The organism is Ruegeria sp. SCP11, from assembly GCF_040329455.1.
GTDB lineage: Bacteria > Pseudomonadota > Alphaproteobacteria > Rhodobacterales > Rhodobacteraceae > Ruegeria > Ruegeria atlantica_E.
This window is the reverse complement of the sequence record NZ_JBDZYG010000007.1, coordinates 112809-167682: the sequence shown is the minus strand read 5'-3', so window position 1 is coordinate 167682 and position 54874 is coordinate 112809. Positions and strand designations below refer to the sequence as shown.

Annotated in this window: 60 protein-coding genes (1 of these 60 running past the window's edge); 28 read left to right on the top strand and 32 right to left on the bottom strand. The window is 57.7% G+C overall.

Going from position 1 to position 54874, the window contains the following annotated elements:
* Positions 1–66 precede the first annotated feature (66 nt).
* Both ccrA and ABLN94_RS12820 read right to left on the bottom strand, forming a co-directional pair.
* A complete protein-coding gene (gene ccrA / locus ABLN94_RS12825; protein WP_170488741.1) occupies positions 67–1353 on the bottom strand; it encodes a crotonyl-CoA carboxylase/reductase in 1287 nt (428 codons plus the stop codon).
* 111 nt (positions 1354–1464) lie between these two features.
* Complete coding sequence (locus tag ABLN94_RS12820; RefSeq protein WP_352992886.1) at positions 1465–2853, bottom strand: 1-acyl-sn-glycerol-3-phosphate acyltransferase; 1389 nt, start codon at positions 2851–2853, stop codon at positions 1465–1467.
* A 144-nt stretch (positions 2854–2997) separates the two neighbouring features.
* Between ABLN94_RS12820 and ABLN94_RS12815 the strand changes: the two genes are divergently transcribed.
* The 3 genes from ABLN94_RS12815 (at position 2998) to deoD (ending at position 6140) form a co-directional block, all read left to right on the top strand.
* Positions 2998–4965 carry a protein meaA gene (locus tag ABLN94_RS12815; protein ID WP_417750521.1) on the top strand — a complete coding sequence of 656 codons (1968 nt, stop codon included), beginning with the start codon at positions 2998–3000 and terminating at the stop codon, positions 4963–4965.
* Between the two features lie 126 nt (positions 4966–5091).
* The gene (locus tag ABLN94_RS12810; RefSeq protein ID WP_352992884.1) at positions 5092–5409 is read left to right on the top strand and encodes an H-NS histone family protein; all 318 of its coding nucleotides are present in this window, start codon (positions 5092–5094) and stop codon (positions 5407–5409) included.
* Positions 5410–5426: 17 nt separating this feature from the next.
* A complete protein-coding gene (gene deoD, locus ABLN94_RS12805) occupies positions 5427–6140 on the top strand; it encodes a purine-nucleoside phosphorylase (protein ID WP_352992882.1) in 714 nt (237 codons plus the stop codon).
* Between the two features lie 260 nt (positions 6141–6400).
* Here the strand turns inward: deoD and ABLN94_RS12800 are convergent, their stop codons facing one another.
* From ABLN94_RS12800 to ABLN94_RS12740, 13 genes are all read right to left on the bottom strand, one after another.
* On the bottom strand, positions 6401–6541 hold the full coding sequence (locus tag ABLN94_RS12800; RefSeq protein ID WP_352992880.1) for a hypothetical protein: 141 nt from the start codon (positions 6539–6541) through the stop codon (positions 6401–6403).
* 138 nt (positions 6542–6679) lie between these two features.
* Positions 6680–7459 carry a succinate dehydrogenase iron-sulfur subunit gene (locus tag ABLN94_RS12795; protein WP_352992878.1) on the bottom strand — a complete coding sequence of 260 codons (780 nt, stop codon included), beginning with the start codon at positions 7457–7459 and terminating at the stop codon, positions 6680–6682.
* A gap of 87 nt (positions 7460–7546) precedes the next feature.
* Positions 7547–8341 (bottom strand): hypothetical protein, encoded by a 795-nt coding sequence (locus tag ABLN94_RS12790; RefSeq protein WP_352992876.1) that lies wholly within the window; start codon positions 8339–8341, stop codon positions 7547–7549.
* Positions 8338–9141, bottom strand: a complete 804-nt coding sequence (locus ABLN94_RS12785) for a hypothetical protein (RefSeq protein ID WP_352992875.1) — start codon at positions 9139–9141, stop codon at positions 8338–8340. Before ABLN94_RS12785 ends, ABLN94_RS12790 begins: the two co-directional genes overlap by 4 nt.
* Before the next feature lie 10 nt (positions 9142–9151).
* On the bottom strand, positions 9152–9994 hold the full coding sequence (locus tag ABLN94_RS12780) for a polysaccharide pyruvyl transferase family protein (RefSeq protein WP_352992873.1): 843 nt from the start codon (positions 9992–9994) through the stop codon (positions 9152–9154).
* A 72-nt stretch (positions 9995–10066) separates the two neighbouring features.
* Positions 10067–11875, bottom strand: coding sequence for a succinate dehydrogenase flavoprotein subunit (gene sdhA, locus ABLN94_RS12775; RefSeq protein ID WP_352992871.1), 1809 nt, complete (start codon positions 11873–11875; stop codon positions 10067–10069).
* Positions 11876–11897: 22 nt separating this feature from the next.
* Positions 11898–12269, bottom strand: coding sequence for a succinate dehydrogenase, hydrophobic membrane anchor protein (locus ABLN94_RS12770; RefSeq protein WP_170488724.1), 372 nt, complete (start codon positions 12267–12269; stop codon positions 11898–11900).
* Positions 12270–12280: 11 nt separating this feature from the next.
* On the bottom strand, positions 12281–12664 hold the full coding sequence (gene sdhC, locus ABLN94_RS12765) for a succinate dehydrogenase, cytochrome b556 subunit (protein WP_352992869.1): 384 nt from the start codon (positions 12662–12664) through the stop codon (positions 12281–12283).
* Positions 12665–12874: 210 nt separating this feature from the next.
* Positions 12875–13540 (bottom strand): DUF1194 domain-containing protein, encoded by a 666-nt coding sequence (locus tag ABLN94_RS12760; RefSeq protein WP_352992867.1) that lies wholly within the window; start codon positions 13538–13540, stop codon positions 12875–12877.
* A 52-nt stretch (positions 13541–13592) separates the two neighbouring features.
* The gene (locus ABLN94_RS12755) at positions 13593–14621 is read right to left on the bottom strand and encodes a MaoC family dehydratase (protein WP_352992865.1); all 1029 of its coding nucleotides are present in this window, start codon (positions 14619–14621) and stop codon (positions 13593–13595) included.
* On the bottom strand, positions 14621–14827 hold the full coding sequence (locus ABLN94_RS12750) for a DUF1737 domain-containing protein (RefSeq protein WP_058281913.1): 207 nt from the start codon (positions 14825–14827) through the stop codon (positions 14621–14623). The genes ABLN94_RS12755 and ABLN94_RS12750 overlap by 1 nt, the downstream gene beginning before the upstream one ends.
* 10 nt (positions 14828–14837) lie before the next feature.
* Positions 14838–15392, bottom strand: coding sequence for an NnrU family protein (locus ABLN94_RS12745; RefSeq protein ID WP_352992862.1), 555 nt, complete (start codon positions 15390–15392; stop codon positions 14838–14840).
* Positions 15393–15399: 7 nt separating this feature from the next.
* Positions 15400–16257 (bottom strand): HpcH/HpaI aldolase/citrate lyase family protein, encoded by an 858-nt coding sequence (locus ABLN94_RS12740; RefSeq protein WP_352992860.1) that lies wholly within the window; start codon positions 16255–16257, stop codon positions 15400–15402.
* Between the two features lie 169 nt (positions 16258–16426).
* Here ABLN94_RS12740 and ABLN94_RS12735 point away from each other — a divergent pair, with 169 nt between their 5' ends.
* On the top strand, positions 16427–16726 hold the full coding sequence (locus ABLN94_RS12735) for a hypothetical protein (RefSeq protein WP_352992858.1): 300 nt from the start codon (positions 16427–16429) through the stop codon (positions 16724–16726).
* Here ABLN94_RS12735 and ABLN94_RS12730 read toward each other — a convergent pair.
* Positions 16723–17478 (bottom strand): sulfite exporter TauE/SafE family protein, encoded by a 756-nt coding sequence (locus tag ABLN94_RS12730; RefSeq protein ID WP_352992856.1) that lies wholly within the window; start codon positions 17476–17478, stop codon positions 16723–16725. The two genes, ABLN94_RS12735 and ABLN94_RS12730, sit on opposite strands and share 4 nt — an antisense overlap.
* 161 nt (positions 17479–17639) lie before the next feature.
* Between ABLN94_RS12730 and mdh the strand changes: the two genes are divergently transcribed.
* From mdh to ABLN94_RS12680, 10 genes are all read left to right on the top strand, one after another.
* Positions 17640–18602, top strand: a complete 963-nt coding sequence (gene mdh / locus ABLN94_RS12725; RefSeq protein ID WP_352992855.1) for a malate dehydrogenase — start codon at positions 17640–17642, stop codon at positions 18600–18602.
* A 321-nt stretch (positions 18603–18923) separates the two neighbouring features.
* Complete coding sequence (gene sucC, locus ABLN94_RS12720) at positions 18924–20117, top strand: ADP-forming succinate--CoA ligase subunit beta (protein ID WP_352992854.1); 1194 nt, start codon at positions 18924–18926, stop codon at positions 20115–20117.
* A gap of 84 nt (positions 20118–20201) precedes the next feature.
* Complete coding sequence (gene sucD, locus ABLN94_RS12715) at positions 20202–21083, top strand: succinate--CoA ligase subunit alpha (RefSeq protein WP_152456828.1); 882 nt, start codon at positions 20202–20204, stop codon at positions 21081–21083.
* Positions 21084–21086: 3 nt separating this feature from the next.
* On the top strand, positions 21087–21773 hold the full coding sequence (locus ABLN94_RS12710; RefSeq protein ID WP_352992852.1) for a hypothetical protein: 687 nt from the start codon (positions 21087–21089) through the stop codon (positions 21771–21773).
* Positions 21770–22312 carry a DUF805 domain-containing protein gene (locus ABLN94_RS12705; RefSeq protein WP_352992851.1) on the top strand — a complete coding sequence of 181 codons (543 nt, stop codon included), beginning with the start codon at positions 21770–21772 and terminating at the stop codon, positions 22310–22312. Before ABLN94_RS12710 ends, ABLN94_RS12705 begins: the two co-directional genes overlap by 4 nt.
* Positions 22309–25266, top strand: a complete 2958-nt coding sequence (locus tag ABLN94_RS12700; protein WP_352992849.1) for a 2-oxoglutarate dehydrogenase E1 component — start codon at positions 22309–22311, stop codon at positions 25264–25266. Before ABLN94_RS12705 ends, ABLN94_RS12700 begins: the two co-directional genes overlap by 4 nt.
* A gap of 3 nt (positions 25267–25269) precedes the next feature.
* Positions 25270–26796, top strand: coding sequence for a 2-oxoglutarate dehydrogenase complex dihydrolipoyllysine-residue succinyltransferase (gene odhB, locus ABLN94_RS12695; RefSeq protein WP_352992847.1), 1527 nt, complete (start codon positions 25270–25272; stop codon positions 26794–26796).
* Positions 26797–26798: 2 nt separating this feature from the next.
* Positions 26799–27068, top strand: a complete 270-nt coding sequence (locus ABLN94_RS12690) for a hypothetical protein (RefSeq protein WP_170488688.1) — start codon at positions 26799–26801, stop codon at positions 27066–27068.
* A 73-nt stretch (positions 27069–27141) separates the two neighbouring features.
* Positions 27142–28530, top strand: coding sequence for a dihydrolipoyl dehydrogenase (gene lpdA / locus ABLN94_RS12685; protein ID WP_352992845.1), 1389 nt, complete (start codon positions 27142–27144; stop codon positions 28528–28530).
* A gap of 114 nt (positions 28531–28644) precedes the next feature.
* Positions 28645–28953, top strand: coding sequence for an EthD family reductase (locus ABLN94_RS12680; RefSeq protein ID WP_352992843.1), 309 nt, complete (start codon positions 28645–28647; stop codon positions 28951–28953).
* Positions 28954–28970: 17 nt separating this feature from the next.
* Here ABLN94_RS12680 and ABLN94_RS12675 read toward each other — a convergent pair whose 3' ends face one another.
* Genes ABLN94_RS12675 through ABLN94_RS12660 form a run of 4 tightly spaced genes read right to left on the bottom strand, consistent with a single transcriptional unit; the run spans position 28971 to position 31876 of the window.
* The gene (locus ABLN94_RS12675) at positions 28971–29576 is read right to left on the bottom strand and encodes a pyridoxamine 5'-phosphate oxidase family protein (protein ID WP_352992841.1); all 606 of its coding nucleotides are present in this window, start codon (positions 29574–29576) and stop codon (positions 28971–28973) included.
* A complete protein-coding gene (locus ABLN94_RS12670) occupies positions 29563–30303 on the bottom strand; it encodes a lysophospholipid acyltransferase family protein (RefSeq protein ID WP_352992839.1) in 741 nt (246 codons plus the stop codon). The genes ABLN94_RS12675 and ABLN94_RS12670 overlap by 14 nt, the downstream gene beginning before the upstream one ends.
* The gene (locus tag ABLN94_RS12665) at positions 30303–31202 is read right to left on the bottom strand and encodes a cell division protein FtsX (RefSeq protein ID WP_352992838.1); all 900 of its coding nucleotides are present in this window, start codon (positions 31200–31202) and stop codon (positions 30303–30305) included. Before ABLN94_RS12665 ends, ABLN94_RS12670 begins: the two co-directional genes overlap by 1 nt.
* A complete protein-coding gene (locus tag ABLN94_RS12660) occupies positions 31199–31876 on the bottom strand; it encodes a cell division ATP-binding protein FtsE (RefSeq protein WP_352992837.1) in 678 nt (225 codons plus the stop codon). The genes ABLN94_RS12665 and ABLN94_RS12660 overlap by 4 nt, the downstream gene beginning before the upstream one ends.
* Before the next feature lie 183 nt (positions 31877–32059).
* On the opposite strand from ABLN94_RS12660, the gene ABLN94_RS12655 reads away from it, so the two are divergent.
* Positions 32060–32818 (top strand): zinc-ribbon domain-containing protein, encoded by a 759-nt coding sequence (locus ABLN94_RS12655; protein WP_352992835.1) that lies wholly within the window; start codon positions 32060–32062, stop codon positions 32816–32818.
* 5 nt (positions 32819–32823) lie between these two features.
* Here ABLN94_RS12655 and ABLN94_RS12650 read toward each other — a convergent pair whose 3' ends face one another.
* The 5 genes from ABLN94_RS12650 to argH form a co-directional block, all read right to left on the bottom strand.
* Entirely contained in the window at positions 32824–35370 is a 2547-nt protein-coding gene (locus ABLN94_RS12650; RefSeq protein ID WP_352992834.1) for a TIGR02302 family protein, read from the bottom strand.
* Between the two features lie 36 nt (positions 35371–35406).
* Positions 35407–36672, bottom strand: coding sequence for a diaminopimelate decarboxylase (lysA, locus tag ABLN94_RS12645; protein ID WP_352992832.1), 1266 nt, complete (start codon positions 36670–36672; stop codon positions 35407–35409).
* Between the two features lie 479 nt (positions 36673–37151).
* Positions 37152–37301, bottom strand: coding sequence for a hypothetical protein (locus ABLN94_RS12640; protein ID WP_352992830.1), 150 nt, complete (start codon positions 37299–37301; stop codon positions 37152–37154).
* Between the two features lie 85 nt (positions 37302–37386).
* Positions 37387–37569 carry an argininosuccinate lyase gene (locus ABLN94_RS12635; RefSeq protein WP_352992828.1) on the bottom strand — a complete coding sequence of 61 codons (183 nt, stop codon included), beginning with the start codon at positions 37567–37569 and terminating at the stop codon, positions 37387–37389.
* Entirely contained in the window at positions 37569–38957 is a 1389-nt protein-coding gene (gene argH, locus ABLN94_RS12630) for an argininosuccinate lyase (protein WP_352992827.1), read from the bottom strand. The genes ABLN94_RS12635 and argH overlap by 1 nt, the downstream gene beginning before the upstream one ends.
* Positions 38958–38978: 21 nt before the next feature.
* On the opposite strand from argH, the gene ABLN94_RS12625 reads away from it, so the two are divergent.
* The 11 genes from ABLN94_RS12625 (at position 38979) to ABLN94_RS12575 (ending at position 47393) form a co-directional block, all read left to right on the top strand.
* Positions 38979–39545 carry a TlpA disulfide reductase family protein gene (locus ABLN94_RS12625; RefSeq protein ID WP_352992826.1) on the top strand — a complete coding sequence of 189 codons (567 nt, stop codon included), beginning with the start codon at positions 38979–38981 and terminating at the stop codon, positions 39543–39545.
* A gap of 65 nt (positions 39546–39610) precedes the next feature.
* Positions 39611–39973 (top strand): hypothetical protein, encoded by a 363-nt coding sequence (locus tag ABLN94_RS12620; RefSeq protein WP_352992825.1) that lies wholly within the window; start codon positions 39611–39613, stop codon positions 39971–39973.
* A gap of 88 nt (positions 39974–40061) precedes the next feature.
* On the top strand, positions 40062–40391 hold the full coding sequence (locus tag ABLN94_RS12615; RefSeq protein ID WP_170488663.1) for a hypothetical protein: 330 nt from the start codon (positions 40062–40064) through the stop codon (positions 40389–40391).
* A 60-nt stretch (positions 40392–40451) separates the two neighbouring features.
* A complete protein-coding gene (locus tag ABLN94_RS12610) occupies positions 40452–40838 on the top strand; it encodes a hypothetical protein (protein ID WP_352992823.1) in 387 nt (128 codons plus the stop codon).
* On the top strand, positions 40835–41806 hold the full coding sequence (locus ABLN94_RS12605) for a sterol desaturase family protein (RefSeq protein ID WP_352992822.1): 972 nt from the start codon (positions 40835–40837) through the stop codon (positions 41804–41806). Before ABLN94_RS12610 ends, ABLN94_RS12605 begins: the two co-directional genes overlap by 4 nt.
* A gap of 92 nt (positions 41807–41898) precedes the next feature.
* On the top strand, positions 41899–42087 hold the full coding sequence (locus tag ABLN94_RS12600) for a hypothetical protein (protein ID WP_170488657.1): 189 nt from the start codon (positions 41899–41901) through the stop codon (positions 42085–42087).
* Between the two features lie 92 nt (positions 42088–42179).
* A complete protein-coding gene (locus ABLN94_RS12595) occupies positions 42180–43013 on the top strand; it encodes an EAL domain-containing protein (protein ID WP_170488655.1) in 834 nt (277 codons plus the stop codon).
* 184 nt (positions 43014–43197) lie between these two features.
* On the top strand, positions 43198–44373 hold the full coding sequence (locus tag ABLN94_RS12590) for an acetyl-CoA C-acetyltransferase (protein WP_170488653.1): 1176 nt from the start codon (positions 43198–43200) through the stop codon (positions 44371–44373).
* Positions 44374–44560: 187 nt separating this feature from the next.
* Positions 44561–45283, top strand: coding sequence for an acetoacetyl-CoA reductase (gene phbB / locus ABLN94_RS12585; RefSeq protein WP_352992819.1), 723 nt, complete (start codon positions 44561–44563; stop codon positions 45281–45283).
* A gap of 299 nt (positions 45284–45582) precedes the next feature.
* On the top strand, positions 45583–46530 hold the full coding sequence (locus ABLN94_RS12580; RefSeq protein WP_170488650.1) for a transcriptional regulator GcvA: 948 nt from the start codon (positions 45583–45585) through the stop codon (positions 46528–46530).
* Entirely contained in the window at positions 46527–47393 is an 867-nt protein-coding gene (locus ABLN94_RS12575) for a DMT family transporter (RefSeq protein ID WP_352992817.1), read from the top strand. Before ABLN94_RS12580 ends, ABLN94_RS12575 begins: the two co-directional genes overlap by 4 nt.
* Here the strand turns inward: ABLN94_RS12575 and ABLN94_RS12570 are convergent.
* From ABLN94_RS12570 to ABLN94_RS12560, 3 genes are all read right to left on the bottom strand, one after another.
* Positions 47390–47554, bottom strand: coding sequence for a YdcH family protein (locus tag ABLN94_RS12570; protein WP_170327212.1), 165 nt, complete (start codon positions 47552–47554; stop codon positions 47390–47392). The two genes, ABLN94_RS12575 and ABLN94_RS12570, sit on opposite strands and share 4 nt — an antisense overlap.
* A gap of 121 nt (positions 47555–47675) precedes the next feature.
* Positions 47676–48449, bottom strand: coding sequence for a tRNA1(Val) (adenine(37)-N6)-methyltransferase (locus ABLN94_RS12565; RefSeq protein WP_352992815.1), 774 nt, complete (start codon positions 48447–48449; stop codon positions 47676–47678).
* Complete coding sequence (locus ABLN94_RS12560; RefSeq protein ID WP_170488644.1) at positions 48446–48661, bottom strand: DUF2007 domain-containing protein; 216 nt, start codon at positions 48659–48661, stop codon at positions 48446–48448. Before ABLN94_RS12560 ends, ABLN94_RS12565 begins: the two co-directional genes overlap by 4 nt.
* Before the next feature lie 55 nt (positions 48662–48716).
* On the opposite strand from ABLN94_RS12560, the gene ABLN94_RS12555 reads away from it, so the two are divergent.
* The gene (locus tag ABLN94_RS12555) at positions 48717–49715 is read left to right on the top strand and encodes a polyprenyl synthetase family protein (RefSeq protein WP_352992813.1); all 999 of its coding nucleotides are present in this window, start codon (positions 48717–48719) and stop codon (positions 49713–49715) included.
* Here the strand turns inward: ABLN94_RS12555 and ABLN94_RS12550 are convergent.
* The 4 genes from ABLN94_RS12550 to soxR all read right to left on the bottom strand — a co-directional run bounded on the left by ABLN94_RS12550 (position 49708) and on the right by soxR (position 54574).
* Entirely contained in the window at positions 49708–50529 is an 822-nt protein-coding gene (locus ABLN94_RS12550) for a 4-(cytidine 5'-diphospho)-2-C-methyl-D-erythritol kinase (protein ID WP_352992811.1), read from the bottom strand. The genes ABLN94_RS12555 and ABLN94_RS12550 overlap by 8 nt on opposite strands.
* A complete protein-coding gene (locus tag ABLN94_RS12545) occupies positions 50519–52234 on the bottom strand; it encodes a tetratricopeptide repeat protein (protein WP_417750520.1) in 1716 nt (571 codons plus the stop codon). The genes ABLN94_RS12550 and ABLN94_RS12545 overlap by 11 nt, the downstream gene beginning before the upstream one ends.
* A gap of 101 nt (positions 52235–52335) precedes the next feature.
* Positions 52336–53982, bottom strand: a complete 1647-nt coding sequence (locus tag ABLN94_RS12540; RefSeq protein ID WP_352992809.1) for an electron transfer flavoprotein-ubiquinone oxidoreductase — start codon at positions 53980–53982, stop codon at positions 52336–52338.
* A gap of 136 nt (positions 53983–54118) precedes the next feature.
* Entirely contained in the window at positions 54119–54574 is a 456-nt protein-coding gene (gene soxR / locus ABLN94_RS12535; RefSeq protein ID WP_170488634.1) for a redox-sensitive transcriptional activator SoxR, read from the bottom strand.
* A gap of 85 nt (positions 54575–54659) precedes the next feature.
* On the opposite strand from soxR, the gene ABLN94_RS12530 reads away from it, so the two are divergent.
* Positions 54660–54874 carry the 5' portion of a VOC family protein gene (locus ABLN94_RS12530; protein ID WP_352992807.1) on the top strand. Its footprint extends 166 nt past the window's final position, so only the first 215 of its 381 coding nucleotides appear in the window; it begins with the start codon at positions 54660–54662; the stop codon falls past the right edge of the window.

The following is a 54874-nucleotide window of genomic DNA, read 5'->3' as shown; positions in this document are numbered from 1 at the left end:
CCTAAAAGCAACACCCGCGAACCGTCGCAGGGATTCGCGGGTGCTAGTACTAAGTTTTCATGCGGCTCAACCGCGAGCGTCTAAAACCTCTTCCAAGGTACGCATTCCGGTGCGCGGAGCCTGAACCAGAACCGACATGTTGCCCGGCTTGTGTTCGTTGCGCATCATCTTCATATGCGCCTCAGGAAGGTCGTTCCACGTGAACACTTCGGACATGCAGGGGTCCAGACGGCGCTCGACCATCAGTTGGTTTGCAGCCGCAGCTTGTTTCAGATGAGCAAAGTGCGAACCCTGCAGGCGCTTTTGGTGCATCCACATATAGCGCACGTCGAAAGTCAGGTTATAGCCGGTGGTGCCGGCGCAGATTACAACCATACCGCCCTTTTTCACCACGAAGGTCGACACCGGGAAGGTGCTTTCGCCCGGATGTTCGAACACCATGTCGACGTTCACACCTTTGCCGGTGATGTCCCATATGGCTTTGCCGAACTTGCGGGCCTCTTTAAACCACTCGGCATATTCCGGAGTGTTCACGGTAGGCAGCTGACCCCAGCAGTTAAAGTCCTTACGGTTCAGAACGCCCTTGGCACCGAGGCTCATGACAAAGTCACGCTTGCTTTCGTCCGAGATCACACCGATCGCATTTGCACCCGCGGTGTTGATCAGCTGGATTGCATAAGAGCCCAGTCCGCCCGACGCGCCCCAGACCAGAACGTTCTGGCCGGGCTTCAGATCGTGCGGCTCGTGGCCGAACAGCATGCGGTAGGCGGTGGCCAGCGTCAGCGTGTAGCAGGCGCTTTCTTCCCAAGTCAGGTGCTTGGGACGCGGCATCAGCTGCTGAGCCTGAACATTGGTGAACTGCGCAAATGACCCATCAGGTGTTTCATAGCCCCAGATGCGCTGGCTGGGCGAGTACATCGGATCGCCGCCGTTGCAGTGCTCGTCGTCACCGTCATCCTGGTTGCAGTGGATCACGACTTCGTCGCCCACTTTCCAACGCTTCACCTTATCGCCAACGGCCCAGACGATGCCCGACGCATCGGACCCGGCGATGTGGAATGGCTGACCGTGGCCGTCAAACGGGCTGATCGGTTTGCCCAGCGAAGCCCAGACGCCGTTGTAGTTCACACCGGCCGCCATCACCAGAACCAGAACTTCGTGGCTGTCCAGCTTGGGCACGTCGACCACTTCCAGCTGCATGGCCGTGTCCGGCTCGCCATGGCGCTCCTTCCGGATTGCCCACGCATACATCTGTTTTGGGACATATCCCATCGGAGGGATTTCACCCATCTCATACAGGTCTTTTTCCGGTGCCTCGTACGACGCGATGCCGCTGTCGGTGTCCAGAGCCATGATAGCCTCCTTTGTTCAAAACTCTCGCCGCGATGCAGAATCGCCGGCTTTATCCGATGAGTATTGACCGCTGAGCAACATTGCAACCCATTTTGGGCTAAATTTGTAATTTTATGACCCAGCGGATGCAGAAATCTCTTTCGCAGACGCAGCAAGAACCTGTTCTTCGTCCAATGGTGCCGAAGCCGCGTAGTATTCCAGAAGATCAACCCTTTGACCGGAAGACGATATTTTTCCTCTGTTCCGAACGAGAATGCGCCGATCGACTAATTGTTGAATTCCGGCTTCGATGGCGGTGCGGTCCATTGGCTCGGGGTTTCCGTTGCGTCGCAATAGCCGCTCAATCAGCATTACTGCTTCGGCTTCGGGAATTTCTCCCATTTCGCGCACCAGCCAGCAGGTCGCTGGTACCGGAACGAGCGGGATTGCCGCCCCAATACCTCCTATCAGAGCGCGCGCTAGGTCAGTCATCAAGTTGTCCTCATGCTCCGCGCGAAACGCCTGTAACGAGATCGGCTTGCCATATCGCACCGATGCCACGCCGAATCGCTGGTACCGCCCCGTGAGCCGCCGACCGACTTGCTTAAGGATCCACCAGGTGATCACACCGATCCTGGCACGAAACCGGCGTTCATTGCCTAGCGCGGCTTTTGTCAGAATCGTATCTTCAAGTACCCTGTCGTAATTCAAGGCAACCGGAACGAATACCACGTCCCGCCCCTTTGGGCCGGTGGCGTCTATGATGTATTTGATCAGACCCAGCTTGGGGCGCCCCAACGCTCCGGTCAGGCTGAGGCCGCCTTCAGGGAACATTGCCTGCGTCACACCAGCCTCGGTTGCATGGCGCACATAGCAAGCAAGCACCTGACGATAGAGGTCACTGCCCGATTTCCGGCGAATAAAGTAAGCACCCATCGCACGGATCAGGCGGCTGAGAGGCCAGACGCGCGCCCATTCCCCTACCGCGTAGGACAGAGCAGACTGCTGCGCCGCCAGATAAGTAACGAGCACGTAGTCCATATTGCTACGGTGATTCATGACGAAAACAACCGTCGAATCCGGATCGATGTCCTTTAAGGACGATTCGTCCATGTAGCTTAGGCGCACATTGTAGAACGCATTGCTCAGTACCCGGGCCAATCGGATAGCGAAGCTGAAATAAGCTACTGCAGAAAACGACGGAACAATCTCACGTGCATACCGACGCGCAGTTTCAAAAGCCACGGCTTCTGGAACTCGTTCCTCTCGTGCAAAGTCGCGCACCGCTTGTCCAACCTGCGGATCATAGATCAGTCGCTGGATCATGTCGTGCCGCCGCGCCAGTTTGAACGGTTGAATCGGACGTTGCAGGCGCTCGTTCAGGCGCTTGACGGCACGTTCCAATCGGCGACGAAAAAACCAACGCACCGACGGGAACAGAAAATGTGAGGCAAAGGTGACCGCGGCAAATACCACGATCAGCAAAAACAGCCAAAGCGGAAGTTCCACGGTCTGAGTCATGGGCGCACACTGCCACCAAACGTTACGTCCTACAATCTGAAGAGATTGATATGCCGCAACGCAGCGAATTGACATATCCCAAAAATTGCGCTTTGTAGCCGTTGAGCGTAATTTTCTTACCTACCCGATATAAGAGGCCCCACAATGACGCAGACGCAGAAAGATCGCCCCTGGCTCATCCGAACCTATGCCGGTCATTCCACCGCCAAGGCGTCGAACGCCCTCTATCGCGGCAACTTGGCCAAGGGGCAGACAGGTCTGTCCGTGGCCTTCGATCTGCCGACTCAGACCGGGTACGATAGCGATCACACGCTGGCTCGGGGCGAAGTGGGCAAGGTGGGCGTGCCGATTAGCCATCTGGGCGACATGCGGGTTCTGTTCGACCAGATTCCGTTAGAGCAGATGAATACATCGATGACGATCAATGCGACGGCTCCTTGGCTGTTGGCGCTTTATATCGCCGTGGCCGAGGAACAGGGTGCAGATGTGTCCATGCTGCAGGGCACGGTTCAGAACGACCTGATCAAGGAATATCTAAGCCGCGGCACCTATGTCTGCCCGCCGAAACCGTCGCTAAAGATGATCGCGGACGTGGCCGAGTATTGCTATACCAACGTGCCGAAATGGAACCCGATGAACGTGTGTTCCTATCACCTACAAGAGGCCGGCGCGACTCCGGAGCAGGAGTTGGCCTATGCGCTGGCTACTGCCATCGCAGTACTGGATGAGTTGCGCCCCCGCGTTCCAGCCGAAGATTTTCCGGCGCTGTGTGGCCGGATTTCATTCTTTGTGAACGCGGGTATTCGCTTTGTCACTGAAATGTGCAAGATGCGGGCCTTCGTCGACCTTTGGGATGAAATCCTGCAGCAACGTTATGGGGTCGAAAATCCGAAGTTCCGCCGATTCCGCTATGGCGTTCAGGTGAACTCGCTGGGCCTGACCGAGCAGCAGCCAGAAAATAACGTCTACCGCATCCTGATCGAGATGCTGGCCGTGACCCTGTCCAAAAAGGCACGCGCTCGCGCGGTACAACTACCTGCGTGGAACGAAGCGCTCGGCCTGCCCCGCCCCTGGGACCAGCAATGGTCGATGCGGATGCAGCAAATTCTGGCCTATGAGACTGATCTGCTGGAATTTGGCGACCTGTTTGACGGCAACCCCGCCGTGGACGCCAAGGTTGAAGAACTGAAGAAAGGCGCCCGCGCCGAGTTGGCCAACTTGGATTCGATGGGGGGTGCGGTCGCTTCGATCGAATACATGAAGTCACGCTTGGTAGACTCCAATGCCGAACGCCTGAACCGGATCGAACGAAATGAGACCGTCGTAGTTGGCGTGAATAAATGGACCGAGGGCGAGGCGTCACCTCTACAAACCGAGGATGGTGGCATCATGGTCGTCGATCCAGCGGTGGAACAGGAACAGATCGCCCGGTTGAACGAATGGCGGTCCGAACGTGATGACGTGGCCGTTACGGCCGCTCTGGCCGCGCTGCGCGAGGCAGCGCAAACCGGGGCCAACGTCATGGAGCCCTCGATTGCAGCCGCCAAAGCAGGTGTTACGACCGGCGAATGGGCGGAAGAGATGCGCAAGGTCTACGGAACCTATCGCGGTCCGACCGGCGTGTCCGGTTCAGTTTCGAACAAGACCGAAGGTCTGGACGACCTGCGCGCAGCCGTTGATGCCGTTAGTGACAAGCTGGGGCGGCGTCTGAAATTCCTGGTCGGCAAACCGGGGCTGGACGGCCATTCCAATGGCGCCGAACAGATTGCTTTCCGCGCACGCGATTGCGGCATGGATATCAGCTATGAAGGTATCCGCCTGACCCCCGAAGAGATTGTCAGCGCAGCCATCGAAGACGAAGCCCATGTCATCGGGCTTTCGATTCTGTCTGGCAGTCACATCCCGCTGGTTGAGGATGTAATGGCCCGCCTGCGTGAAGCTGGGTTGAACAATGTCCCCGTAATAGTCGGCGGGATTATTCCTGATGAAGACGCGGCAAAACTCAGAGCAATGGGTGTTTCGAAAATCTATACGCCCAAGAATTTTGAGCTGAATGCGATAATGGGAGATATTGTCACGCTGGTCGATCCGCAGAATTTGGCAGCCGAATAGCGCCATTTGCATTTCATTTCTCGCTCTGTCTCTTGCTTTATGCAAAGAGTCAGATAAATACCGAAGTCTGAAATAACGGTGGGTTGTTGCGCCTACCCATAACGGCTTTCGTATTGGAGAAGAGAAATGGCGATCAACCTTGAAAAAATGTCACGCAAAGAACTGCTTGAATTGCGTGACAAGGTGGAAGTCGCGCTAAAAAGCGCGGAAAAACGCGAACGCAAAGAGGCCCTTAAAGCTGCCGAAAAAGCTGCTGCTGAATTTGGATTTTCTCTTTCTGAATTGTCCGGTGGTGCATCAAAACCCGCAAAGGGTCCGAAAAACACCGCAAAATACAAGAATCCGGCTAACCCTGATCAAACCTGGTCGGGACGCGGACGCAAGCCACAATGGGTTCATGACGCTTTGAAGGCCGGTGCAGATATTTCGGATTTGGAAATCTGATAGGAATTGGTTGCAAAATGACAATTCATATCGGCGCCGAAAATGGCGAAATTGCAGAAACTGTTCTAATGCCCGGCGATCCGTATCGGGCGAAATGGGCGGCGGAAGCTTTTTTGCAAGATGCCAAGCTGGTCAATAATGTGCGCGGAATGCTTGGCTACACCGGCACATGGAAGGGAAACCCGGTCACGATTCAAGGCAGCGGAATGGGTATGCCTTCCTTGTCTATTTATGCCAACGAGTTGATCCGTGATTACGGTGCCAAAACCCTGATCCGCATTGGCTCGTGCGGTGGGATGCAAGAGAATGTCAATATCCGCGACGTGATCCTTGCTATGACCTCGACCACTCTCAGCACGCCGTCGCGCGGCATTCTGAAAGAGCTGAACTTTGCGCCATGCGCCGACTGGGGCCTGCTGCAAGCTGCGGCCCAGGCTGCCGCTGCCAAAGGTACCCCTACCCATATCGGCGGGATCTATTCATCTGACGTGTTCTATGACGAACGCCCCGATCTGAACGAACAGATGGTGCGTCACGGTATTCTTGGGGTCGAGATGGAAGCGGCCGAGCTGTACATCCTAGCCGCGCGCCACAACTGCCGAGCGCTGGCTGTTCTGACTGTGTCGGATCATCTGCTGACTGGTGAGGCCTTGCCCTCGTCTGAGCGTGAAAGCAGCTTTGGCGATATGGTCGAGATCGCGCTGCAAGCGGCTTTTCCAGGCTCCGCCTGAACAATAGCAGGGCGTGAGATGCGCCCTGCTTCTCCTATCTCCCCTTCATGCAACTGGTCGGGCAAGCCGTGCCCTCTTGCTGCGCCCCGCAATAGGCGCAGGTCCAAACACCTTCCTTGCGGTGTTGTCGCCAGCGGCAATCGCGCGTCAAAGAAGACGTCCGCGACCGCCAAAAGAAATAGGCGAACACTCCGGCGGCCAGCAGTAACAACAGAATGGGCATGCCCATGCATTGCCCAATCGACGGGACTTTTCAAGCGTCAGGCAGCGTTTGCGTATTCAAATAGTTCGGGTTCATGCGTTTCAGACGCCAGCGCAGGTTCCGGCGTGTAATAGGCCCAAGCCTGTTCCAGCAGTTCCAGCGCCTCGGCCGCTTTTGTTTTGGAATTTTGTTCTTGCATCGGAGCGATCCCATTTCGGTTCTATCACTCCTCCCTACATGCCACGATAATGCGGAACAGGGCGGGCTGCATTGCATAGTTTTGCAATTTCGCCATGCACTTGCCGCAAGGCGGCAAGTACAGTTTTCTAAGGATCGTTCAGACCGAGCGGTCGACCATCATCTTCTTGATTTCGGCAATCGCCTTGGCCGGGTTAAGACCTTTGGGGCAGGTCTTAGCGCAGTTCATGATTGTGTGGCAGCGATACAGCTTGAACGGATCTTCCAGTTCGTCCAGACGCTCACCAGTGGCCTCGTCACGGCTGTCGATGATCCAGCGATAGGCGTGCAGCAGCGCGGCAGGTCCAAGATAGCGGTCGCCGTTCCACCAGTAGCTCGGGCACGAGGTCGAGCAACTGGCGCACATCACACATTCATACAGGCCATCCAGCTTCTTGCGGTCTTCGATCGACTGCTTCCACTCTTTCGCCGGGCGGTTGGTTTTGGTTTCCAGCCACGGCATGATCGAGGCATGCTGGGCGTAGAAATGCGTCAGGTCCGGGATAAGGTCCTTGACCACCGGCATGTGCGGCAGTGGGTAGATTTTCACGTCCCCCTTGATCTCATCCGTGCCGTAGATACAGGCCAGCGTGTTGATCCCGTCGATATTCATCGCACAGGAGCCGCAGATACCTTCGCGGCACGAACGGCGGAAGGTCAGCGTCGGGTCAATCTCGTTCTTGATCTTGATCAGCGCATCCAGAACCATCGGACCGCAGCTATCCATGTCGACGAAATAGGTATCGAGCTGCGGGTTTTTGTCGTCTTCTGGGTTCCAGCGATAAATCTGGAACTTTCGCACATTGGTGGCACCTTCCGGCTTGGGCCAGGTTTTGCCCGTCGTAATGCGCGAATTCTTGGGTAGGGTCAGTTGAACCATTTCAGGCCTCCTTATCTTGCCTGCGCGAGGACAGCCGAATACCGCAGCTAATCCGAAGACAGTTAGTACAATCCGAGCATGTCTTTTTCATTTCAAAACCTGCCCAGCATTGGGCACACGCCCTGCGAATATCTCTATTTCTGCATTCACATGTGCGAGGTTCTTTTCGGTGAAACCTCGGAAAATCGTTTCTTCGTATCGCAGCGGACGTAGCCAGTTCTCTTCCCTTGGCAACGTAACGGCTGTAATGCCACGTTCAAATGCCCATCGGGCCAATCTGACATCAACGAATTTTTGGCTGTCCGCCATATATTCATAGGGCGGAACATCCTTGGCATTCAGTATAGCTGCGTTCGTAGCAATTTGATCGACAACGATAGAGTTTGCCTGTGCTTCATAAAACACGGAAACATCCCGAAAATCAGCACGTCGGGACTTATATGCGCGTATTTCTGCAAAGTATTCGATCAGACTTGTTAAGATACCAAGGCGCTTTCGTTTAAATTTGCGACGATCCGAGCGCTTGCCAAAAACAGGTCGTGTATATGTTGAACCATGATATCCGGCTATAACCCGGCGCTCACCGAACGACTCAAAACACGCAACTGTCCGCGCGACATAGTCAGGTGGGAAATCTATATCATCATCCAACAAAAGGACGTATTTTGCATCCGAGGTATCCGGGTAAAACTTGCCAACATCCTTAGTGTCTTCCACAGGTATGATCTGGTTTACATTTTCATGTTCAGCCAACTCGGGCAAAGTACTTTCATATTCATTCAGAACCACATTTAGCCGGTCGACTTGCGCTGCAATGCTCCGAACAGCTTTTATCAAACCGTCTCGCCTTGGAGGATAGGTGGCCAAATTTCCAACAATCATTTTTCCTGCTCCTGAATAAACTGTTCGACTTCACCACGCGTTCCGTGTTGAAAATAGAAAAACTCCTCATTGAACGGAATCGGTCGAGTTCGTCCGACGCCAATAGGAAGAAAGTCAAACCAGCGGCCTTTTGAGAACTTCACACATTTTTTTCTGAAGTACCGCCACCGGAACAATCCAAGATTCGCAGCTACAACAAACGGCCACCAAACTGCACACAGGAACTTCCATTCCGGAGAAAGGTCACAATCTCGTTCACGAATTGCGCACAGATTGCTTAGGAAGCCTGGCAACAAATCCGAGCGAATTATGAAAAAAGACTGCTGCAGAGGTTGCGGTGTGCCTTCTCCAGATCCGAATGCAATCCCTGCTCTCATATTCTCAATACAATGTTCGATCACGTCAGTGCCGTTGATCAAACAGTCTTGCTCAACATAGACGAAATAGTCGCAATCCGAGGCCATTGCATAAGACGCCGATACAATGACCGATCTTGTCCAACCACTCCACCGTCCGATGTGATCGGTAGCGTGTTTAGCATTAAACGGAAGCGATACCCACTGAACCTGAGATCTTTTGTCTGGTGCAGGTTTGTTTGGAGCATTCGAGTCAACAACGATGACCTCTTGCGGAGAGGTAAAACGCTGTATGGCAGACAGCCAGTGGTTAAAAAATTCCACCGAGCGGATAACGGGGTCACCCAAATTTTTGCGCTTTGGGTTTACGTTTGTGTCAGATGACCACCAACCGCTCCCGATTACGTACCGAATGTTGCCTGCCGCATGAGATATATTCTTCATTCCGGTCATCCTAAGCTGATCGCAATTCAGCTTTCAAAAACTCGGATGTGCCGGGCGGCTCATCGTGAAAATGAACGTTTTTATAAAATGGCTTTAGTGAGCACTCGTAAATTGAGTGGATTTTTTGGTTTCTGTTCGGAAATATGTGTACTTCTCGGCCCAACAAAGCGCCAGCAATGCCTACATGCAAACGGTTGGTATAGATTATTTCATACTCGCCGACACGGTTCAAAAACTCCTCTGGATCGGAATTGTGTGTTCCCTCCTGGCTCAAATCTAAATTCCCCGGCGGAACGGAAGATCCATCTGTTTCGACGTCAGTCCTGAACAAAACACCCATTTTCTTAGAAGATGCCCTCGGACGTGGATCGAGGTAGAATGCCAGGTCATGACAAAATTTAGCGTTTGGAGCGCCTGTCATGCTTTCCAATTTGTCCCTCCGCCAAACAACAGTCCGCGTTGGGTCCAAACTAAGAGAGAATGGCACTGACGACGGCATGATGAGGACTTTTGAGAACTTTTTCGCTGCTATAGCGAGTTCATTTGACCGATTAAAATACTCCCGAAACGCGCCGGAACCCGTAAAAATCGCAACATCGTTAGAAAAGAAAGCACGGAGTTGAGAGCGAAGCGCCTTAAGAGCAGGTTTTTTGGTTTCCGGCTTTCGAAGCTTAAAAATGGAGATCTGGTCTACTTCAATACCATTGTCAGCAAGAAACTCTGCCTGCCCCGCACGAATCAGCGTGTCACCCCAGTTGCCCGAATTCACGATCTCAACAATCTTCCGACCGCCACTGAATTCTTTCAGATCGCGGGCTAGCTCAGAATAGCACTTTTCGTTGCGCAACGTCATGGTATTTGCCTTTTATTCGTAGCTTAGAAGCAGCCGACAGACTATTTGCCTGTCGGCACAAAGTTGGCAAACTTAGAACGTTCGCGCCTTGGGCGCAATCCGCTTCAGGTTGATTCCACCTTCGGCTTCGGTGGTCAGCGGGTCGACGATAACCGGACGATAGCTGAGGTCTACCTTGTTGCCTTCAACCCGAGACACGGTGTGCACGCGCCAGTTCTCATCGTCGCGTTCCGAGAAATCCTCGTGCGCATGAGCGCCGCGGGATTCCTTACGCGCTTCGGCACCAACGATGGTGGCCAGCGCGCTTGGCATCAGGTTGGTCAGCTCCAGCGTCTCCATCAGGTCACTGTTCCAAACCAGCGAACGGTCGCTGACTTTCAGGTCGTCCATCTTGGCGGCGATCGCCGTCATTTTCTCGACGCCTTCGGCCATGGTTTTGGCGGTCCGGAACACGGCCGCGTCTTCCTGCATGGTCCGCTGCATCTCAAGCCGCAGGTCTGCGGTTGGGATGGCTCCGCTGGCGTTGCGTACCGCATCAAACCGGTCAAAGGCCTTGTCGACCGACGCTTGGTTCAATTCAGGGTTCGGTGATTTGGCATCGACAACCTCACCGGCCCGGATCGCCGCCGCGCGACCAAACACCACGAGGTCGATCAGCGAGTTCGAACCCAGACGGTTCGCACCGTGGACCGAGGCACACCCGGCCTCACCCACGGCCATCAGGCCCGGCACGACACCGGTCGGGTTGTCCGCGGTGGGGTTCAGAACCTCACCCCAATAGTTCGTCGGAATACCACCCATATTGTAATGCACAGTTGGCAATACCGGGATCGGTTCCTTAGTGACGTCCACACCGGCAAACACGCGCGCAGATTCCGAAATCCCCGGCAGACGCTCGGCCAGCGCTTCGGCTGGCAGGTGGCTGAGGTTCAGGTGAATGTGGTCGCCATTGTCACCATGACCGCGACCTTCACGGATCTCCATGGTCATCGAGCGCGAGACATAGTCACGTGGCGCAAGGTCTTTGTACTGGGGCGCATACCGCTCCATGAACCGTTCGCCTTCCGAGTTAGTCAGGTAACCACCTTCACCGCGGGCACCCTCGGTGATCAGACAGCCCGAACCGTAAATGCCGGTTGGGTGGAACTGCACAAACTCCATATCCTGCAAAGCCAGACCCGCACGGGCCACCATACCGCCACCGTCGCCGGTGCAGGTGTGGGCCGAAGTCGCGCTGAAATAGGCGCGGCCATAACCGCCGGTCGCCAGCACCACCATCTTGGCGTTGAAGACATGCATCGTGCCGTCGTCCAGCTTCCAGCAGACGACACCCTGACACTGCCCGTCCTCGGACATAATCAGGTCGATGGCGAAATATTCGATGTAGAACTCGGCGTTGTTCTTCAGCGACTGACCATACAGCGTGTGCAGGATCGCGTGGCCGGTCCGGTCGGCGGCGGCACAGGTCCGCTGCACCGCGGGGCCTTCGCCGAATTCGGTGGTGTGGCCGCCGAAGGGACGCTGATAGATCTTGCCTTCTTCGGTCCGGCTGAAAGGCACACCGTAGTGCTCCAGCTCATACACCGCCTTGGGGGCTTCGCGGGCCAAGTATTCCATCGCGTCGGTGTCGCCCAGCCAGTCCGAGCCCTTGACGGTGTCATACATGTGCCACTGCCAGTGGTCAGGGCCCATGTTGGAAAGAGATGCGGCGATGCCACCCTGCGCCGCAACCGTGTGTGAGCGGGTCGGGAAAACCTTGGTGACACAGGCCGTGCGCAGACCTTGCTCTGCCATACCCAGCGTCGCCCGCAGACCTGCACCACCTGCGCCTACGACAACGACGTCGTATTCGTGGGTTTCATATTCATATGCTGCTGTCATTGTTCTTGTTCCTTACCGCGCATCACAGGGCGAGTTTGACCAGAGCGAACAATCCTGCCGCCATTAACGTGTAGCCCAGGGCCCACATCGCGACGAGCGAGATTTTTTCCATCACTCCATGCACATAATCTTCGATCGCCTCTTGTGCCTCATACATCAATTGCAGCAGCCCCACGATCAGAGCCAGAGCAGTCACAATCGCCGGGAATGGGCGGCTGAAATAGGCGACGACCTCTTCGTATGTGCCTCCAATTCCAGCACCAAATGTGAAGATGAATATCGGGACCAACACGGTCAGGATCATGGCCCGAACCATGGCTTGCCAATGGGTTTGTGTGCCGGATTTTCCTGCGCCCAGCCCTTGGGCGCGCTTACGGTCTGTCAGGTATCGCATGTGCCGTCTCCTTAAACCGCAAGCACGGTGATAAGGGTCAGGACGGTCGCACCAACGAACATGCCCAGCCCCAGTTTCTCGGCCACGTTAACCTCAAGGCAGTAACCGAAGTCCCACAAGACGTGCCGCAAACGGCCCAGCGTGTGATACCACAGCCCCCAAGTCGCTGCGGTCAGGACGATATCGCCGAACCAGCTGCGCAAGAATGCGTCGATCCCCGCAAATGCGCTTTCCGAAGTCGAAGCGGCCAGCAGCCACCAGACAACCAGGATGGATACAGCGAAAACACCCAGCGCAGATATGCGAACCATGATCGAAGACACGGACGTCATCTGGGGGCGGTATATCATAATATGTGGCGAGAGCGGGCGGTTGCCCCGATTGACATCGGCCATGTCGGCTCCTCTTTCGTTGGCTACCCGTCGTTTTACCCTTTTTTGCCTTTCTGTCACGTGCTGCATACGCAATATTGGCTAATTTGGGTGCAAATTCGCAGATTAGTTTCATATGTGATCACACTAAATATTAGCGTGATCACAAAATTGCTTCCACTGTTTGAATGTTAGCGTTTTCAGGGTGAAAGCATTGTGATCACGAATCTGCGCCTACTGCTTCAAAGCAGCAGATTGCTGCGTAACTTCGCGCAACAGCTTCTTCCGGATCCGTTCAGGATAATCGGCGAACCCCGCCGCCGAAACCACAAAGGCCCCCTCACCGACAATGACGTTTTCAAAGAAATAGGCGGTCAGATCGGGTTCACTTTCTTCGATGGCAATGGCGTTAACCGTCACGCCGCGCGTACGCAAAGCTTTGCGCAACGCGGATGGCTCAACCCCTTCGTTCGAAACCCCGTCACCAGAAATATCGATCAGATGACGCTTACAATTCGACACTGTATCGAAACTGGACATGGTCATCTCAAGCGCTTCGCCGATTGCTGTCGAAAAATTGCGCCAGACCCTTGGATCACTCGCAACCTTGTCTGCAAATTCGTCCAGGGTTTCAAAGCTAGAGATCTGGGTCCAGGGGATCGTAACTTTCTGCCGCGAGGCCCCGGTCCATTGCACCAACATCAACTGCGCCTGACTTCGCACGAGTGCTTCGGACACCAGAGGGTCGCGCAGCCCGGCGGCCAACCCATCCATCTGAATCCGATATTCCGTTGAATCTACCGAGCCGGACACGTCCACCGCCAAGGCCAGCGCAAGGTCGCAGGCCATTGCGGGCGGTGTCAGAAACAAGCAGGCAGCGAATGTGCGAAGCAAGACCATCCTCGCAGCCTAGCATGAATAGAACAGGCTGTGATCAAATCAATGTGCACCGTCAGATCGGCATCAGCGCCCAATAGTCCAGGTCCAGCAGAACGTCCGGCTTGTATCGGCCATCTTCACCTTTCAACTCAAACGGTTCTCCGCCTTTGGTTGCCACAAGGCGCAGGCGTATGGCACCGACCCCCGGCACCCTGGTTTCCGCTTTGTCCAGAACCTCGGACCAGGCCTTGATCGTGGTGCCCGCGAAACAAGGGTTGGCATGAGCGCCGCCATTCAGGCCCACGATCATCTGCGCGTTAGCCAGCCCGTTGAAGGACAAAGCCCGCGCCATTGAAATGACATGGCCGCCATAGATCAACCGGCCATCAGGACGGAAGGTCAGGTCAAAGTGGACCTTGGCGGTGTTCTGCCACAAGCGGGTGGCCAGCATATGCTCTGCCTCTTCCACCGTCACGCCGTCCACGTGATCAATGGTTTCGCCAATCTCGTAGTCACCCCAACGATGTGGCTCGCCCGCTAGCGCGAAATCGTAGTTAGAAAAATCCAGCCCCTCCGGGATCACCAAATCACTGGGCTCCAGGACTTTTTTAAGTTCAGGCACCACCGCCTCAGGTGCAGGCGTATCCGGGTCCGCTTTGCGGACCATAACCCAGCGGACATACTCGATGACCACTTCGTCCAGTTGGTTCAGACCGCGCGTCCGCACCCAAACCACACCGGTTTTGCCGTTCGAGTTCTGCTTAACCCCAATCACCTCAGAGACCGAGCGCAGCGTGTCGCCCGCATGGACCGGCAGCAACCAGCGCCCTTCGGCATAGCCCAGATTGGCAACCGCATTCAGCGAAACATCTGGGACAGTCTTACCGAAAACCACGTGAAAGGTCGCCAGATCGTCAATGGGGCTTTCCTGCAATCCACAGGCCCGCGCGAACTCGTCCGAGGAATAGAGCGCATGGCGCGCGGGATAGAGCGCATGATAGAGGCCCCGCTCGCCTTCAGTCACGGTGCGCGGCACGGCGTGGTGCAGGACCTGCCCGACGGCATAGTCCTCGAAAAAGCGGCCCGGATTGGTTTTTGCCATTATTGCTGTCCCAGTTTCATGTCGGGTGAATAGTCGGCCTCGACCTCTTTGGTCACGGCCTGTGCACAACGCATCATGCGGCTGTTTTCGTCATAGGCATAAGACGGGTCGCCATACAGCTCCCACCCTTTGGCCAGCGCGTCTGACACTTTGTGGCAGAAGGCGGCGGTGTCTTCCTCGGTCAGCAGACGATAGAGTTTTGCCATGATGGTTTCCTTATGATCCGAACGGAGACGGCCCAACTAGCCCGTGAATGTAGCCAATCACCCCAAGCAACACGATCGAGGCGACAAAAAACATCGCATCCTTGCCATAGGTTCCGGGTTCACCCGGGGTCCAGTCAGGTTCGGACTTGTTAATCACGATGACTTCGACAACTGCCCAAGCCAGCAGACCGCCAAACAGAATGATCGAGGCCAGATCGCCGTTCACCAGCAAATGCGCAAAGGCCCACAGCTTGAACCCGCCCAACATTGGGTGACGGAGCTTGTTCAACAGGCGACCCTTGGTGCCCGCCGGGCTCATCAGATAGATCGCGATCAGCACCAACAGGTTGTTGACGTGGATCAGGAAGGTCGGCGGCGCCCAGACGAACACGGTGTCGGTCATGCGATAGCCGAAAATCATTAGTAGGACCGCTGCGACCAGCGCCAGCGCGACCGCACCTTTGCCGCCATTGCCCATGGCCGCGCGTCGTGCAGGCATTACACGCTTGAACAGATGTGCGACCCACCAAAGCGCCACACCAAGGATCAGAAGAACAAAGCCCATTGCTGGCTTACCCCGCTTGCAAAGCTGAAATCGCCTCTGCTTTTGCCAGAATTTCGCGGGCCGTTACAACATGCAGGTTTTCAACAATCTTCCCATCCACGACAGCAACGCCTTGCCCCTGCGCCTCGGTCTCTTCAAATGCCGCAATCTGGCGACGAGCAAGGTCGATTTCGGCCTCTGACGGCGCAAAGGCCGCGTTGGTGATTTCCACCTGAGCCGGATGGATCAACGTCTTGCCATCGAAACCCATGTCCCGACCTTGTTCACACTCAGCGGCAAGACCGTCGGTGTCCTTGAAGGCGTTATAAACTCCGTCGACAATGACCAGCCCTTCGGCCTTGGCGGCCAAAAGGCACAAACCCAGCGAGGACATCAACGGCAGGCGATCCGGGCGGAACCGGGTTTGCAGGTCTTTGGCCAGATCGTTGGTCCCCATGACAAAGCCGGTCATCTGCGGATGGGCCGCGATTTCAGCAGCGTTCAACATCCCGCGTGGGGTTTCCATCATCGCCCAAATCGGCATGTCACCCGTGATCGCCGCAAGTGCGTCTACGTCCGCAGACGAGTTCACCTTGGGCAGCAGAACCACGTCCGCATCCATCTCGCGCACGGCTTCGGCATCGGCATGGCCCCATTCAGTATCCAGCCCGTTGATGCGGACGATCTTGACCCGGTCGCCGTAACCGCCGGCCGCCAGTGCAGCCTTGAGCGTCTCACGCGCATTTGCCTTTTCATCAGCGGCAACAGCATCCTCAAGGTCAAAGATGATCGCATCCACCGGCAACGTCCGGGCCTTGTCCAGCGCTCGATCACGGGAACCGGGGATATAGAGAACTGAGCGATAGGGGCGCTGGCGAGGGTCCATTGGATTCTCTCTTTGTAATATTGTTGCGTGGAATGGGGCATTTTTTGCCGGAAAGTTCAAGGAGAAAATTGCCGCAATGCAGCATCAGCGGCGCAACGTGCGCTGGCTTAACCGAATTTCGATCTGCGAAGCCCACCCTTGAGCCAGACGGAATCGGAAAGGTTCGCAGATGAAAAAGACGCTGTTCAAGATGACGATGGGCCTGGGGATCATGGTTCTGGCCGCACAACAGGTACAGGCCCGCACCTGCAGCCCACGTGAGGACATTTTAAAGCGACTGGTCGAAACCTATGGCGAAACACGCCGCGGCATCGGTATCGCGCGACAGGGTGCGGTGATGGAGATCTATGCATCGGACCAGACGGGCAGTTGGACGATCACGGTGACGCTGCCAGACGGGATTACCTGCCTCGTCGCCTCGGGTCAGGCCTATGAAGTGATGGCCGAAGCACTGCCGCCCAACGTTTAAGTTAGCGCGTCCCAGATCAGTTTGCTGCCCGTCAAGGTCAGCAGCACGTATGCGATGCCAAAGAAAAGGCGCTCGGAAAGCATGAAATGTGCTCGGACGCCCAGCCACGCACCGAGGATCGCGAAGGGTGCCAACAACAGATCTGCCCATGCGGTGTGCCACGTAAACAGACCCAAATAGGCATAGGGCACAAATTTCGAGATATTGATAACCCAAAAGACCAACACGGTAGAGGCCTGAAACTCGGTCTTTGTCAGGCGTTGCGACAGCAGGTAGACGGCGGCGGGGGGACCTCCTGCGTGGCTGACAAAGCTGGTGAATCCGGCGATCAGACCCGCAAACAGCCCGGCAGGCGGTGGCAGGCGAGTGGCGAAGCCGCGGATCAGACCCTTGCTCTGCGCGATATGCCAGATCACGAAGCCCACCGAGATGCCTCCGATCAACAAACGCAAGACATCATCATCGGTGGCGCGATACAGCAAGGCCCCCAGCGCGACGCCTGGCACCGCCCCCAGCATCAACAGACGCGCGTCCGGCCAGCTCCACCTTTTCCAGTAGGGGCCAAGCGTAGCCACATCGATCACCATCAAGATCGGCAACATGAGCGCAAGCGCCTGCCCGGGCTCGAGTATTATGGCCAGAATCGACGAGGACGCGAAGGCCACGCCCGAGCCGAACCCACCCTTCGAGATACCGGCAAAGATCACCGCAGGGATTGCCACAGCAAAAAACATCAGGTTCAGTTCGAACATGTAGCATCCCGAAAATAGGCCTATCTAAAAGGCCGTTTAGCGCAATCACAGACACTTTCGCAAACAGTATGCGGTTGCATGCCGCGCCGCATGACCCTTGCGCGAAAGCCATTTACCGACTAGCACAACCGCGATTTCAAAACCGACCGGAGATAATCCAAATGGCCAGACCCAAGATCGCGCTGATCGGCGCGGGGAACATCGGCGGCACGCTTGCCCATCTCGCAGCTGTTAAAGAACTGGGCGACGTTGTCCTGTTCGACATCGCCGACGGACTGCCGCAAGGCAAGGCACTCGACATTGCAGAATCCGGACCATCCGAAGGTTTCGACGCCGCCATGTCAGGCACCAGCGACTACGCCGATATCGCAGGCGCAGACGTGTGCATCGTCACCGCCGGTGTTGCGCGCAAGCCGGGCATGAGCCGTGATGACCTGTTGGGCATCAACCTGAAAGTCATGAAATCTGTCGGTGAAGGCATCGCCGCCCACGCACCCAACGCCTTTGTGATCTGCATCACCAACCCGCTCGACGCAATGGTCTGGGCTCTGCGCGAATTCTCGGGCCTGCCGCACAACAAAGTCTGCGGCATGGCAGGCGTACTGGACTCGGCCCGCTTTGCGCACTTCCTGTCGGAAGAGTTCAACGTTTCGATGCGTGACGTCACCGCTTTCGTTCTGGGTGGTCACGGCGACACTATGGTGCCGTCCGTGCGCTATTCGACCGTTGCCGGTATCCCGCTGCCCGACCTCGTCGAGATGGGCTGGACCACGCAGGACAAGCTGGACGCCATCGTGCAGCGCACCCGTGACGGCGGCGCTGAGATCGTTGGCCTGCTGAAAACCGGCTCAGCCTACTACGCGCCTGCAACCTCGGCGATCGAAATGGCCGAGGCCTACCTGAAAGACCAAAAACGCGTTCTGCCCTGCGCAGCCTATTGCAACGGTGAGTTCGGCGTGGACGGCATGTATGTCGGTGTGCCCACCGTGATCGGCGCTGGCGGTATCGAGCGTATCGTCGACATCAAACTGAACGAAGATGAACAAGCGGGCTTCGACAACTCGGTAAACGCCGTAAAAGGCCTGATCGAAGCGTGCAAAGGTATCGACGGCTCGTTGGCCTGAACCTTTCAATGAAATCTCTTAAAACCGGCCCCGAGTTGGGCCGGTTTTTCTTTTGCCCACCTGTGACCGATCTGAATTGCACAACCGAAGATGTTGGCGCAAACGCTTCACATCTTGTTTTTGAATGTGTTTTTCGCTGTTTCGATCCATAAATCGAATCAAAAAAGATCTCGGCTTTAAAATGTGATCACACCCCAAAAACCTGTGATCACAAAAGGTAAAAATCTTCAGTAAAAAGCACTGTGTCGTCAAAAAAGCCTTTAAACTTGCCCCGTAGACACCCCTATAACGGTTTAATCGTAGTCAGACGGGACAGTTTCGATGAACATTCACGAATATCAGGCCAAAGCTCTTCTTCGCAGCTATGGCGCTCCGGTCTCCGAAGGTCGCGCGGTTCTGCGCGCCGAGGAAGCCAAAACCGCAGCCGGTGAACTGGATGGCCCACTTTGGGTTGTTAAGGCACAAATCCACGCAGGGGGCCGCGGCAAAGGTTCTTTCAAAGAAGCCGATGCCGGTGAAAAAGGCGGCGTCCGTCTGACCAAGTCGGTTGAAGAAGCCGCCGAGGAAGCCAAAAAGATGCTGGGCCGCACACTGGTCACGCATCAGACCGGCCCGGCGGGCAAGCAGGTCAACCGTATCTATATCGAGGCCGGATCCGGTATCGAACGCGAACTGTACCTGGCCCTTCTGGTGGATCGCCAGACCAGCCGCATCTCGTTTGTTTGCTCGACCGAGGGCGGCATGGATATCGAGGAAGTGGCCGAAGCCACTCCGGAAAAAATCCTGTCCTTCTCGGTTGACCCCGCCACGGGTTATCAGCCCTATCACGGCCGCCGCATCGCGTTCTCGCTGGGGCTGGAAGGCGCGCAGGTCAAGCAATGCGTCAAGCTAATGGGTCAGCTTTACCAAGCCTTCGTCGAGAAGGACATGGAGATGCTGGAGATCAACCCGCTGATCGTCGCCGAAGGCGGCGACCTCAAGGTGCTGGACGCCAAGCTGGGCTTTGACGGCAACGCGGTCTATCGCCACCCGGATATCGCCGAGCTGCGCGACACGACCGAGGAAGATCCAAAGGAACTGGAAGCCTCCAAGTACGACCTGAACTACATCGCGCTGGATGGTGAGATCGGGTGCATGGTGAACGGCGCCGGACTGGCGATGGCAACCATGGACATCATCAAGCTCTACGGTGCCGAGCCTGCCAACTTCCTCGACGTGGGCGGCGGTGCCACCAAAGAGAAAGTGACCGAAGCTTTCAAGATCATCACCTCGGACCCGCAGGTCAAAGGCATTCTGGTCAACATCTTCGGCGGCATCATGCGCTGTGACGTCATCGCCGAGGGCGTGGTCGCCGCGGTGAAAGAGGTCGGCCTGCAGGTTCCGCTGGTCGTGCGTCTGGAAGGCACGAACGTTGAGAAAGGCAAAGAGATCATCAACACCTCTGGCCTAGACGTGATCGCGGCGGACAACCTGAAAGACGGTGCCGAGAAGATCGTGAAGGCCGTCAAAGGCTAATCCCAATTCCGTGGGGTGGGCCTTGGCCCGCCTTTCCGAAGAATTCAGGCAGGCTGCGGCCCGCCTAAAATAGGAGAACGCCAAATGGCAGTCCTCATCGACGAAAATACCAAAGTGATCTGTCAGGGCTTTACCGGCTCGCAGGGCACATTCCACTCTGAACAGGCGATCGCCTATGGCACCAAGATGGTCGGCGGTGTGACCCCCGGTAAAGGCGGGATGGAGCATCTGGGCCTGCCCGTGTTCAACTCGGTCCACGAGGCCAAGCATGTGACCGAAGCCAACGCCTCGGTGATCTATGTTCCGCCGCCCTTCGCGGCTGACTCGATCCTCGAAGCGATTGATGCCGAGATGGAGGTGATCGTCTGCATCACCGAAGGCATCCCGGTTCTGGACATGATGAAAGTGAAGCGCGCGCTGGAAGGCAGCAAATCGCGCCTGATCGGCCCGAACTGCCCCGGTGTTATCACACCCGACGCCTGCAAAATCGGCATCATGCCCGGCCACATCCACAAGCGCGGTTCGGTCGGCGTTGTGTCGCGTTCGGGCACCCTGACCTATGAGGCCGTCAAGCAGACCACCGATGTGGGTCTGGGCCAATCCACCTGCGTGGGTATCGGCGGCGACCCGATCAAAGGGACCGAGCATATCGACGTGCTGGAGTGGTTCCTGGCCGATGACGAAACCGAGTCGATCATCATGATCGGTGAGATCGGTGGCTCGGCCGAAGAAGAAGCCGCGCAGTTCCTGGCGGACGAAGCCAAGAAGGGCCGCAAAAAGCCGACCGCCGGTTTCATCGCTGGCCGCACGGCTCCTCCGGGCCGCCGCATGGGCCACGCGGGCGCGATTGTCGCCGGCGGCAAGGGCGGTGCTGAAGACAAGATCGAAGCCATGCGCTCGGCCGGTATCGTCGTGGCCGAAAGCCCGGCGCAGCTGGGCGAGGCCGTGCTGGAAGCGATTGGGTAAACTGTGAACAGTAGCCGGAAATTCCTGTTTGGCATGGTGGCTGCCTTTACGGCAGCCACAACCGTCCCGGCTATTGCCGAAAACTCGCAACTGGTGTCGAAGACCGTGGCCGCTTGCCAAGCCACTACCGATCTGGCGACGGTGACCGACTCTCTCATCCAGATTGGCTGGACACCCAGTGTACCTGCGAGCCTTGATGACCGTGAGATACAATCATATGCCGCCACATATCTTGTTAATCACCTTGGTTATGGCGACTACTCGAACAAACGTATCGCAAGTACGTGGAAACTAGCTCTCAAAAATGCAGCGGGAATTCGAAATCTGCAGATTATTGATGGCTCACAAAAGAAAGACCGCTGGTTTGTTCTTGAGCAATCGGGAAGCGTTTTACGAATTGATAGTTTTGCGCACGAGACCTATGGGCATATTCACTGTGTGCTTGCACTGAAAGAGGAAGACTCTCCAGTTACTTTTAATCGATTGCTTGGTGATTCTGGGAAAGACCCCAATACATTGCCGCCCATCTATCGTCTACGACCCAAGTCTTTCGAAAGTAACGGATTCGAACGGAACCTGAACGCTGCTGTCCTAAATTCGGAGCGTATTTCGGTTGCATCGGACTATGAGGTTAACGTTTCATCCGTTTACTCGACTTTTACTGCAAAAAAACCGGAGAGATCGAAATGACCTTCTCCGACGCCATCCGCACCTGTTTCTCCAAGTTCTTCACTTTCTCGGGTCGTGCCTCGCGGCCCGAATACTGGTTCTTTTTCCTGTTCATCGTGATCTGGAGCTTTATCGCCAGCATCATCGACTGGCAGTTCTTCACGCAGGTCTCGGTCAGTGAAAGCGACGAGATAAAATCCGTCACCGCAACGTCCTCTCAGCCGGTGCAAAGCATCGTCAGCCTGATCGTGTTCTTCCCGCATCTGGCTGTCGCGTGGCGGCGGATGCATGATACCGGGCGCAGCGGGTTATATGCTTTGTTGCCGATCCTGCTTATCCTCGGCGCCGGTGCAGTGCTTTTCTTTGGCATCGGCCTTGCCTCCAGCTTCCAGCACGGTGGCAATCTGGACATTCTGTTCACCCGCGCCACTTTGCTGATCGTCATTCCGACACTGCTGATCCTGTTTGTGTCGCCCCTCCTGGTCCTGTGGTGGCTGACCCGCCCCAGCCAACCAGGCACCAATCAATACGGTCCCAACCCACATGAGGTAGCCCAATGACCGAACATACGCCCAATTCCGCGTTTCACGCCTCAAGCTTTATGCAGGGGCACAATGCCGAGTATCTGGAGCAGCTTTATGCCCAGTACACCAAGGACCCCGGCGCGGTGGATGCCGCCTGGGCCGAGTTCTTTAAGGCTATGGGTGACGCCACGCCGGACGTTCAGAAAGAGGCTGAGGGACCGTCTTGGGCACGCACCGACTGGCCTCCGATGCCGGCGGATGATCTGACAGGTGCGCTGACCGGCGAATGGGCTGAGATCGACGCCAAGGCCGCTGGCAAGAAGATCAAGGAAAAAGCGGCGGACAAAGGTGTTCAGGTCAGCGAAGACCAAATTAAACGCGCGGTATTGGACAGCCTGCGGGCGCTGATGCTGATCCGGGCCTATCGGATCCGGGGCCATCTGGCCGCCAATCTGGACCCGCTGGGCATGCGTGCGGCCAGCACCCATCCCGAGCTTGATCCCAAGACCTATGGCTTTACCGAAGCCGACATGGACCGACCGATTTTTATCGACAATGTCCTTGGTCTGCAGATGGCCTCAATGCGCCAGATCGTCGACATTGTGAAGCGAACCTACTGCGGCACCTTCGCGCTGCAATACATGCATATTTCGGACCCGGAACAGGCCGCTTGGCTGAAGGAACGGATTGAAGGCTATGGCAAGGAAATCGCCTTCACCAAGGAAGGCCGAAAGGCGATTCTGAACAAGATGGTCGAAGCCGAAGGTTTTGAGAAGTTCCTGCACGTCAAATACATGGGCACCAAGCGCTTTGGTCTGGACGGCGGCGAAGCACTGATCCCTGCGATGGAGCAGATCATCAAGCGCGGCGGTGCGCTGGGACTGAGTGACATTGTCATAGGTATGCCGCACCGGGGCCGCCTGAACATCCTGGCCAACGTGATGAGCAAGCCCTATCGCGCCATCTTCAACGAATTCCAGGGCGGCAGCTTCAAACCCGAAGACGTGGATGGCTCAGGCGACGTGAAATACCACCTCGGCGCCTCCAGCGACCGTGAGTTCGACGGTAACTCGGTTCACCTGTCATTGACGGCCAACCCCTCGCACCTCGAAGCTGTGAACCCGGTGGTTCTGGGCAAGGTCCGCGCCAAGCAGGATCAGTTGAACGATACGGACCGTACCAAGGTGATGGGCATCCTGCTGCACGGGGATGCGGCCTTTGCCGGTCAAGGCGTTGTGGCCGAAGGCTTTGGCCTGTCGGGCCTGCGTGGGCACAAGACCGGCGGCACCATGCATATCGTGGTGAACAACCAGATCGGCTTCACCACCGCGCCACACTTCTCGCGGTCCAGCCCGTACCCGACGGATATCGCACTTATGGTTGAGGCTCCGATCTTCCACGTGAACGGCGACGACCCCGAGGCCGTGACGCACGCCGCCAAGGTGGCAACCGAGTTCCGCCAGAAGTTCCACAAGGATGTGGTCATCGATATCTTCTGCTATCGCCGGTTTGGTCACAACGAGGGCGACGAGCCCATGTTCACCAACCCGATCATGTACAAGAAGATCAAAACCCATAAGACCACGCTTAGCCTGTATACTGAGCGTTTGGTCAAAGACGGCCTGATCCCCGAGGGTGAAATCGAGGATATGAAAGCCGCCTTCCAGGCCCACCTGAACGATGAGTTCGAGGCCGGCAAAGACTATAAACCCAACAAGGCCGACTGGCTGGACGGGCGCTGGTCACATCTGGACAAGAACAAAGAAGAATACGTCCGCGGCGAAACCGCCATTACGCCGGACACTCTGGCCGAAGTCGGCGAAGCACTGACACATGCCCCGGCGGATATTGCGGTTCACAAGACCGTTGCCCGTCTGCTGGATCACAAGAAACAAATGTTCGACAGCGGCAAGGGCTTTGACTGGGCCACCGGTGAAGCGCTGGCATTCGGCTCCTTGCTGACCGAGGGGTATCCTGTGCGCCTGTCCGGTCAGGACGCCACGCGCGGTACTTTCAGCCAGCGTCATTCCGGCTTTGTTCATCAGGAAACCGAAGAGCGCTATTACCCGCTGAACAACATCCGCGAGGGTCAGTCGAAATACGAAGTGATCGACTCGATGCTGAGCGAATACGCGGTGCTGGGCTTTGAATACGGCTACTCGCTGGCGGAACCGAATGCGCTGACTCTGTGGGAGGCTCAGTTCGGCGACTTCGCCAACGGTGCGCAGATCATGTTCGACCAGTTCATCAGTTCGGGCGAAAGCAAATGGCTGCGGATGTCCGGTTTGGTGACGCTGTTGCCGCACGGGTTCGAAGGACAAGGCCCGGAACACTCGTCCGCACGTCTTGAACGGTTCCTGCAAATGTGCGGACAGGACAATTGGATCGTGGCGAACTGTACGACACCCGCGAACTATTTCCACATTCTGCGCCGACAGTTGCACCGCACCTTCCGCAAGCCGCTGATCCTGGTGACACCTAAATCGCTGTTGCGCCACAAGCTGGCAGTCAGCACGGCCGAGGACTTTACCACCGGCTCCAGCTTCCACCGGGTGCTGTGGGATGACGCGCAGAAAGGAAACTCGGAAACCAAGCTGGTCAAAGACGACAAGATCAAGCGCGTGGTGATGTGTTCGGGCAAGGTCTATTTCGACCTTCTGGAAGAACGCGACGCACGTGGCCTCGACGACGTCTATCTGATGCGGATTGAGCAGTTTTACCCCTTCCCCGCGCACTCGCTGATCAACGAGCTAGAGCGTTTCAAAGGGGCCGAGATGATCTGGTGCCAAGAGGAACCCAAGAATCAGGGTGCCTGGACCTTTATCGAACCCAATATCGAATGGGTGCTGACCCGTATCGGCGCCAAACACACACGGCCGCGCTATGTCGGTCGCGCAACCTCGGCCTCGCCTGCGACGGGTCTGGCCAGCCAACACAAAGCCCAACAAGAGGCGCTCGTGAACGAAGCGCTGAGCATCGAAGGAAAATAAGCGATGACGATAGAAGTTCGTGTTCCCACGCTTGGCGAGTCGGTGACCGAAGCCACGGTTGCGACCTGGTTCAAGAAGCCCGGCGATGCCGTGGCCGTGGATGAGATGCTCTGTGAGCTTGAAACCGACAAGGTGACCGTCGAAGTTCCGGCCCCCGCCGCTGGCGCGATGGGTGAAATCGTCGCCGCTGAAGGCGAAACCGTAGGCGTTGATGCGTTGCTCGCCACCATCACTGCAGGCGAAGGTGCTGCTCCGGCCCCGGCCGCAGCACCAGCCCCGGCTGCCGCGCCCGCTCCGACCGCAGGTGGTGGTGGCGTCGATGTGATGGTTCCCACCTTGGGTGAGTCCGTCACCGAGGCCACTGTCTCCACCTGGTTCAAACAGGTTGGTGACGCTGTGGCACAGGACGAAATGCTGTGTGAACTGGAAACGGACAAAGTCTCGGTCGAGGTTCCCGCACCGGCCGCTGGCGTGTTGGCGGAAATCGTAGCCCCCGAAGGCGCAACCGTGAACGCAAGTGCCAAGCTGGCGGTTATCTCTGGTGCCGCAGCTGGCGCTGTCCCGGCACCGGCAGTCGCGGCCACAGTTGCAGGTGGTGGTGACTCAGCCGGTGGCAAAGACATTGCCAACGCGCCCTCTGCAGAGAAAGCCATGGCCGAAGCAGGCTTGTCAGCCGATCAGGTCCGCGGCACCGGACGCGATGGGCGGATCATGAAAGAAGACGTGGTCAGCGCGGTCGCGGCGGCATCCTCCGCCCCGGTATCTCCTGCGCCAGTGGCCCCTGCCCCGGCGGCTCCGGCACCACGCGCGCCGGTTGCCGCTCAGGACGCGGGCCGCGAGGAACGCGTGCGCATGACTCGTCTGCGCCAAACCATCGCCAAGCGCCTGAAGGATGCGCAGAACACCGCTGCAATCCTGACCACCTTCAATGAGGTGGACATGACCGAAGTGATGGCCCTGCGCAGCCAGTACAAAGACCAGTTCGAGAAAAAGCATGGTGTGCGTCTGGGCTTTATGTCCTTCTTCACCAAAGCCTGCTGTCACGCACTGAAAGAAGTGCCCGAGGTGAACGCGGAAATCGACGGCACCGACATCGTCTACAAGAACTTCGTACATATGGGCGTTGCTGCCGGTACACCGCAGGGTCTTGTGGTTCCGGTCATCCGCGACGCAGATAGCATGTCGTTCGCTGCCATCGAAAAGGCGATTGCCGAGAAAGGCAAACGTGCCCGCGACGGCAAGCTGAGCATGGAGGAAATGCAGGGCGGCACCTTCACCATCTCGAACGGCGGCGTCTATGGCTCGCTGATGTCCTCGCCAATCCTGAACCCCCCGCAATCTGGCATTCTTGGGATGCACAAGATTCAGGACCGCCCGATGGTCATCAATGGTGAGATCAAGATCCGCCCGATGATGTATCTGGCTCTGTCTTATGATCACCGGATTGTTGACGGCAAAGGCGCGGTGACGTTCCTTGTTCGTGTGAAAGAGGCGCTGGAAGATCCGCGCCGCCTGTTGATGGATCTGTAATCATGGCAACTCATGTATTGTGGCAAGCCGATGTGGCCGATTTCGATGTCTGGCTGAAGGTGTTTAAAGAAGACAAAAAGATGCGGGAGGCTGCGGGTATCCGCGACCTCCACATCTGGAAGGACCCGGAACAAAAGGATCATGCGGTGGCCCTGTTCGAGATCACGGATCTGGACCGCGCCCAGAGCTTTATCGAATCCGAGGAACTGGCCATGCACCACGAACGTGGTGGCGTAGCGCATATTCAGGTCAAAGTCCTGACGCCAGTTTAGGAGAATATCGCGCAGGCCATCTTTCTATGGCCGCGCCTTTCAAGGTTAGTTCCTTGGGTTTTAGGAGAATAAAATGGCAAACTACGACGTCATCGTAATCGGCGCTGGCCCCGGCGGCTATGTCTGCGCTATTCGCTGCGCTCAATTGGGCCTGAAAACAGCCGTTGTCGAAGGGCGCGAAACGCTGGGTGGCACCTGCCTGAACGTGGGCTGTATCCCGTCCAAGGCGCTGCTGCATGCCAGCCATCAGTTGCACGAAGCCGAGCATAACTTTGCCAAGATGGGTCTGAAGGGCAAAAGCCCCTCGGTCGACTGGAAGCAGATGCAGGCCTACAAAGAAGAAACCATCGAGGGCAACACCAAGGGCATCGAGTTCCTGTTTAAGAAGAACAAGATCGACTGGCTGAAAGGCTGGGGCTCGATCCCCGCCGCAGGTAAGGTCAAGGTGGGTGATGAGGTCCACGAGGCCAAGAACATCATCATCGCGTCTGGCTCCGAGCCCGCCTCTCTGCCCGGCGTTGAAGTGGACGAAAAGGTCGTCGTGACCTCGACCGGCGCACTCTCGTTGGGCAAGATCCCGAAGAAGATGGTCGTCATCGGCGCAGGTGTGATCGGGTTGGAGCTGGGCTCGGTCTATCAGCGTCTGGGCGCCGAGGTGACAGTGATCGAATTCCTCGACGTGATCACTCCGGGTATGGACCCCGAAGTGCAGAAGACCTTCCAGCGTATTCTAAAAAAGCAGGGTCTGAAATTCATCATGGGCGCGGCGGTGCAGAAGACCGAGGCCACAAAGACCAAAGCCAAAGTCACCTACAAGCTGCGTAAGGATGACAGCGAACACGTGATCGACGCCGACACCGTACTGGTTGCTACCGGCCGCAAGCCGTTTTCGGACGGTCTGGATCTTGAAGCTCTGGGCGTTGAGATGACTCCGCACGACCAGATCAAGGTTGGTGCTGACTGGCAGACCAACGTACCCGGAATCTACGCCATCGGCGACGTGACGGAAGGCCCTATGCTGGCGCACAAGGCCGAAGACGAAGGCATGGCCGCCGCCGAGCAGGTCGCGGGCAAGCACGGCCACGTCAATTACGGCGTCATTCCGGGCGTGATATACACATGGCCCGAAGTGGCAAACGTGGGCGAGACTGAAGAGACGCTCAAGGCGCAGGACCGTTCCTACAAGGTCGGTAAGTTCATGTTCATGGGCAACGGCCGCGCCAAGGCGAACTTCGCCGCTGACGGGTTCGTCAAAATCCTGGCCGACAAGGACACGGACCGCATTCTGGGCGCGCATATCATCGGCCCGGCAGCGGGTGACCTGATCCACGAGGTTTGTGTCGCGATGGAGTTTGGCGCCTCGGCCGAGGATCTGGCCCTGACCTGCCATGCCCACCCGACCTATTCCGAGGCCGTGCGTGAGGCTGCGCTGGCCTGTGGAGATGGGCCGATACACAGCTAACGCTCCGCCATCTCTGGACAAATAGAAGGCGACCAATTGGTCGCCTTACTTTATGATCGACAACACTTTGCGAACAAGGTTGTTTCGACTGCTGTAAGAAATGGAGATGAGTAGATGCCCGTTACCCTTCAGGTTTTGTACCCGATTACGGATGACACTCATTTCGACTATGACTATTACGCCGACACCCATATGAAGATTGTCGGGGAACATCTCGGAGCGTTTATTGACAGGACTCTGGTGACAAAAGGGGTTGCAGGCGGACCGGACACACCACCGGGTTTTTATGCCATCGCCAGCATCGTCTTTCCAACTCAGGATGCAAGGGATGCCGCGATGGCTGCGAGTGGGCCGGTCATGGGAGATTTACCCAACTTCACCAATGTGCAGCCCACGCTTCTTGTCGGTAATGTTATCGGTTAGACGCGAACGCCGCGTGGCTACCACATGGTTCGAGCGGCGCGTGCGCCCCATTCCGCGTCGTAGCGTTTGCCACCTTCCTCACCCCGGCTCACCTCAGCCAAAATCTCGCCCATAGTGGGGAGGTTGACGCTTTCGTCACCCGATGACCACGTCTGAGCTCGCATCATCGCACGGGCACATTGCGTGTAAATTTCGGAGATTTCGATGACGGCAACCGTGGCCGGCTGTTTGCCATCTTTCTCGAACCGGGCACGCAAACCCGTATCTGCCGTTAGCCGTGCAGTACCGTTCACGCGCACCACATTGTTGGATCCGGGCACGAGAAACATCAACGCCACGCGCGGATCACGCACGATATTACGCAACGAATCCAATCGGTTGTTGCCGCGCCAATCCGGCAAGGCCAGCGTTTTGGGGTCAAGCACGAGCACGGCAGGACCGTCATCGCCTCGCGGGCTGCCATCGACGCCCTCGGGCCCTACTGTGCTGAGGATGCACAGACGCGACGCCAATATCCATTCGCGGTACAACGGCGTTAGGCTGCGCGCGACTTTCTGCAGTGCCGGTGCGCTGGGTGTACCATAAAGCCCTTCGAGCGTTTCGATATCTTCAATGAAGTCCATCCGGATCAAACCCCACTTCTTTCATCAATGCGTTGGATCGTGTTTCAATCACGTCTTCCAATCGACCGAGAAACGAATGGCGCGCAACACCAGGCTCGATCGGATCAAGAAAATCAACAATAGCCAAACCGGGTTTACGCAGAACACCCGTCCGCGGCCAGAAAACACCAGCGTTGGTGGCCACGGGAACACAGGGGAAACCCAATCCTTCATAAAGAACGGCAGTGCCCACCTTATATGGTTTTTGTACTCCCGGAGCGACACGGGTCCCCTGAGGGTAGATCACAAGTTGCCCGGGCTCCGTGAACTCTTTGGCGACGTCCTTGACCATCTTGGCCACCGCCGCGCCTTTTTTACCGCGATCAACCGGGATGCAGCCGAGGCGGCGGGCGTACATGCCGATGACCGGAGTCCAAAGCAGCTCTTTTTTCATGATGAACTTGCCATGGGGGATCGCGTCGAAAATGATGATGATGTCAAGAAAGGATTGGTGCTTGGCACCGATCACAACTTCGTCCTCCGGCACCGCGCCACGCACCTCAGTGCGAATGCCGACCATCCAACGGGCCAGCCACAAGGTCGTGCGCGCATAGGTTTTGCAGGCCCGCAACGCGCCGCGTTTGGCAAAAAGGGCGTAGGGGGCAAACAGGATGCCCAGAATCAGCATCCAAACATAGATCACGATCATGAAAATCAGTGAACGGACCCACTGAAATGCTGTGGCCATCACGAAAGCTCCTTCAATTTACGGCTGGCAGCGGTCCAGGTTGCCAAAAAGGCAACCGCCGCGCCCAGCAGGGGGATCAGCGCGGGCAACAGCCAGCCGATTCCCTGAAACCCCAGACCGGTCAGAAACCCGCCCTCATCCGAGGCTTCGGGCAGCAGCAGCACGCCGGTCATGCCCAGCAGAACCCCGACCACAGCGCCGAAGAAAGCCCGATAAGTAAAACGCCGGACAAAAGCCCGAGCGATAAACCGGTCGCGGGCACCGACCAGACGCAACACCTCAATGATTTGCGCATTGGCGGCCAGCGAAGCATTTGCCGCCAACGTGATCATTGCGGCCGTCGCCCCACCTATGAGCAGGATCGAAACCCAGCCCAGCCGACGCAGTGAGGTCGCCGCATCCACCAACGGTTCACGCCAACGGGTGTGATCGTCCAGCACCGCACCAGGCACTTCAGCCCCAAGCCGCAGACGCAGACCGGCGGCATCCAGTCCCGGCTCACCTTCGATGATTTCGATCAGTTGAGGGATAGGTAACGTATCCAACGGCAAGTCGGGTCCGAACCAAGGGGACAGCAGCGCGGCCTGTTCCTCGGTCGTCAATGCCCGGGCCGAGGCAATGCCGGGGGTTTGGCCCAATACGGTCAAGGCAGCTTCGGTCTGGGCCGCAAGCTGATCTGCGGGCGCGTTGATGCGCAAGGTCGCAGCCCCGGCCAGTTCAGTCGCCCAACGATCTGCCACCCGCCCGGAGGCCAGAGACAAGGCCAACGCAAACACCGCCAGAAAAGCCATCGCGCCTGACACGAACAGAGTCAGATGCGCGGTATAGCCGGTGGGCGGCACGACGCGGTCGGCGCGTGCATCCCTTTGCAGCAGGTTCCGGATCATTCCCTTGCTCATAGATCCGCCCCCGCCAGTTGAATCTGACGCTGCGAGATTCGTAGAACGCGCGCCTGCACCTGGCTTTTGGCAGCGCGGATCAGGCTCAGGTCATGGGTGGCGATCAGCACGGTTTTGCCCATCTTGTTCAGTTCGACCAGCAGGCGCAGCAGACGTTGTGACATCTCCCAATCAACGTTGCCGGTCGGTTCATCCGCCAGCACCACATCCGGCGACAGGATCACAGCGCGGGCAAGCGCGGCGCGCTGACGCTCACCCCCCGACAGTTCCGGCGGATGCGCGTCCAGGCGAGATCCCAACCCAACCCAGGACAACAATTCGCTCAAATCCTCTCGCTTTGCAGTCTCGGCTTGTCCCGACACCATCAGCGGCAAGGCCACATTCTCGGCCACGGTCATATGATCCAGAAACCGGCAATCCTGATGAACAACACCGATGCGGCGACGTAAAAAGGCCATCTGATCGCGATCCAACCGAGCAATGTCTTCGTCAAAAGCGCTGAGCCGGCCCGATGTGGGCAGCAACGCGCCATAGCAGAGCTTGAGCAAGGTAGTTTTACCCGCACCTGACGGACCGGTCAGAAAGTGAAACGATCCCGGCTGCAACTGCAGGGAAACGTCACTCAGAAGTTCTCCACCGCCATAGGTGTAGCTGACATTTTCCAGCTCGATCACAGGGGCCCCCGTTTTAGTTGACGCCCTTCTTGCCCGAGCGCGGTTATGGTTTCAATGCCTGCACCGGGTCGAATTGGTGACACTTATGCTGCGAAACCGAAAACACCCTTTGCGGTCAGGCCTTAACGGAATATCATCCCTAAAAAAACTATTATCGGGCCCAGGTCCCGAGCAGGAGGCAGTATGCGTCTTACGTGTCCGAATTGCGGTGCTCAGTACGAAGTGCCAGACGAGGTTATTCCGGAAGAAGGCCGCGACGTTCAGTGTTCGAACTGCGAGAAGACCTGGTTTCAGGCAAAGCACCCGGAGCCGTTGCCCGAAGAAGCGGTTGAACCGGTTGCTGAGGAAGCCCCAGCGCCTGAACCTGAAGCGGAGCTTGAAGAACCTGAAGCGGTAGAGGAAGCGCCCGCTCCTGCCCCCGAAATTGCGGCAGAGCCTGCGCCGGAACCCGAAACACAAGCTGGCAGCAAAAGTATCGACCCGGCAGTCGCCAATATCCTCAAGGAAGAAGCCGCTCGAGAAGCGGACCTGCGTGCCAAGGAAGGCGGCAGCCTTGAAATCCAGCCCGATCTGGCGCTGGACGCCCCGCCTGATCCCGAACCCAAACGCTCGGTCGAATACGTGCCTCCCTCGGAACGCCCTGCGAATATACGCCAAAAGGGCGCATTGCCGGATGTTGAGGCGATCAATTCCAGCCTGCGCAGCGATAACGCTAAACCCGAGGTCGAGGACCTCACGCCCCACAGATCGGGCGGCGGGTTCTTGCGCGGATTTGCGCTAGTTCTGATTGTGGGCGTTATCCTGCTGCTGATTTACGGCAACGCTCAGAAGATCAGTGAAGCCGTCCCGCAAGCTGAACCGATCCTGACACCGTATGTCTCGTTGGTAGATCAGGCGCGGATATGGCTTGAGACGCAGACCTCGGGTGCAGCACAGAACTAACTCGGTTAGAACCGCTCCAATAGGCGTTTAAGGTATTCCAACTCGATTTGAGGGCGGTCCGTTTCACCGGTGCGGCGGCGGATTTCGTCCAGCAATTCCCGCGCGCGACGATAGACATCCTCGCCCTGTAGCAGATTGTCATCGGTCGAAATCGATCCGTTCGCGCCGGGACTGCGGCCCAGCGGATCGCGGTTGGTGGCCTGCATATCACCTTCTTGCGAACCCTGACCCGGCTGGTTCTGCTGGTTCTGGGCCAAAGCTTCACCCAATGAGCGCATGCCTTCACGCAGGGCTTCCATCGCTTCGGACTGGCGGTCGATAGCTTCGGCCAGGTCATCGCCGCGCAGCGCATCTTCAGCCTCGTCCATAGCACGGCCGGCACGTCCCAGCGCATCGCGCGCAGCTTCGCCTTCGGGCGTTCCGGCACCGGGTAGGTTCTGTTGCTGTCGTCCCAGCTCATCACGCAGCGCCTGCTGACGATCAGCCAGCGAGCCCTGGCCTTGTTGACCACCGCCATCCGCCTGATCAGTGCCCTGACCCTGGCCGCCTTGACCCTCGTGGCTCTGGCCACGACCCAGGCCGCCACTGCGACCTTCGTTGCCCTCACTTTCACCGGCCTGTGCGCCAGGGTTGAACTGTTCTTGCAGGTCGCGGAACGCCTGATCGCTGAGGCCCTGTTGTTCGCGCAGGGTTTCGGCCAACCCCTCCATCGCCTGCTGGCCCTCGGACTGCTGGCCCTGACCCTGGCCTTGGGTGATGCGCATGTTCTCCATCATCTGTTGGAACTCTTCCAGCGCCTGCTGCGCCTCGGCCATGCGGCCCTGTTCCATCAATTCCTGAATTCGGTCCATCATGCGTTGCAGGTCGTCCTGCGTCATCTGCATGGTTTCGCCGTTCTGGCCCTGCTGGTTTTCGTCAAAATCACCGTTTTCCTGTGCCAAGCGCTGAAGCTGACGCAGGTAATCCTGTGTCGCCTCACGCAATTCCTGCATCAGCTCGGCAATCTCTTCATCGGTAGCGCCGTTTTTCATCGCCTCGGACAGACGTTCCTGTGCCCGGCGCATACGCTCCAACGCATCAGCCAGCGTGCCCTCTTCGATAATGACGGCCAAATCCCATAACGCCTGCGCAATTTCTTCCTGCTGATTTTGGGTCAGCCCATAGTCGGTAAAAGCCTCTAACCGGCGAAGGGCCACGCGCAAGCGTAGGTACGCGGTGTCCGAGCGGAAGACATCTTCGGGCAAGTGCGAGACTGCGCGCAGAATCTGCGCAACCCGCGGCGCGTTCTGGCGCGTCCAGAGCAGGTCGCGCCGCTGTTCAATCACTGCCGCAGCCAGCGGATCAAAAAACCGGCGCGCAGGAAGCTTGGTCGTATAAGGTTCGGACTGAGACTCCTGATCCGCTGCATCTCGCGCCATCAGAGTGATTTTCACCGGCAGATGGGCCCAAGGGTGCTGTGAGAAATCCTCGATAAAGTCTTCGGTGAAATCAGCCCGATCGCCGGTGATCGGCATCGGCAACTCAACCTCAATCACGTCACGCGGTTCGGGCTCGGCCATCAAGCCATAGCGGCGATCGACGGCAGGTAAATCCAACTCGAGCACAGCTGAACCGGAAACGACGCCGTAGTCGTCGCTGGCGGCAAAGGGCAGTTTCATTTGTCCGCCAGCCTCAGCTTCGGCACTATCGGCCACAGCAATTTGCGGTGGCGTGTCCGCGATGATGTTCAAGGTCCAATCCCGTCCTGCGGGACCGTCAATCACCAACTGCCCCGAGCGTTCGGTAACAAATTCCTGTTCCGGCTCGGTCGCGCTTTGTGCGCCCAAAGGCGAGGTGGTCTCGGTCAGGCTATGGGCGCCGACCTCTCCGTAGAATCGCAATGTGACACGGCTGCCTTGCGGTACCGACAATGTCGGGTCGGACTGGTCCGCCAGGTACAACGTCGGCAGTCCGGTATAGCGCGGAGGTTCCACCCAACCTTCCCAGCTAGGCCCCTGCCCGGCGACGGCCGCGCCCGGCGTCATTTCTGCCACGGAGCCAATACGCCAGACAGACCCAAACAGTACGGCAATCACCAACGCCAACAAGGCGGAATAGCGCAGCGCATACGGATCTCGGTCCGCCAACCTCAGATCAGGTCTGACCGGTTCAGCCCGCGCTACCTTCTGCGCCATACGGGACTGATGCGCTTGCCAAAGAGCAACCGAATCCACATCCATCGCGCCGATAGCCTGATCGTCCACCAACGCCTGAATTGGGCGTCCCGGCAGGGATTCATCTAACCGCATAAGCGCCTCAGCCCGGTCGGGCAGGTGGAATCGCCGAACACCCCAAGCCAGTGTCGTCAGCAGACCAAGGCCTGCCACCGCACCTACGGCCCAGACCACTTCAACCGGGACGTGATCCTGCAACCCCAGCATCAAAACGGCCAGAATCGCCATGACAATCGAGAAAAATGGCCAAAAAGCACGCAAAACCTGCTCGGCCAGCATTCCTGCATGCGTGAGCCACAGGGAAAGTCTTGGGATCGGCAGGGTCGGTCTTGCGGTCAAGGCGGGCCTCCTGAACAGGCCCGCACGGTCATCGCGTCAGAGCCACTCTGGTATGGTATCGCGGTTTATGATTTCGTCAAAGCTTGGGCGTTCACGAATAACTGCAAATTGATCCCCATGCACCAGAACTTCAGGGATCAGGGGGCGGGTGTTGTATTCGCTGGCCATCACTGCGCCATAGGCGCCGGCGCTGCGGAACGCGACCAGATCGCCGGGAGCCAGCGGCGGCATGTTGCGCTGTTTTGCAAAGGTGTCGCCGGTCTCACACACCGGACCGACGATGTCGTAGGGCTGCTGTTCGACACCCGGAGCGGGCTCCTGAACAGCGACGATATCATGATGCGCCTCGTACATCGCCGGGCGGATCAGGTCATTCATGGCCCCGTCGAGGATCAGGAAATCGCGGCCTTCACCGGATTTAACATAGATCACTTTGCTAACCATCAGACCGGCATTGCCTGCAATCAGGCGACCGGGTTCGATCTCGATCTCGCAATTCAGATGGCCTAGCGTCTTCTTGATCAGCGCGCCGTATTCCACCGGCAGAGGGGGGGCGTCATTGGCGCGGGTATAGGGAATGCCCAGCCCGCCGCCCAGATCAAGACGGCGGATATTGTGCCCCTCGGCACGCAATTGCTCGGTCAGTTCGGCAACCTTGGTATAGGCCAGCTCGAAGGGCTCCAACTCGGTCAGTTGCGAACCGATATGGACGTCGATACCGATCACTTCCAAACCCAGCAGGGTGGCCGCATGGGCGTAAACTTCGGACGCGCGCGCGATCGGAATGCCGAACTTGTTCTCGGACTTGCCGGTCGCGATCTTGGCGTGGGTTTTGGCGTCCACGTCCGGGTTAACCCGAACGGTGATCAGCGCAACCACACCCAATTCCAGCGCGACCGCGTTGATCACTTCCATCTCAGGCTCGGATTCCACGTTGAACTGGCGGATACCGCCGCTCAGCGCAGTCCGGATTTCATCGGCGGTTTTGCCGACGCCCGAAAACACGATCTTGTCGCCCGGGACACCTGCCGCCTTGGCGCGCAGATACTCGCCACCCGAGACCACATCCATCCCGGCCCCCGCCTGCGCCAGCGTTTTCAGGATCGCCTGGTTGCTGGCCGCCTTCATTGCATAGCAAACAAGGTGGTCGGTACCCTCCAACGCGTCATCGAACAGTTGGAAATGCCGCAACAAGGTCGCCGTCGAATAGACATAAAACGGCGTTCCGACCGCGGCAGCGATTTCGGAAATCGGGACATCCTCGGCGTGCAGCGCGCCGTCGCGGTAGAGAAAGTGATCCATGGGTACTCGACTAGATGCAACACCCGGTCGAGCGCAAGATCAATTGCAATAGAATTAGATCGCCTGTGCAGTTTTGCCTCTTCGCGAAGGCTGTTCCAGAATTTTTAGATATGCGCCCGGCGGTTTCAAACTTGGCGGAATGTTCATCGGTCATGAACGGTTTGCCAGTCGAATTCCGATACAGTGTGCAACCGGGGGTTCTTCCAAATGGCATAGAAAAACCGAGGACCATCACCGGTGCCTAATTTCGCCATGCGGACCGTCCCGACGACCGATCCATCAGTGAGTGCGTTAATGTCCGAATGCTGCGGCATCATTTTCCGAAGCAGATACCCCGGAGGTTAACGTTCCAAAATTTCAGACACGAGGTTTTACGCGTGTACGACACGCCCGTTCCAGAGATGAAGGTACCCCCAACAGAACACCTAATCTGCACGGTGTCATCGGGCCAACGGCTCTATATAGGCTAGTAAATTTCGTTATTTGGTTGTCGACACGCCAACCCGTCCGTAGCCCGAGATCGACACGCCGGACCCACCCGAATTCGTTTCAGGTTCGGGGCTAGGTTTGTAAGAAGGATCGCAGGCCGCGAGCACGACGAGGGTCAGTATCAAGCCGGTAGTTCTCATAGAGGTCTTCTTTAACAGGAGTTCTGGCGCAAGGCCGGTCATGCCCAGAAAATGGGCATGCGGTTGGTAAAAAACAACTCGGGCGTTAGACGCCCAAATAAATCCCTAGACCTCCGCGCCGCAGACCGACGCCTCCGCCGACATGGGTTCCGCTGGAGCCAACGCCGACACCCAGGCTTGCGGTTGGCTGCACCGGCTCCCCATCGGCACCACAACCTGCCAAAGCGAATCCGGTCGCCACGATCACTGCTATGCGCAGAAAAAACATCACACCAGCGCCTTCCACCGCTTGATTTGGGCCCGCACCTGATCTGGTGCCGTGCCGCCATAAGACTGACGCGAGTTTACCGAATTTTCGACTGTAAGGACAGAATAGACATCATCCGTGATATCGGCGTGGACCGATTGCATGTCCTCCAGGGTCAGGTCCGGCAGGTCGCAGCCCTTGCCCTCGGCCATTGCCACCAGCGATCCCGTTACGTGGTGCGCATCGCGGAACGGCAGGCCCAGCACTCGGACCAACCAGTCGGCCAGATCGGTCGCGGTCGAGAAACCCGACCCGGCAGCGGCGGCGAGGCTTTCGCGGTTAGCGGTCATGTCCTTGACCATGCCTTCCATCGCGGCCAGCGCCAGCATCCAGTTGTCGGCGGCGTCAAAGACCTGTTCTTTGTCTTCCTGCATGTCCTTGGAATAGGCCAGTGGCAGGCCCTTCATCACCATCATCAGCGCGGTATTGGCACCGTAAATCCGACCCACCTTGGCGCGGATCAGCTCCGCTGCATCAGGGTTTTTCTTCTGCGGCATGATCGACGAACCGGTTGAGAACCGATCCGAAAGGGTCACGAACCGGAACTGGGCCGAGGACCAGATCACCAGTTCTTCAGCAAAGCGCGACAGGTGCACGGCGCAGATCGAAGCCGCCGACAGGAACTCCAACGCAAAATCACGGTCGCTGACCGCGTCCAGCGAGTTGGCGGCGGGGCGGTCAAAGCCCAGCGCCTTGGCGGTCATTTCGCGGTCGATGGGGAAAGAGGTCCCTGCCAGCGCCGCAGCGCCCAGCGGAGATTCATTCATACGGGCGCGGGCATCGCGGACACGGCTCAGATCACGGCCAAACATCTCGACATACGCCATCATGTGATGGCCCCATGTCACTGGCTGCGCGGTTTGCAGGTGAGTAAAGCCGGGCATGACCCAATCAACCCCGGCCTCAGCCTGCGCCAAAAGCGCGCGGATCAGCGCCAGCAAGCCGCTCTCAGCCGCGTCCAGTTGATCGCGCACCCACAGTTTGAAATCGGTCGCCACTTGGTCATTCCGCGACCGGCCTGTGTGCAAACGGCCTGCTGGTTCACCGATCACCTCTTTCAGACGCGCTTCGACGTTCATGTGGATGTCTTCCAGCGCCGTCGAGAACTGAAACTCTCCGTTCTGAATTTCTGACAAAACGGTGAGCAGCCCTTCCCGAATAGCTTCAGCGTCACTATCAGTAATAACGCCTGTGGCCGCCAGCATCGCGGCATGGGCGCGCGAGCCTGCAATGTCCTGGGCTGCCATCCGCTGATCGAACCCGATCGAGGCATTGATCGCCTCCATGATCGCGTCTGGACCGGCGGCAAAGCGGCCGCCCCACATCTGGTTCGAGGATTGATCGGTCATGTAAGAAAACCCGGAGTTGATATGCGCCTATTTCGTCTGATCCCCCTTTATATGGCCCTTGCGCTGGGTGCAAACGCGGCTTTGGCCACGGATGCGGAAACTCTGGACCCGCTGCGCGACGGCACACTAAAGCGATTGATCCTGCATAAAGAGCCGAAGCCGATCGCACCGGTCGAATTCCAACTGGAAGATGAAGGTGGCGTCGGGACACTTGAGGACTACAAGGGCAAATACGTTCTGCTGAACTTCTGGGCCACGTGGTGTGCGCCTTGCCGCAAGGAAATGCCCCAGATCGCAGAGTTGCAAGAAGAGTTCGGCGGCGACAAGTTCGAGGTTCTGACACTAGCGACCGGGCGCAACTCGCCTGCTGGGATCAAGAAGTTCTTCGCGGAAAACGGTATCGAAAACCTGCCCCGCCATCAGGACCCCAAATCGGCTGTTGCCCGCGAGTTGGGTGTCGTCGCTCTGCCGATTACCGTCATTTTGGATCCTGACGGTAATGAAATCGCCCGTCTGATAGGTGACGCCGAGTGGAATTCTGACAGCGCCAAGGCGATTATTGCGGCGCTGGTGGAAGCTGAAGGCTAAGGCAAACGCGCAAAAAATCGGCGATTCGTGCTATTCTCCCACCTTTCAATTGTGGGGGAATAGCTATGAAGCCCTTTGCCATCCTGACCGCAGCGGTCAGCGTTCTTTTGATTACAGTCGCGATCGCAAACGCCAAAGACATCAAGAAGCAAAAGCTATTCATGGATAGCGTTGTCGGCAAGAAACTCGTGAGCGGGCAAACCTGGCTTGTGGTTTCGGCAGACGGCAAGATTACGGGAGATGCCGGAAAGAACGGAAAAATGACCGGGGCTTGGGTTTGGAACAAGAGGTTCTTTTGCCGGAATATCATAATTGGAACCAACCAGCTTCCCGAGGACTGCCAGAAGGTGTCCATAGACGGAGATCAGGTCACTTTCACCCGTGAGAAGGGTAAAGGCAAAGCCGTTACTATGACGATTTCGAACTAAACACCGAAAACAACGTTCAATTATGCTAGACTTAAACCGGTCCTTAGGGGCCGGTTTCTCAATTGGTAACCAACAAAAGGAGGCCCTGATGAAACCGGTAGTTCTTTTGATTGGAAAACTACCAAATGTCATTGGCGACGTGGCGCGGCAGTTAGATCACATGCCGATTCAATGGCTGGGCGCGCATGATCAGGATGAGGTTCGGCGGCAACTGGATGCCGAACCGCGCATCGTCTGCGCCATCATGGGCGCGGGTCTGGACGATAAGGTGCGCGGTGAGATGGTCGGCATCATCGCTTCCCGCAGACCGGACATCTGCATTCACCTGAAAGACAGAGCTTCCGGCCCGGACGGGTTGGTGCCCTTTGTCCAGCGTGTGGTGCAGCACGAGATACTGGACGCGCTCGAAACAGGCTGACGCGACGCAACCTTTGACAGCACCATGGCCGCTCTGCACTCTGCCGGGCGGGAGGACCCTATGCCGTTTGAAATTCTGCTGGTTCTGGTGATCGGAGGGATCGTCGGAATCACTGTGATGCTGCACCTGACGGGACGGTCGCGCGTGCGCGAACTGACGCCCGATACTGCGCGTTCGGAATGGCTGCGTCACGCGCCAGACGACGTGATCATCGACGTGACAATCTCGCATGACAAACATTCGGCCCTGATCCGAACCGAGACCGGTAACGGGCTGCTGTGGTCTTTCGGTGCCGATACCGTGGCGCGGCATCTGCTGGATTTCGACTGGATCGAGCACCCCGAGGGTTTCGAGATTCAGTTCCACGATTTCGGCACACCCAAAGTCCTCGTTCGCCTCCATGACTTCGAACGCCCCCACTGGCAACTTTTGATGGACCCTGCATGACCGACCAAGTGAGCTTTCCCGATGCCGTGCAATGGGCGGTCCCCTTCTTCATCGCCGCCATTCTGGCAGAGTTCTTATGGATCGCGGTCAAGGGCAAAGGTGGGCGGTATGAAACGCGGGATGCGGTGACCTCGCTGGTGATGGGTGCGGGGAACATTGCCTCGGGCTTTCTGTTGGGCTTCATCGCCTATGGGTTCTTCATGTGGCTTTGGCAGATCACGCCGCTGAACCTTGGCACCTCGATCCCGGTAATCATCCTGTGCTTTGTGCTGGATGATCTGCGCTATTACTGGGTTCATCGGTTTGGCCACCGTATCCGCTGGGTCTGGGCCAGCCATGTGAACCACCACAGTTCGCAACATTACAACCTTACCACCGCTCTGCGTCAGACCTGGACCTATACATTCACCTTCATGATGGTGGTGCGCGCGCCGCTGATCCTACTGGGATTCCACCCGGCGATGGTGCTGTTCTGCGGCGGCCTGAACCTGATCTATCAGTTCTGGATTCACACAGAGGCCATCGGAAAAATGCCCCGCTGGTTCGAGGCTGTGATGAACACCCCCAGCCACCACCGCGCCCATCACGGCCGAAACGCGCGCTACCTGGACTGCAACTATGCAGGTGTTTTCATCATCTGGGACAAGATATTCGGCACTTTCGTCCCCGAGCAAGAGGACGACCGCGTCGACTACGGGCTGGTGCATAATATCGGCACGTTCAACCCGCTGCGCGTGGCCTTTCACGAATGGGTCGGCATCTGGCGCGACGCCACGCAGCCGGGACTGACCTTGCGCGAGCGTCTGGCCTATTGCTTTGCACCGCCGGGATACAGCCATGACGGTAGCCGCGAGAACTCGGAACAGATCAAAGCCCGACACCTCGTCCGTCATCCGGAAGACCGTGGAACGCCCGGGTTCAAGCAATTTGAGACCAAAACGCCCAATACACAGGCAAAACAGGCTTAAATCCGCCGATCCGATACCCGTTTTCCTTGAAAGCGGAATTTCACATTCCATATCCAGCGGATGTGACCCGTAACGAGCAACCGGAGGCTGACATGAACCGTTTGACGACTGTATCAACCGCACTTGGTTTGCTGGGTCTGGTTCTGGCCATGCTGACGGCTCTGGCCGGAGGATCTTCCTCAATCATCGCGCTGGGTTTCGTTATGCTCGCTCTGGGATTCATGGGCGCCGTAGTCGGTGGCGCCGCCGCGTTGGGTCGAATCTGGGAAACCTCGCGCTGATCCCTGCCGACTTCAATCGTCTTAACCACAGATTCATAAGTTTGTCCTGAAATCAGCCCCTGACCGGTGACGTGAAGGGAAGTGATCAGGACATGCGTGATGGAAAACAGGCAGACGTGCCCGAGGGCGCTGATAGCCCGCTGAACGCGGCTGTCGCATCCCGAGATAGTGCTACGGTTCAGATGGCGACCGAGGCAGTGAAGCACAAGCAATGCAAACTGGCCTTTCAGCCCGTCATGCAGGCCCACCCCCCGTATGGTGTGGCGTTCTACGAAGGGTTCATTCGTGTTCTGGACGAAACCGGGCGGGTCATTCCTGCGCGGGATTTCATGCCTCAGCTGGAAAATACACCGATCGGCCGCGATCTGGATTGTGTCGCGCTTGAAATGGGACTGCGGACTCTGAGCAGAAACCCCGAAATCCGGCTTTCCATCAACATGTCAGCCCGCTCTATCGGGTACGCTCGATATTCTCGGGTGCTAGAGCGGTTTCTCAAGAAAGACGCAAATCTTGGAGAACGCCTGATCCTAGAGATTTCGGAGAGTTCGGCCATGACTGTGCCAGAACTGGTGATCGATTTCATGGATCGGCTACAACCGCGCGGCATTGCCTTTGCTCTGGACGATTTCGGTGCCAGCAACTTCAGCTTTCGCCATTTTCGCGAATTTCTGTTCGACGCGGCAAAGGTCGACGGACAATTCGTGCGGGGCGTCAGTACCAACCCCGACAATCAGGCCCTCGTGCGGGCTTTGGTCGCCGTCGCGAGGGAGTTTGAAATTCTGGTGACCGCCGAATCGGTCGAAACAAAGGAAGATGCCGAATTTCTTTTGGCCAATGGCGTGGACTGCCTACAGGGTTTTTTATTTGGCGCACCCACTGTTTCGGCCCCCTGGAAGGGTGAAAAAACCAGACAAACAGGCAGCTAGGCGCGGAAAACTTGCCCCAACGGCACCCTGAGACAAGCTGACCGTTGCTGCAACTGCAGCATTACGCTATGCCATGTTCAGTTGGAGCGGGGGATCAGGAGGCGCTCTCGGTCACAGGGGCCTTGCCTCTGCGATCTGCGCCGTTAGGGTTCCCTCAGGACCTTGATGGTAAAGGATTGTCTAAATGACCAACGTAGTAATCGCATCCGCAGCACGAACCGGTGTCGGCAGTTTTAGCGGCTCGTTTGCAAACACACCCGCACATGATCTGGGCGCCGCCGTTCTTGAAGCCGTCGTTGAACGCGCCGGTGTCGAAAAGGGCGAGGTCAGTGAAACCATCATGGGTCAGGTTCTGACGGCCGCTCAGGGTCAGAACCCGGCACGTCAGGCGCATATCAATGCTGGTCTGCCGCAAGAAAGCGCTGCTTGGGGTATCAACCAGGTCTGTGGCTCGGGTCTGCGCGCTGTCGCTCTGGGTGCTCAGCACATTCAACTGGGCGACGCTGATATCGTCGCAGCTGGTGGACAAGAAAACATGACCCTTTCGCCCCATGCCGCCGCACTGCGCGCCGGCCACAAGATGGGCGACATGAAATACATCGACACGATGATCCGCGACGGTCTGTGGGACGCCTTCAACGGCTATCACATGGGCCAGACCGCTGAGAACGTCGCCGAGAAATGGCAGATCAGCCGTGACATGCAGGACGAGTTCGCCGTTGCCTCGCAAAACAAAGCCGAGGCCGCGCAGAAAGCCGGTAAGTTCGCAGACGAGATCGTGCCCTTCACCATCAAGACCCGCAAGGGCGACATCGTAATGGACAAGGACGAGTACATCCGCCACGGTGCGACCATGGAGGCAATGGCCAAACTACGCCCCGCCTTTACCAAGGATGGCTCGGTTACTGCGGCTAACGCCTCGGGCCTGAATGACGGCGCTGCAGCGACCCTGCTGATGTCTGCCGAGAACGCCGAAAAGCGCGGGATCGAACCTCTGGCGCGTATCGCATCCTACGCCACCGCCGGTCTGGACCCGTCGATCATGGGCGTTGGTCCGATCTATGCCTCTCGCAAGGCGTTGGAGAAAGCAGGCTGGTCGGTTGACGATTTGGATCTGGTCGAAGCCAACGAAGCGTTTGCCGCACAGGCCTGCGCCGTGAACAAGGATATGGGCTGGGACCCGTCGATCGTGAACGTCAACGGCGGCGCGATTGCCATTGGTCACCCAATCGGCGCGTCCGGCTGCCGCGTTCTGAACACGCTGCTGTTCGAAATGAAGCGTCGCGACGCGAAGAAAGGTCTAGCGACCCTCTGCATCGGCGGCGGCATGGGTGTCGCCCTGTGCGTGGAGCGCGACTAAGTGCGTTGACATCTAAATAGAAAAGGGCGTCCATTGGGCGCCTTTTTTTGTTACAATTGGGCATTACACCTTAGATGCGACAATATCGCCGAACAGAAAGACAAAAACGAGCACGAAACGATATTGCGCAACAACCTCTCTCAGAGTAACAGAATTACCAAGTCAGACTAAATTGGAGGATTCCTCAATGGCACGTACAGCACTCGTAACCGGCGGCTCCCGCGGCATCGGCGCAGCAATTTCCAAGGCGCTCAAGGCCGAAGGATATAACGTTGCAGCCACCTATGCCGGGAACGACGAAGCGGCGGCAAAATTCACCGAGGAAACTGGCATCGCCACCTACAAGTGGAACGTGGCCGACTATGACGAGTCCAAAGCAGGTATCGAAAAAGTCGAGGCTGAAGTTGGCCTGATCGACATCGTGGTCGCCAATGCGGGCATCACCCGTGACGCGCCGTTCCACAAGATGACACCCGATCAGTGGAAGGACGTGATCGACACCAACCTGACCGGTGTGTTCAACACCGTGCACCCCGTCTGGCCCGGCATGCGCGAGCGTAAGTTCGGCCGCGTGATCGTCATCAGTTCGATCAACGGTCAGAAGGGCCAGTTCGCGCAGGTGAACTATGCCGCGACCAAGGCGGGCGATCTGGGCATCGTGAAATCGCTGGCGCAGGAAGGCGCGCGCGCAGGCATCACCGCCAACGCAATCTGCCCTGGCTATATCGCAACCGAGATGGTGATGGCGGTGCCTGAAAAAGTTCGCGAATCCATCATCGGCCAGATCCCGGCCGGCCGACTGGGCGAGCCCGAGGAAATCGCGCGCTGCGTGGCGTTCCTGGCGTCTGACGACTCGCAGTTCATCAATGGCTCGACCATCTCGGCCAACGGTGCGCAGTTCTTCGTCTGATCCATTGGGCAAAAACGAAAACGGGCCGGTCCCTTTGGACCGGCCCTTTTTTATCCCGTAAGAACGCGCGCGCTGCGTTCAGCGGGAACCGAATAGCCAATTCAGGGCCTTGCTGACCGCAAGAGAGCGTTCGAAATGTGCGCGCTGAAAGGCGCGGGCGGTGGCCGGGTTGACGGTGACCTCGATCATGGCAGTTTTCCTCTCAGTTCAACTCTGTTTGACTTGAGTTGAATATGCACCTTACATTCTTAGCTGACAAACGAGGTTTCTACCGGATTCAGTTAAGATATTCTTGAGCCATGAGCGCCCCTCTCCCTCCATTGACTGCCTTGCGCGCCTTTGATGCCGCCGCCCGGCACATGTCCTTTGCCAAGGCGGCAGAGGAACTGCACGTCACGCCCGCAGCGCTGTCCTTTCAGATCAAATCGCTTGAGGAGCATTTGGGGCGCCCTCTGTTTCGCCGCCTGAACCGGGCGGTGGAACTGACAGACGCGGGGCGCGCCCTCGCCCCCGGCGCCGCTGAAGGGTTTGCCGCCCTGCAGGCCGCATGGCAGGCGGCCCGGAGGCAGGGGGATGACACCAGTCTGACGGTTACAGCTGGGCCCGCACTCACCGCCAAATGGCTGGCCCCGCGCCTGTATGAATTCGCGCGGGCGCATCCCGAGATCGACCTCAAATTCTCGGCCACCTTGCGGAACATGGATCTGGAGCGGGATGATGTGGATGTGGCCATCCGGTTTGGTTATGGCCCCGATGAGGGGCTTTATTCCCTACCTGTACGCAAGGAATGGCTGACCCCGGCAATGACCCCTGAATTGGCCGAGCAATTTCCCACGCCCGAAAGCTTGCGGGACGCACCGCTGATTCATGACGATTCCATTGCCTTTCTGCGACCGCGCTGCGACTGGCCCACTTGGTTCCGAGCCGTGGGGGTCGACTTCGTACCCGAGCATGGCGCCCGGTTTTCGAATGCCGATCACGCGATTGACGCCGCAGTCGCAGGGGTTGGGGTGGTTTTGGGCCGTCGCGCGATGATTCTGAAAGACATGACTGAAGGCCGATTGGTTGCGCCCTTCAAAACAGCGATTGAAACCAAGGGACGCTTCCGATTCCTTTGCCTGCCCGGCGCCGAAAACCGACCCCAGATCGCTGCGTTTCGGGATTGGTTTGTGGCAGAGATCGAAAAAACCGCTCATATCTCGGATGAATTCGACATCATACCGGTGGAAGAGGTCCTTGCCCCATGACCAGAACACGTGCGACGGCTATTGGCTTCGTAGCCGTTTTGCTGTGGTCTCTGTTGGCTTTGTTTACTGTCGGATCAGCCCCGACGCCGCCCCTTTTGCTGAACACCGTCTGCTTTTCCATCGGGGGCACACTGGGCTTGATCTGGACGTGGACCAATGGCGGGTTGGGTCAGTTGCTCTCGGTGCGTTGGACCACGTATCTGTTCGGTACGGTTGGGCTGTTTGGCTATCACGCGCTATATTTTTCGGCCCTGCGCATGGCTCCGGCAGCCGAGGCCGGGCTGATCGCCTATCTCTGGCCGCTGCTGATCGTGCTGTTTTCTGGCTTGCTGCCCGGTGAACACTTACGCATCGGACATCTTTGCGGCGCCTGTCTAGGCTTTGCAGGGGCCGCTGTCATCATCACAGGCAGTGGCAGCGCCGGGTTTCAGGCCACCCACCTTCCAGGCTATGGGCTGGCGCTGCTTTGTGCGCTGACTTGGTCGAGCTATTCGGTTCTGTCACGCCGGTTGGGCGATACGCCGACAAGTTCCGTGGCTGTATTCTGCATCGCCACGGCCGCTGCATCAGGGGCATTGCACCTCGCCGTTGAAGAGACGATTTGGCCCAATAGCGTCTTCGGCTGGGCATCGGTCGTCGCACTGGGCTTGGGGCCGGTGGGCTTGGCGTTCTATGTCTGGGATATCGGTGTAAAGCAGGGTGACATCCAGATTTTGGGCACGGCCTCTTATGCGGCACCCTTGTTGTCTACGCTGGCTTTAGTTGTGGCCGGGATCGCCGCCCCGTCATGGGGTCTGGCGATCGCGGCCGTGTTGATCACTGGCGGCGCGGCAATTGCCGCGCGGGCTAGTATGCGTCGCTAGTTGGACAGTCGCTCGATCTCTTCCTTAAGCCTAAGCTTCTGTTTTTTGAGTTGAGCTATATGGAGATCGTCGATGCCAGGCGAGCGTTGGGCTTGTTCAACTTCAAGACCGAGAGATTCGTGTTTTTTCTTCAGTTCGGTCAGGTGTGCGCTCACGCTCATGGCGATACTCCTCTGTTGGTGTCTGAGTTTCACGTAAGAAGTTGACCACATCGTTTCCACCCTGTCACGCCGCATACGCACAGAATCTGTCATAAATCCGACAATTTCGGCTGGTTAATGCCTATTGGTTGAAGAATCCGGTGATCGCTCCCGCATGCCGCAGCGCGGCAGAGACCTGAGTCGTATAGTTTTCACCGTCTTTCTCGTGGCGATCCCCGGCATGCAGGATCAATGGCGCATGCAGCTGAAACGCCGCCCGACCGCCCTTTCTGGCGCGTAAAATCACCAATTCAGCAGCGCGACCGTTGCGCGCAGCAAGGGGTAGCACCTCAACCGAGCCCAGACGCCCAGCGCATCCTGCCAGCATATCTGGCAAACGGTCGGCTTTCTGGATCATGTGCAGATAGCCACGGGGCGCAAGGCGCTTGGCCGCGACTTCAAACCAGACGTCCAACGGCGTGCCTTCCCCCAACGCGACGCTGCGACCCTGATCATTGGCCGGGCTGTGCGCCCCGGCGCGATAGTACGGAGGATTTGCGATGACATAATCGAACCGGCGCTGTTTCAGGCCCGCAGGCAGGGCGTTCAGATCGGCCTCGACAACTTCTAACGCAGCGTCGTTTTCAACGGCGTTGCGGCGCGCCAGATCGGCATAGGGCGCCTGCAACTCCACCCCGACGCCCGACACGCCAGGCACCCGCGCCAAAAGGCACAGGATCGCCGCTCCGGCACCGCAGCCCAGCTCTAACACCGTGTGACCACGTGTCGCCGGGACCGAGGCTGCCAGCAGCACTGGGTCCACCCCGGCGCGATAACCGGAACGTGGTTGCCACAAGCGCACCCGACCGCCCAGAAAATCGTTACAGGTCAAATCACTATTGGAAAACAGACTCATCGGCCAAGCGGGATGTCATTGTCGCGCATGACTCTTTCTGCACGGGTCAAATCATCGGCCCGTACCATCAGGCGGCGAGGGAAGATTCCGATGCCGCCTTCGAGGATGCTCATATTTACGTCCACCTGAAAGCAGTCTATATCCTCTCCCTCAAGAAGGGCCGAAGCAAAAGCCAGGATCGTTGGATCGGTGCTGCGCAAAAGTTCTTTCATGGGAAGGATGTAAGGGCAAGGTACGCAGAAAGTCGAGCCTTGTATCAGGAGTGTGATGGATATCGACACGATCACGAAACCGCATGAGCGGCTCGCCGAGCTTCTGGCCAGTGAAATGGGCGCGGTCAATGAACTAATCCGCACGCGTATGGCCTCGAAACATGCGCCGCGCATCCCCGAGGTGACAGCGCATCTGGTTGAGGCTGGCGGCAAACGCTTGCGCCCGATGCTGACACTGGCGGCGGCCCGTCTGTTTGAGTATTCAGGCGACCACCACGTGCGTCTGGCCGCCACGGTTGAGTTTATCCACACCGCGACCTTGTTGCACGACGACGTAGTGGACGAAAGCGCCCAGCGGCGTGGCCGCCCAACGGCGAACCTGCTGTGGGACAACAAATCCAGCGTTCTGGTTGGAGACTACCTGTTTTCCCGCAGTTTCCAACTGATGGTTGAGACCGGATCGCTGCGGGTTCTGGACATTCTGGCCAATGCCTCGGCCACCATTGCCGAGGGCGAAGTGCTGCAGATGACTGCAGCAACGGATCTGGGAACAGATGAGGCGATTTACCTGCAGGTCGTGCGCGGCAAGACAGCGGCTCTGTTTTCGGCCGCGACCGAGGTAGGCGGTGTGATCGCTGGCGCCTCCGAGGATCAGGTCAAAGCGCTTTATGACTACGGCGATGCTTTGGGCATTGCCTTCCAGATTGCTGATGATTTGCTTGATTATCAGGGCGATAGCAAAGCCACCGGCAAAAATGTCGGTGACGACTTCCGCGAACGCAAGCTGACCCTGCCTGTGATCAAGGCCGTGGCGCAGGCAACGGCTGAGGAACATGCGTTTTGGGAACGTACAATTGGCCGGGGCCGCCAGGAAGACGGCGATCTGGACCACGCGTTGAGCCTGATGGCCAAATACGGCACTCTGGACGCCACCCGCGCGGATGCGTTCGGATGGGCCGCCAAAGCCAAGGCATCGCTGGATGCCCTGCCCGATCACGAAATTCGCACGCTGTTGCGAGACCTGGCTGACTACGTGGTTTCGCGCCTTAATTAAGTTGCGTCGCGCGGCACCACCAATCTGGATGGGCCGCGCCGATTTCGTAAGCCGCAAAATGCGCGTCTTTCATCGTTGGATAGAGCGCGAAACAGGTCGAACCTGAGCCCGACATCCGGGCCAGAAGGGCCTGTTTGGTGCTTGCCAGTTCATCCAGAACCCGAGCGACCTCTGGCGCCAGCCCTGTAGTTGGTGGTTCGAGATCGTTGCCTTGATCCTGTAGCCAGGCAGCGCACTCTTCGGGGGTCTCGAAAACAGGAATACCCTCAGGCATTGCGGGGTTACTCCGGCTATCCAATGCCGAAAAGACCGCCCCTGTGGGCACTTCAACACCCGGATTGACCAGCAAGGCAGGTAATGAGGGTAAACTGAGCGGGGTCAGTTGCTCACCAATACCACGCATCCGGGTCGCCTGCGCCAGCACACAAACTGGCACATCTGCCCCCAACGACAGCGCTGCATCCTGCCCAACTGACACGCCCTGATCTGCAGCCATCCGCAAGGTTGCGGCGGCGTCTGACGATCCTCCACCAATCCCGCCGCCGTGAGGCAGCATCTTGTTTAGGACAATATGCCCAGTCCAGCCCGCAGCCTCGGCCGCTTTCCAAACCAGGTTGCGGTTGTCTGTGGGTACGCCCGCCGCGTGTTCGCCAGTGACAGACATCGACAGTACGGGTCTCTGCGTGAACTCCAGCGTGTCGCCGACGTCGGCAAACACCACCAGCGAATCCAGCAGGTGATAGCCATCCGCCCGTTGGCCGGTCACATGTAGCGTCAAGTTGATCTTGGCGGGCGCAAAGGCCTTAGTTGCCATTGGCGACCTTCAGTGGTTCCGCGCCTTCCTCGGCCAGCACAGCGTCCAGTCCAATCTCCAACTTGCGGCGAATGCGTTCGGGGTCGGCTTCACCATCCGTATCTGCCGGATCGATGAAGGATAAGGCGCGTTTCCATTGGAATTCGGCCTCGCGCGCTCGACCTACGGCCCAGTAAACGTCACCAAGGTGATCATTCACCACTGGATCGACCGCCATCAACTCGACCGCGCGCTCCATGTGCTCGACGGCTTCGTCATAACGGCCCAGACGGAACAAGACCCAGCCCAGGCTATCGACAATATAACCGCTGTCAGGCCGAGCCGCGACAGCACGTTCGATCATGTCCAGCGCCTCATCCAGTTTTTCACGCCGTTCAACCAGTGAATAACCAAGATAATTCAGCACCTGAGGCTGATCCGGGTTCAATTCCAGTGCACGGCGGAAATCGGCTTCGGCCTGATCCCATTGTTTGAGCCGCTCATGCGAGATTCCCCGCGCGTAGTGCAGAAACCAATTGCCGCCCGAGTTGCCCTCGGTCAGCTCGATAGCACGATCGTATGATGCAATCGCGCTTTTGTATTCCTCTTCCTGACGCCGCAAGTCCGCCAATGCCACATGAACGCCGGGGAGGTCCGGATTCTGAGCCGCTAACGTCTGCAATACCTCGGCCGCCGCGTCCTTTTTGTCTGAACGACTCAGCACCTCGGCCCGACCCAACTCGGCCGCGTGATAATCGCTACTGTTGGCAGGCACCATGCGATAGGCATCCACCGCCAGATCATATTGTCCCAGCGTGTCCAAAAGCTCAGCGCTCAACAGGATCGCGTCCACATGACCTGGGCGCAAGAACACGGCCGTACGAACGTAGAGCAGAACATAATTCTGAGCTGCCTCGTTGCTCAGAGCGGCGGCGACCGAAAAGAACACTTCGGCCATGCCATCCTGGGCAGATTGTACATGAGTAAACGGCAGAGTCTCGCCAGCTGTCAGGCGCGCAACATATCCTTCGATGGAAGGATCGCTACCCGCAGCAAAAACGTCGTCGACAAACTGCAGCGCATCAGCATTGCGGTCCAACTGCGACAGAACCTCGGCCCGAGCCAACGCCGCACGGCGGGAAAAGCGGGCAACGGCACCGTTATGCGACGAGAAAATCTCTTCGGCGCCTTCGAAATCGCCAACCGAGGCCAGCGCAAGCGCTTTGTGGTACAACGCGAAGTCGCGCAAACCATCCTGCGTCGCAACCTCGTCAAACGTCTCCATCGCGCGCGTCATAGCGCCCTGGCCAATATGCGCCCAGCCTTGCATCAACCCGTCGACCAACGGCCCCACGCCCTGAAGTTCAGGGTCGCGGCTCAGCAGTTCGTCAAGTTTTCCGTCAGACACCAGATTGGCGTTGATCACCATTCGAGCCGCTTGGCTGGGCAGCCCGATTTCTTCGATCGCCAGCGCGACAGGCAGCGCACGCTTCACCTCGCCCAGCGACAGGCGTGCAACGACAACGCTTTCCAGCAATGCGGCATTTTCGGGATCAGCTTTCAAAGCCTTGGCATAGTATTTCTCAGCTGCCGTATAGTCATTGTCATATATCGCCTGGCGACCAGCCAGATACGCTCCGGACCCAGTATCCGCGTAAACCGGAACCAAAAATGACGAGGTGAACAGCGCAGCCAGTGCTGCACGACGAACCAGAGAAGCCACCAAAATCCTGCCTTGCTATTGTTGACTGCACATCAAGCTAGGGCTTTGACTGGAAAGAGGCAATGGCAGAGCCTTCACGACCCTGCCAGTGCCCGGATTTTTGCTTACATGTTGGGATAGTTCGGACCGTCCCCGCCCTGTGGCGTGGTCCAGGTAATGTTCTGGCTGGGGTCCTTAATGTCACATGTCTTGCAGTGCACGCAGTTCTGGAAGTTGATGACGAACTGCGGCTCACCGTCGTTCTCGACCATCTCGTACACTCCCGCCGGGCAATAGCGCTGCGCCGGTTCGTCGAACTTGGGCAGGTTCACTTTGACCGGGATTTCCGGGTCGGCCAGCTTCAGGTGGCAGGGCTGGCTTTCCTCGTGGTTGGTCATCGCAAACGAGACGTTGGTCAGACGGTCAAAGGACAGCGTGCCATCGGGCTTGGGATAGTCGATGGGTTGATGCTTACTGGCCTCTTCGGTCGATTCTGCATCGTTCTTGCCGTGGCCCAATGTACCCAGCAACGAGAAGCCCAGCGTGTTGGTCCACATGTCCATACCACCCAGCACAAGGCTGGCGGTCAGGCCGTATTTCGACCACAGCGGTTTGACGTTGCGCACCTTCTTCAGGTCGCTGCCAATCGCGCCGTCGCGCACGTCGACTTCATAGGCGGTCAGTTCGTCACCCGAACGGCCTGCCTTGATCGCGTCATAAGCGGCCTCGGCCGCCGCCTTACCCGACAGCATCGCGTTGTGGTTGCCCTTGATGCGCGGCACGTTGACCATGCCCGCCGAACAGCCCAGCAGCGCCACGCCCGGAGCAACCAGTTTTGGCATCGACTGATAGCCGCCCTCGGTGATCGCACGGGCGCCGTAAGCCACGCGCTTGCCGCCTTTCAGCAGCTCGGCGACCATCGGGTGGTGTTTGAAGCGCTGGAATTCCATGTAGGGATACAGGTGCGGGTTCTTGTAGTTCAGGTGAACCACGAAACCGACATAGACCTGATTGTTTTCAAGGTGATAGATGAACGACCCGCCGCCCGCGTTGCTGCCCAGAGGCCAGCCCATGGTGTGCGTGACGCTGCCTTCCTTGTGTTTGGCCGGGTCGATCTCCCAGATCTCTTTCATGCCAACGCCGTATTTCTGCGGCTCTTTACCGGCAGACAGGTCGTATTTGGCGATGACCTCTTTGGACAGCGAGCCACGGACACCTTCCGACAGGAAGACGTATTTGCCGTGCAGTTCCATGCCCGGCTCGGTGCCAGGGCCGTAGGACCCGTCGGGTTCCAGACCGAAGACCCCGGCGACCACGCCTTTGACCTCGCCATTTTCACCGTAGACCAGTTCGGAACAGGCCATGCCGGGGAAGATTTCAACGCCCAGTTCTTCGGCCTGCTCAGCCATCCAGCGGCAGACATTGCCCATCGACACGATGTAATTGCCGTGGTTGTTCATCAGCGGTGGCATCGGGAAGTTGGGGATGCGGATCTTGCCCGCCTCACCCAGCATGTAGAAATTGTCTTCGTGCACCGGCACGTTCAGCGGCGCGCCTTTTTCCTTCCAGTCCGGGATCAGAGCGTCCAGACCGCACGGGTCCAGAACCGCGCCAGACAGGATATGCGCACCCACTTCCGAGCCCTTTTCCAGAACGACAACGTTCAGGTCGGCATCCAGCTGTTTCAGACGGATGGCCGCCGACAGGCCAGCGGGGCCTGCACCCACGATCACCACGTCATATTCCATCGCTTCGCGTTCAATCTCGGCCATCGCGGGCTCCTTAGCTAACTTTCCGAATTGGCGCTCTCACTGCTTGGTCTGCGCAATTTTGTTTCACGGCTGATTACCCGGTCTGAAAGACCTTGGTCAATCGGAACACGGCGTAAAATAGCAGTAATACGGCAGTTCAGTCCTCTGGGGCATCACCCATGAGATATCTTGGGCCGCTACCATGTGATTTCGCACGGTCATCGGGGTTGTAAAGCGCACATTTTGGCAGGCTTAGACACCCACAGCCGATGCAGCCATCCAGATTGTCGCGCAGGCGCGTCAGTGTGGCGATTCGCTGATCCAGATGAGACCGCAAACCAACGCTGATCTTTTGCCAGTCCGCAGGTGTCGGCGTACGATTCCCCGGCAGACCCGACAAAACGTCACGAATCTCGGGCAGGGTCAGACCGAATTGCTGCGCGATCATGATGAAGCTCAGGCGCCTGATGTCTGCACGCTGGTAACGGCGCTGCCCACCGGCATTGCGCCAGGGGGAGACCAGACCCTGCGCCTCGTAATACCGGATGGCAGACACCGCCAAACCAGTGCGTTCAGCCAGAGCCCCGATTGCCAGCCCTTCGGAAACCGCCATGATCCCTCGCAAAATTTCTTGACCTAAAGTTAGGTTTAGAAATTACGGTGAGTCGGGACAAGCTTCAATACGAAAAGGAGATCCCATGATGGCAACGCTTGAACACACCAATTTCACCGTCCGTGATCCGCAGGCCTCCGCCGCGTGGATGCACATGGTGTTTGGTTGGAAGACACGCTGGGAGGGCCCGGCCATCGCAGGCGGCTACACGGTGCATGTGGGCAGCACGCATACCTATCTGGCACTCTACGCCCCAAGAGACCCGAAACCATCAGGCGAAAGCAGCTATGACATCGTTGG

Coding starts and splice junctions, on each gene's coding strand:
- ccrA (WP_170488741.1), bottom strand. CDS start 1,353: ATGGCTCTGGACACCGACAGCGGCATCGCGTCGTACGAGGCACCGGAA.
- ABLN94_RS12820 (WP_352992886.1), bottom strand. CDS start 2,853: ATGACTCAGACCGTGGAACTTCCGCTTTGGCTGTTTTTGCTGATCGTG.
- ABLN94_RS12815 (WP_417750521.1), top strand. CDS start 2,998: ATGACGCAGACGCAGAAAGATCGCCCCTGGCTCATCCGAACCTATGCC.
- ABLN94_RS12810 (WP_352992884.1), top strand. CDS start 5,092: ATGGCGATCAACCTTGAAAAAATGTCACGCAAAGAACTGCTTGAATTG.
- deoD (WP_352992882.1), top strand. CDS start 5,427: ATGACAATTCATATCGGCGCCGAAAATGGCGAAATTGCAGAAACTGTT.
- ABLN94_RS12800 (WP_352992880.1), bottom strand. CDS start 6,541: ATGCAAGAACAAAATTCCAAAACAAAAGCGGCCGAGGCGCTGGAACTG.
- ABLN94_RS12795 (WP_352992878.1), bottom strand. CDS start 7,459: ATGGTTCAACTGACCCTACCCAAGAATTCGCGCATTACGACGGGCAAA.
- ABLN94_RS12790 (WP_352992876.1), bottom strand. CDS start 8,341: ATGATTGTTGGAAATTTGGCCACCTATCCTCCAAGGCGAGACGGTTTG.
- ABLN94_RS12785 (WP_352992875.1), bottom strand. CDS start 9,141: ATGAAGAATATATCTCATGCGGCAGGCAACATTCGGTACGTAATCGGG.
- ABLN94_RS12780 (WP_352992873.1), bottom strand. CDS start 9,994: ATGACGTTGCGCAACGAAAAGTGCTATTCTGAGCTAGCCCGCGATCTG.
- sdhA (WP_352992871.1), bottom strand. CDS start 11,875: ATGACAGCAGCATATGAATATGAAACCCACGAATACGACGTCGTTGTC.
- ABLN94_RS12770 (WP_170488724.1), bottom strand. CDS start 12,269: ATGCGATACCTGACAGACCGTAAGCGCGCCCAAGGGCTGGGCGCAGGA.
- sdhC (WP_352992869.1), bottom strand. CDS start 12,664: ATGGCCGATGTCAATCGGGGCAACCGCCCGCTCTCGCCACATATTATG.
- ABLN94_RS12760 (WP_352992867.1), bottom strand. CDS start 13,540: ATGGTCTTGCTTCGCACATTCGCTGCCTGCTTGTTTCTGACACCGCCC.
- ABLN94_RS12755 (WP_352992865.1), bottom strand. CDS start 14,621: ATGGCAAAAACCAATCCGGGCCGCTTTTTCGAGGACTATGCCGTCGGG.
- ABLN94_RS12750 (WP_058281913.1), bottom strand. CDS start 14,827: ATGGCAAAACTCTATCGTCTGCTGACCGAGGAAGACACCGCCGCCTTC.
- ABLN94_RS12745 (WP_352992862.1), bottom strand. CDS start 15,392: ATGGGCTTTGTTCTTCTGATCCTTGGTGTGGCGCTTTGGTGGGTCGCA.
- ABLN94_RS12740 (WP_352992860.1), bottom strand. CDS start 16,257: ATGGACCCTCGCCAGCGCCCCTATCGCTCAGTTCTCTATATCCCCGGT.
- ABLN94_RS12735 (WP_352992858.1), top strand. CDS start 16,427: ATGAAAAAGACGCTGTTCAAGATGACGATGGGCCTGGGGATCATGGTT.
- ABLN94_RS12730 (WP_352992856.1), bottom strand. CDS start 17,478: ATGTTCGAACTGAACCTGATGTTTTTTGCTGTGGCAATCCCTGCGGTG.
- mdh (WP_352992855.1), top strand. CDS start 17,640: ATGGCCAGACCCAAGATCGCGCTGATCGGCGCGGGGAACATCGGCGGC.
- sucC (WP_352992854.1), top strand. CDS start 18,924: ATGAACATTCACGAATATCAGGCCAAAGCTCTTCTTCGCAGCTATGGC.
- sucD (WP_152456828.1), top strand. CDS start 20,202: ATGGCAGTCCTCATCGACGAAAATACCAAAGTGATCTGTCAGGGCTTT.
- ABLN94_RS12705 (WP_352992851.1), top strand. CDS start 21,770: ATGACCTTCTCCGACGCCATCCGCACCTGTTTCTCCAAGTTCTTCACT.
- ABLN94_RS12700 (WP_352992849.1), top strand. CDS start 22,309: ATGACCGAACATACGCCCAATTCCGCGTTTCACGCCTCAAGCTTTATG.
- odhB (WP_352992847.1), top strand. CDS start 25,270: ATGACGATAGAAGTTCGTGTTCCCACGCTTGGCGAGTCGGTGACCGAA.
- ABLN94_RS12690 (WP_170488688.1), top strand. CDS start 26,799: ATGGCAACTCATGTATTGTGGCAAGCCGATGTGGCCGATTTCGATGTC.
- lpdA (WP_352992845.1), top strand. CDS start 27,142: ATGGCAAACTACGACGTCATCGTAATCGGCGCTGGCCCCGGCGGCTAT.
- ABLN94_RS12680 (WP_352992843.1), top strand. CDS start 28,645: ATGCCCGTTACCCTTCAGGTTTTGTACCCGATTACGGATGACACTCAT.
- ABLN94_RS12675 (WP_352992841.1), bottom strand. CDS start 29,576: ATGGACTTCATTGAAGATATCGAAACGCTCGAAGGGCTTTATGGTACA.
- ABLN94_RS12670 (WP_352992839.1), bottom strand. CDS start 30,303: ATGGCCACAGCATTTCAGTGGGTCCGTTCACTGATTTTCATGATCGTG.
- ABLN94_RS12665 (WP_352992838.1), bottom strand. CDS start 31,202: ATGAGCAAGGGAATGATCCGGAACCTGCTGCAAAGGGATGCACGCGCC.
- ABLN94_RS12655 (WP_352992835.1), top strand. CDS start 32,060: ATGCGTCTTACGTGTCCGAATTGCGGTGCTCAGTACGAAGTGCCAGAC.
- lysA (WP_352992832.1), bottom strand. CDS start 36,672: ATGGATCACTTTCTCTACCGCGACGGCGCGCTGCACGCCGAGGATGTC.
- ABLN94_RS12640 (WP_352992830.1), bottom strand. CDS start 37,301: ATGAGAACTACCGGCTTGATACTGACCCTCGTCGTGCTCGCGGCCTGC.
- ABLN94_RS12635 (WP_352992828.1), bottom strand. CDS start 37,569: ATGTTTTTTCTGCGCATAGCAGTGATCGTGGCGACCGGATTCGCTTTG.
- argH (WP_352992827.1), bottom strand. CDS start 38,957: ATGACCGATCAATCCTCGAACCAGATGTGGGGCGGCCGCTTTGCCGCC.
- ABLN94_RS12625 (WP_352992826.1), top strand. CDS start 38,979: ATGCGCCTATTTCGTCTGATCCCCCTTTATATGGCCCTTGCGCTGGGT.
- ABLN94_RS12620 (WP_352992825.1), top strand. CDS start 39,611: ATGAAGCCCTTTGCCATCCTGACCGCAGCGGTCAGCGTTCTTTTGATT.
- ABLN94_RS12615 (WP_170488663.1), top strand. CDS start 40,062: ATGAAACCGGTAGTTCTTTTGATTGGAAAACTACCAAATGTCATTGGC.
- ABLN94_RS12610 (WP_352992823.1), top strand. CDS start 40,452: ATGCCGTTTGAAATTCTGCTGGTTCTGGTGATCGGAGGGATCGTCGGA.
- ABLN94_RS12605 (WP_352992822.1), top strand. CDS start 40,835: ATGACCGACCAAGTGAGCTTTCCCGATGCCGTGCAATGGGCGGTCCCC.
- ABLN94_RS12600 (WP_170488657.1), top strand. CDS start 41,899: ATGAACCGTTTGACGACTGTATCAACCGCACTTGGTTTGCTGGGTCTG.
- ABLN94_RS12595 (WP_170488655.1), top strand. CDS start 42,180: ATGCGTGATGGAAAACAGGCAGACGTGCCCGAGGGCGCTGATAGCCCG.
- ABLN94_RS12590 (WP_170488653.1), top strand. CDS start 43,198: ATGACCAACGTAGTAATCGCATCCGCAGCACGAACCGGTGTCGGCAGT.
- phbB (WP_352992819.1), top strand. CDS start 44,561: ATGGCACGTACAGCACTCGTAACCGGCGGCTCCCGCGGCATCGGCGCA.
- ABLN94_RS12580 (WP_170488650.1), top strand. CDS start 45,583: ATGAGCGCCCCTCTCCCTCCATTGACTGCCTTGCGCGCCTTTGATGCC.
- ABLN94_RS12575 (WP_352992817.1), top strand. CDS start 46,527: ATGACCAGAACACGTGCGACGGCTATTGGCTTCGTAGCCGTTTTGCTG.
- ABLN94_RS12570 (WP_170327212.1), bottom strand. CDS start 47,554: ATGAGCGTGAGCGCACACCTGACCGAACTGAAGAAAAAACACGAATCT.
- ABLN94_RS12565 (WP_352992815.1), bottom strand. CDS start 48,449: ATGAGTCTGTTTTCCAATAGTGATTTGACCTGTAACGATTTTCTGGGC.
- ABLN94_RS12560 (WP_170488644.1), bottom strand. CDS start 48,661: ATGAAAGAACTTTTGCGCAGCACCGATCCAACGATCCTGGCTTTTGCT.
- ABLN94_RS12555 (WP_352992813.1), top strand. CDS start 48,717: ATGGATATCGACACGATCACGAAACCGCATGAGCGGCTCGCCGAGCTT.
- ABLN94_RS12550 (WP_352992811.1), bottom strand. CDS start 50,529: ATGGCAACTAAGGCCTTTGCGCCCGCCAAGATCAACTTGACGCTACAT.
- ABLN94_RS12540 (WP_352992809.1), bottom strand. CDS start 53,982: ATGGCCGAGATTGAACGCGAAGCGATGGAATATGACGTGGTGATCGTG.
- soxR (WP_170488634.1), bottom strand. CDS start 54,574: ATGGCGGTTTCCGAAGGGCTGGCAATCGGGGCTCTGGCTGAACGCACT.